The sequence below is a fragment of the Cupriavidus sp. 8B genome, from assembly GCF_054589115.1.
The window spans coordinates 53100-103579 of the sequence record NZ_BAAILO010000172.1 but is presented as its reverse complement, the minus strand read 5'-3'; the positions used below and the strand labels follow the sequence as shown (position 1 = coordinate 103579).

The 50480-nt window shown below is 65.6% G+C and carries 40 protein-coding genes, 1 tRNA gene, 1 other RNA gene and 2 pseudogenes; 26 read left to right on the top strand and 18 right to left on the bottom strand.

Going from position 1 to position 50480, the window contains the following annotated elements; genetic code table 11:
* Positions 1-299: 299 nt before the first annotated feature.
* The 3 genes from ACYP5B_RS17345 to ACYP5B_RS17335 form a co-directional block, all read right to left on the bottom strand.
* Positions 300-1604 carry an MFS transporter gene (locus ACYP5B_RS17345; RefSeq protein WP_267605802.1) on the bottom strand — a complete coding sequence of 435 codons (1305 nt, stop codon included), beginning with the start codon at positions 1602-1604 and terminating at the stop codon, positions 300-302.
* Positions 1605-1720: 116 nt separating this feature from the next.
* On the bottom strand, positions 1721-1963 hold the full coding sequence (locus tag ACYP5B_RS17340) for a hypothetical protein (RefSeq protein WP_267605804.1): 243 nt from the start codon (positions 1961-1963) through the stop codon (positions 1721-1723).
* Entirely contained in the window at positions 1956-3392 is a 1437-nt protein-coding gene (locus tag ACYP5B_RS17335) for an aldehyde dehydrogenase family protein (RefSeq protein ID WP_459570494.1), read from the bottom strand. Before ACYP5B_RS17335 ends, ACYP5B_RS17340 begins: the two co-directional genes overlap by 8 nt.
* Before the next feature lie 189 nt (positions 3393-3581).
* Here ACYP5B_RS17335 and ppa point away from each other — a divergent pair, with 189 nt between their 5' ends.
* Both ppa and ACYP5B_RS17325 read left to right on the top strand, forming a co-directional pair.
* The gene (ppa, locus tag ACYP5B_RS17330) at positions 3582-4109 is read left to right on the top strand and encodes an inorganic diphosphatase (protein WP_006162794.1); all 528 of its coding nucleotides are present in this window, start codon (positions 3582-3584) and stop codon (positions 4107-4109) included.
* Positions 4110-4288: 179 nt separating this feature from the next.
* Positions 4289-4843 (top strand): cytochrome b, encoded by a 555-nt coding sequence (locus ACYP5B_RS17325; protein ID WP_400092467.1) that lies wholly within the window; start codon positions 4289-4291, stop codon positions 4841-4843.
* Positions 4844-4858: 15 nt separating this feature from the next.
* Here the strand turns inward: ACYP5B_RS17325 and ACYP5B_RS17320 are convergent, their stop codons facing one another.
* On the bottom strand, positions 4859-6025 hold the full coding sequence (locus tag ACYP5B_RS17320; RefSeq protein WP_400092469.1) for a GNAT family N-acetyltransferase: 1167 nt from the start codon (positions 6023-6025) through the stop codon (positions 4859-4861).
* A gap of 317 nt (positions 6026-6342) precedes the next feature.
* Here ACYP5B_RS17320 and glnK point away from each other — a divergent pair, with 317 nt between their 5' ends.
* Positions 6343-6681 carry a P-II family nitrogen regulator gene (gene glnK / locus ACYP5B_RS17315; protein WP_006162803.1) on the top strand — a complete coding sequence of 113 codons (339 nt, stop codon included), beginning with the start codon at positions 6343-6345 and terminating at the stop codon, positions 6679-6681.
* Positions 6682-6786: 105 nt separating this feature from the next.
* Here glnK and ACYP5B_RS17310 read toward each other — a convergent pair whose 3' ends face one another.
* The 3 genes from ACYP5B_RS17310 to trxB all read right to left on the bottom strand — a co-directional run bounded on the left by ACYP5B_RS17310 (position 6787) and on the right by trxB (position 9276).
* Positions 6787-7428 carry a trimeric intracellular cation channel family protein gene (locus ACYP5B_RS17310; protein WP_318237542.1) on the bottom strand — a complete coding sequence of 214 codons (642 nt, stop codon included), beginning with the start codon at positions 7426-7428 and terminating at the stop codon, positions 6787-6789.
* 13 nt (positions 7429-7441) lie between these two features.
* Positions 7442-8125, bottom strand: coding sequence for a Smr/MutS family protein (locus ACYP5B_RS17305; RefSeq protein WP_459570493.1), 684 nt, complete (start codon positions 8123-8125; stop codon positions 7442-7444).
* A 203-nt stretch (positions 8126-8328) separates the two neighbouring features.
* Positions 8329-9276 carry a thioredoxin-disulfide reductase gene (trxB, locus tag ACYP5B_RS17300; protein WP_267605823.1) on the bottom strand — a complete coding sequence of 316 codons (948 nt, stop codon included), beginning with the start codon at positions 9274-9276 and terminating at the stop codon, positions 8329-8331.
* 171 nt (positions 9277-9447) lie between these two features.
* On the opposite strand from trxB, the gene ACYP5B_RS17295 reads away from it, so the two are divergent.
* The 4 genes from ACYP5B_RS17295 to ACYP5B_RS17280 all read left to right on the top strand — a co-directional run bounded on the left by ACYP5B_RS17295 (position 9448) and on the right by ACYP5B_RS17280 (position 14242).
* Positions 9448-11772, top strand: coding sequence for a DNA translocase FtsK (locus ACYP5B_RS17295; protein WP_400092474.1), 2325 nt, complete (start codon positions 9448-9450; stop codon positions 11770-11772).
* Between the two features lie 133 nt (positions 11773-11905).
* The gene (gene lolA / locus ACYP5B_RS17290; RefSeq protein ID WP_267605825.1) at positions 11906-12544 is read left to right on the top strand and encodes an outer membrane lipoprotein chaperone LolA; all 639 of its coding nucleotides are present in this window, start codon (positions 11906-11908) and stop codon (positions 12542-12544) included.
* A gap of 8 nt (positions 12545-12552) precedes the next feature.
* Positions 12553-12972 carry a hypothetical protein gene (locus tag ACYP5B_RS17285; protein ID WP_267605826.1) on the top strand — a complete coding sequence of 140 codons (420 nt, stop codon included), beginning with the start codon at positions 12553-12555 and terminating at the stop codon, positions 12970-12972.
* A gap of 235 nt (positions 12973-13207) precedes the next feature.
* Positions 13208-14242, top strand: coding sequence for a Fe(3+) ABC transporter substrate-binding protein (locus ACYP5B_RS17280; protein ID WP_400092476.1), 1035 nt, complete (start codon positions 13208-13210; stop codon positions 14240-14242).
* Positions 14243-14311: 69 nt separating this feature from the next.
* Here the strand turns inward: ACYP5B_RS17280 and ACYP5B_RS17275 are convergent, their stop codons facing one another.
* Both ACYP5B_RS17275 and ACYP5B_RS17270 read right to left on the bottom strand, forming a co-directional pair.
* Entirely contained in the window at positions 14312-14992 is a 681-nt protein-coding gene (locus ACYP5B_RS17275; RefSeq protein ID WP_459570492.1) for a hypothetical protein, read from the bottom strand.
* Positions 14993-15214: 222 nt separating this feature from the next.
* Positions 15215-16867 carry an ABC transporter permease gene (locus ACYP5B_RS17270; RefSeq protein WP_459570491.1) on the bottom strand — a complete coding sequence of 551 codons (1653 nt, stop codon included), beginning with the start codon at positions 16865-16867 and terminating at the stop codon, positions 15215-15217.
* A 200-nt stretch (positions 16868-17067) separates the two neighbouring features.
* Here ACYP5B_RS17270 and ACYP5B_RS17265 point away from each other — a divergent pair, with 200 nt between their 5' ends.
* From ACYP5B_RS17265 to ACYP5B_RS17230, 8 genes and pseudogenes are all read left to right on the top strand, one after another.
* Positions 17068-18129, top strand: a complete 1062-nt coding sequence (locus ACYP5B_RS17265; protein WP_400092479.1) for an ABC transporter ATP-binding protein — start codon at positions 17068-17070, stop codon at positions 18127-18129.
* 271 nt (positions 18130-18400) lie between these two features.
* Positions 18401-18649 carry a hypothetical protein gene (locus tag ACYP5B_RS17260; protein ID WP_459570490.1) on the top strand — a complete coding sequence of 83 codons (249 nt, stop codon included), beginning with the start codon at positions 18401-18403 and terminating at the stop codon, positions 18647-18649.
* A 117-nt stretch (positions 18650-18766) separates the two neighbouring features.
* Entirely contained in the window at positions 18767-20134 is a 1368-nt protein-coding gene (locus tag ACYP5B_RS17255; protein WP_400092483.1) for a replication-associated recombination protein A, read from the top strand.
* A gap of 157 nt (positions 20135-20291) precedes the next feature.
* Positions 20292-21596 (top strand): serine--tRNA ligase, encoded by a 1305-nt coding sequence (gene serS, locus ACYP5B_RS17250; RefSeq protein WP_400092553.1) that lies wholly within the window; start codon positions 20292-20294, stop codon positions 21594-21596.
* A 78-nt stretch (positions 21597-21674) separates the two neighbouring features.
* A tRNA-Ser gene (locus ACYP5B_RS17245) sits at positions 21675-21764 on the top strand.
* A gap of 496 nt (positions 21765-22260) precedes the next feature.
* Positions 22261-22548: a hypothetical protein gene (locus ACYP5B_RS17240; protein WP_400092485.1), complete on the top strand. Its 288-nt coding sequence runs from the start codon at positions 22261-22263 to the stop codon at positions 22546-22548.
* A 381-nt stretch (positions 22549-22929) separates the two neighbouring features.
* Positions 22930-23799, top strand: coding sequence for a DUF1653 domain-containing protein (locus ACYP5B_RS17235; RefSeq protein WP_459570489.1), 870 nt, complete (start codon positions 22930-22932; stop codon positions 23797-23799).
* A gap of 4 nt (positions 23800-23803) precedes the next feature.
* Positions 23804-24643: pseudogene (locus ACYP5B_RS17230) on the top strand (phosphatase PAP2 family protein); the annotation flags it as partial.
* 157 nt (positions 24644-24800) lie between these two features.
* Here the strand turns inward: ACYP5B_RS17230 and paeA are convergent.
* Together paeA and ACYP5B_RS17220 are read right to left on the bottom strand one after the other, a co-directional pair.
* Positions 24801-26114, bottom strand: a complete 1314-nt coding sequence (gene paeA / locus ACYP5B_RS17225) for a polyamine export protein PaeA (protein WP_400092488.1) — start codon at positions 26112-26114, stop codon at positions 24801-24803.
* 96 nt (positions 26115-26210) lie between these two features.
* Complete coding sequence (locus ACYP5B_RS17220) at positions 26211-27164, bottom strand: LysR family transcriptional regulator (RefSeq protein ID WP_459570488.1); 954 nt, start codon at positions 27162-27164, stop codon at positions 26211-26213.
* Positions 27165-27291: 127 nt separating this feature from the next.
* Between ACYP5B_RS17220 and ACYP5B_RS17215 the strand changes: the two genes are divergently transcribed.
* The 4 genes from ACYP5B_RS17215 to ACYP5B_RS17200 all read left to right on the top strand — a co-directional run bounded on the left by ACYP5B_RS17215 (position 27292) and on the right by ACYP5B_RS17200 (position 31256).
* Positions 27292-28554: a D-amino acid dehydrogenase gene (locus ACYP5B_RS17215; RefSeq protein WP_400092492.1), complete on the top strand. Its 1263-nt coding sequence runs from the start codon at positions 27292-27294 to the stop codon at positions 28552-28554.
* A 104-nt stretch (positions 28555-28658) separates the two neighbouring features.
* Entirely contained in the window at positions 28659-29579 is a 921-nt protein-coding gene (locus ACYP5B_RS17210; protein WP_400092493.1) for a glutamate/aspartate ABC transporter substrate-binding protein, read from the top strand.
* A gap of 190 nt (positions 29580-29769) precedes the next feature.
* Positions 29770-30567 carry a transporter substrate-binding domain-containing protein gene (locus ACYP5B_RS17205; RefSeq protein ID WP_267605837.1) on the top strand — a complete coding sequence of 266 codons (798 nt, stop codon included), beginning with the start codon at positions 29770-29772 and terminating at the stop codon, positions 30565-30567.
* 29 nt (positions 30568-30596) lie between these two features.
* Positions 30597-31256, top strand: coding sequence for an amino acid ABC transporter permease (locus ACYP5B_RS17200; protein WP_318233414.1), 660 nt, complete (start codon positions 30597-30599; stop codon positions 31254-31256).
* Between the two features lie 209 nt (positions 31257-31465).
* On the opposite strand, the gene cphA (ACYP5B_RS17195) is transcribed toward ACYP5B_RS17200, so the two are convergent.
* Both cphA (ACYP5B_RS17195) and cphA (ACYP5B_RS17190) read right to left on the bottom strand, forming a co-directional pair.
* Positions 31466-34036, bottom strand: a complete 2571-nt coding sequence (gene cphA / locus ACYP5B_RS17195) for a cyanophycin synthetase (RefSeq protein ID WP_459570487.1) — start codon at positions 34034-34036, stop codon at positions 31466-31468.
* Positions 34037-34056: 20 nt separating this feature from the next.
* Complete coding sequence (cphA, locus tag ACYP5B_RS17190) at positions 34057-36693, bottom strand: cyanophycin synthetase (RefSeq protein ID WP_400092497.1); 2637 nt, start codon at positions 36691-36693, stop codon at positions 34057-34059.
* A gap of 240 nt (positions 36694-36933) precedes the next feature.
* Here cphA (ACYP5B_RS17190) and ACYP5B_RS17185 point away from each other — a divergent pair, with 240 nt between their 5' ends.
* Together ACYP5B_RS17185 and ACYP5B_RS17180 are read left to right on the top strand one after the other, a co-directional pair.
* Positions 36934-39222, top strand: coding sequence for a cyanophycin metabolism-associated ABC transporter (locus ACYP5B_RS17185; RefSeq protein ID WP_318233411.1), 2289 nt, complete (start codon positions 36934-36936; stop codon positions 39220-39222).
* Between the two features lie 14 nt (positions 39223-39236).
* The gene (locus ACYP5B_RS17180; protein WP_318233410.1) at positions 39237-39707 is read left to right on the top strand and encodes a cyanophycin metabolism-associated DUF1854 family protein; all 471 of its coding nucleotides are present in this window, start codon (positions 39237-39239) and stop codon (positions 39705-39707) included.
* A gap of 8 nt (positions 39708-39715) precedes the next feature.
* On the opposite strand, the gene ACYP5B_RS17175 is transcribed toward ACYP5B_RS17180, so the two are convergent.
* The 5 genes from ACYP5B_RS17175 to ompA all read right to left on the bottom strand — a co-directional run bounded on the left by ACYP5B_RS17175 (position 39716) and on the right by ompA (position 43672).
* Positions 39716-40588: a hypothetical protein gene (locus tag ACYP5B_RS17175; RefSeq protein WP_459570486.1), complete on the bottom strand. Its 873-nt coding sequence runs from the start codon at positions 40586-40588 to the stop codon at positions 39716-39718.
* Between the two features lie 443 nt (positions 40589-41031).
* Positions 41032-41390, bottom strand: a transfer-messenger RNA (tmRNA) gene (gene ssrA, locus ACYP5B_RS17170).
* 87 nt (positions 41391-41477) lie between these two features.
* A complete protein-coding gene (gene gph, locus ACYP5B_RS17165; RefSeq protein ID WP_267605857.1) occupies positions 41478-42149 on the bottom strand; it encodes a phosphoglycolate phosphatase in 672 nt (223 codons plus the stop codon).
* A 2-nt stretch (positions 42150-42151) separates the two neighbouring features.
* Complete coding sequence (gene ubiG / locus ACYP5B_RS17160) at positions 42152-42901, bottom strand: bifunctional 2-polyprenyl-6-hydroxyphenol methylase/3-demethylubiquinol 3-O-methyltransferase UbiG (RefSeq protein ID WP_400092502.1); 750 nt, start codon at positions 42899-42901, stop codon at positions 42152-42154.
* A 111-nt stretch (positions 42902-43012) separates the two neighbouring features.
* Entirely contained in the window at positions 43013-43672 is a 660-nt protein-coding gene (ompA, locus tag ACYP5B_RS17155) for an outer membrane protein OmpA (RefSeq protein ID WP_400092503.1), read from the bottom strand.
* A gap of 458 nt (positions 43673-44130) precedes the next feature.
* On the opposite strand from ompA, the gene gyrA reads away from it, so the two are divergent.
* From gyrA to ACYP5B_RS17130, 5 genes and pseudogenes are all read left to right on the top strand, one after another.
* Positions 44131-46836, top strand: a complete 2706-nt coding sequence (gyrA, locus tag ACYP5B_RS17150; RefSeq protein ID WP_459570485.1) for a DNA gyrase subunit A — start codon at positions 44131-44133, stop codon at positions 46834-46836.
* A gap of 81 nt (positions 46837-46917) precedes the next feature.
* Entirely contained in the window at positions 46918-47481 is a 564-nt protein-coding gene (locus tag ACYP5B_RS17145) for a DUF2059 domain-containing protein (RefSeq protein WP_400092506.1), read from the top strand.
* Positions 47482-47591: 110 nt separating this feature from the next.
* On the top strand, positions 47592-48752 hold the full coding sequence (serC, locus tag ACYP5B_RS17140; protein ID WP_459570484.1) for a 3-phosphoserine/phosphohydroxythreonine transaminase: 1161 nt from the start codon (positions 47592-47594) through the stop codon (positions 48750-48752).
* A gap of 112 nt (positions 48753-48864) precedes the next feature.
* Positions 48865-50004: a prephenate dehydratase gene (gene pheA, locus ACYP5B_RS17135; protein ID WP_043344480.1), complete on the top strand. Its 1140-nt coding sequence runs from the start codon at positions 48865-48867 to the stop codon at positions 50002-50004.
* A gap of 93 nt (positions 50005-50097) precedes the next feature.
* A pseudogene (locus ACYP5B_RS17130) lies at positions 50098-50480 on the top strand (histidinol-phosphate transaminase); the annotation flags it as partial.

Sequence of the window (50480 nt, the reverse complement as noted above, 5' to 3'; positions counted from 1 at the left end):
CCCCCTCGGGATTCGACGAAAAGAGCGGCCGGGACCCAAACTCGCATCGCCTTAAGGCGATACTCAGACACGGGTCCCTCTTTTCCGCTCTTTTCGCCGAATCCCGAGGCGCCCCATACGGCCTAGGTAAACCTTGACGGCTCGCTTCGCATCGCGCGTGGGTGATTCCCGCCCCTTGGGCGGGAATCACGGCTACACCAGTTGGTTGATCTTGCCGCTGGTTGGCTCCCCTCTCCCGCCTGCGGAAGAGGGGCTGGGGGAGAGGGCGGGCGCTCGATGTGGCGCTCGCCCTCGTTCTCTTACTTGTTCACCATCCGCGCCGGCACCGAAAGTGTCAGTGCCGCACCCACCACCAGACAGGCTGCGAGCAGGTACATCCCGGAGTCCGTGCTCTGCGTCAGGTCCTTCAGCCAGCCTACGGCGTAGGGGCTGATAAACCCGGCCAGGTTCCCCAGCGAGTTGATCAGCGCAATCCCCGCGGCCGCGCCCGTGCCTGCCAGGAATGCCGTCGGCAGGCTCCAGAACAGGGGCAGGGTGGTCAGGATGCCGATGGTGGCCAGCGTCAGGCCGAGCAGTGCCAGCACGGTATTGTTGTGCCATTGCACCGACAGCACCAGGCCAACGGCACCCAGCAGCGCGGGAACGGCGATATGCCAGCGGCGTTCGCGGGTGCGGTCGGCGCTGTAGGCCACCAGCACCATGCCGACCACCGCGCAGCCGTAGGGAATGGCGGTAAGCAAGCCGATGTCCAGCGGGCTCTTCACGCCGGTCTGCTTGATGATGGTGGGCAGCCAGAAGCTCACGCCGTACAGGCCCATCACGAAGCTGAAGTAGATCGCGCTCATCAGCCACACGCGCGGGCTGGACAGCACCTTGCCGATGGGCGCGTCTTCCTTGTGCATGTCCTCGGCGGCGATATTGCGCTGGAGCAGCGCTTTCTCTTCGTTGTTCAGCCACTTGGCGTGGACGATGCGGTCGTCCAGGTAGGCCAGCACCACCAGCCCTACCAGCACCGACGGGATGCCTTCGAGCAGGAACATCCATTGCCAGCCGGACCAGCCGTTGCGGCCGTCGAACGATTGCATCATCCAGCCCGACAGCGGGCCGCCGATCACGCCGGAGAGCGCGATCGCGGTCATGAAGAAGGTGGTGGTGCGCCCGCGCCGGTGAGACGGGTACCAGTAGGTCAGGTAGAGGATGATGCCGGGGAAGAAGCCGGCCTCGGCAATCCCTAGCAGGAAGCGCAGCACGTAGAACATGGTCGGCGTGGTGACGAACATCATCGCCGCCGAGATCACGCCCCAGGTGATCATGATCCGCGCGATCCAGATGCGCGCGCCGACCTTGTGCAGGATCACGTTGCTGGGCACTTCGAACAGGAAGTAGCCGATGAAGAAGATGCCCGCGCCGAGGCCGTAGATGGTCTCGCTGAACTTCAGGTCGCCGAGCATCTGCAGCTTGGCGAAGCCTACGTTGACGCGGTCCAGGTACGCCACCACGTAGCAAAGCAAAAGGAATGGCACCAGGCGCAAGGTCACCTTGCGGTAGGTGGCGTCCTCGAACGCGGGATCGGCCACGCCGGAGTGTACTGCGGTCGTTGTCATGCGGTCTCCTCTTGGGTCTGTAGATCTACATGGATCTGTTTTTTTGGGTTGCACGATACCGCTGGGTGGGCGCCGCTTGCCGCATGCGGCGCCCAGGAAAATGTCCTGGCATGTTCCTAGTGGGAGAACGGGCCGCGTCCGCGCAGCGCGTTGGCGACCATCATCAGCGCCAGCAGGAAGGGCAGCGCCACGTAGAGGCACCAGTGCACGCGGTCGCCCACGCTGTCGCCCCATTTGCGCTTGAAGACTTGCAGGCGGGGCATGGCCGAGGGGTTGGTGGCACGTTTGTTTCTGACGTGCCACGCCATCCAGAAGAAGAAAATGGCGAAGGCGACGGACAGGAAGTTGATATTACCCATGTTGAATTGCGATGGTTTTCAGTGTGGTGAATCCGTACAGGGCTTCGAAGCCCTTCTCGCGGCCGTAGCCGGACTGCCCGCTGCCGCCAAAAGGTAGCTCTACCCCGCCGCCGGCACCGTAGTTGTTGATAAAGACCTGGCCGGCGCGCAGCTTGTGCGCCAGGCGCAGCTGGCGCGCGCCATCGCGGGTCCAGATGCCGGCGACCAGGCCGTAGGGCGTGCCGTTGGCGAGCGCGATGGCTTCGGCCTCGGTGTCGAACGGCGTGGCCGCCAGCAGCGGGCCAAACACTTCTTCCTGCGCAAGCCGGTGCGTGGGCGGCACGTCGCGGAACAGCATCGGCACCTGGTAATAGCCGGACTCCGGCGCTTCCGCGACGATCTGGCCTTGCGCCATGGCGGTAATGCCGGCGTGCTGCGCGTCGGAGACGAAGTCCCAGACCCGCTGCTGCTGCTTGCGGTTGATCAGCGGGCCGCATTCCAGGTCCAGCTCGGACGGCCCTACGCGCAAGGATTCGAACACCGTGGCAAGGCGGTCGAGCACGGCGTTGTAGAGAGGGCGTTCCACCAGCACGCGGCTGCCGGCCGAGCAGGTCTGGCCCGCGTTCTGCACGATGCCGTTGACGATGACCGGCACCAGCGCGTCGAGGTCGGCGTCGGCAAATACGATCTGGGGCGACTTGCCGCCAAGCTCCAGCGTGACCGGCACGTGGTTCTCGGCCGCCATCTGCGCGATCAGCTTGCCGGTCTGCGGCGAGCCGGTGAAGGAGATGTGGTTGATGCCGGCGTGGCGCGCCAGCGCGGCGCCAGCCTCATGGCCATAGCCGGTGACGATGTTCAGCGTGCCTTCGGGCAGGCCGGCGTCGGCCGCCAGTTCCGCCACGCGCAGCAGCGACAGGCAGGCGTCTTCGGCGGGCTTGACCACGCAGGCATTGCCCGTGGCCAGCGCCGCGCCCACGCTGCGCCCGAAGATCTGCAGCGGGTAGTTCCACGGGATGATGTGGCCGGTCACGCCATGCGGCTCGCGCACTGTCAGTACGGTAAAGCCGGGCTGGTAAGGGATGGTCTGGCCGTGCAGCTTGTCGACCGCGCCGGCATAGAACTCGAAGTAGCGCGCCACGGCGCGCGCGTCGGCGGTGGCCTGGCGCAAGGGCTTGCCGGTGTCGCGCGCTTCCAGCGCGGCGAGTTCGGCTTCGTGCTCGATGAGGGTGAGCGCCACGCGGTTGAGCAGGCGGGAGCGCTCGGCGGGCGCCATTGCGCCCCAGGCGCCTTCGGCGGCCTGGCGGGCTGCGTGGACGGCCACGTTGATGTCGACCGCGTTGCCGCGGGCGATTTCGGCGAAAGGCTCGCCGCTGGAGGGGTCGAATACCTTGATGCGCAAGCCGGAGTCCGGCGCGATCAGGCGGTTGGCAACGAAGTGCTGGGCGTGCATTGGAATGGCTCCGGCTGGATGCGACTGCCTGGTTGTGGCGGGCAATGCGCCTGTCGATGCGTCTGTCGGACAATTCGTCATTATCACTCACCGCGCGCGGCGTGCAAGGCACGCGAACGTCAGGCCTGGGTCAGCTTCGAACCGCTATAATGCCCGCCATCCTCAAACACAGGCATCTGGAGAGCAAGCATGAGCTTCAACCTCGTTTCCCCCGGCAAGGACATCCCGAACGATTTCAACGTCATCATCGAAATCTCCGCCCAGAGCGATCCGGTGAAGTACGAAGCCGACAAGGAAACCGGCCTGCTCTTCGTCGACCGTTTCATCGGCACCGGCATGCGCTACCCGGCCAACTACGGCTTCATTCCCCAGACCCTGTCGGGCGATGGCGACCCCGTCGACGTGCTGGTGCTCTCGCCGTTCCCGATCCTGGCTGGTGCAGTGGTGCGTTGCCGCGCGCTGGGCATGCTCAAGATGACCGACGAGTCGGGCGTGGATGCCAAGCTGATCGCCGTGCCGCTGGACAAGCTGTCGCCGGCCACCGCCTTCATGAAGGGCCTGTCGGATGTGCCGCAGAACCTGCTGGACCAGATCAAGCACTTCTTTGAGAACTACAAGGCACTCGAGGCAGGCAAGTGGGTCAAGGTCGAAGGCTGGGCCGGCATTGAAGAAGCCCACAAGGAAATCACCGACGGCGTGGCGAACTACACCAAGTAAGCATCCGCTTTCGCGCTCAGTCATGCCGGATTCCGGCGCGTGGCTGAACCGATGCTGAATAACCCCGCTGCGGCGGGGTTTTTTGTTGCGCCAGGCTTGATGGAAACCAAAGATGCCATAAAGCCGGTGCGTTAAGCTTCAATCACAGAACAACCAGGCAGGCAGACTGCCAATTCCCCATGTCCGCTACCTTTTCGACGCCGTCCACCATGGCGCGTTATTCCGGCCCGGCGGTGTTCTTCCACTGGGCGGTGGTCCTGCTGATTGCCACTGCGTACAGCGCGATCGAGTTGGAGGGCTTTCTGCCCGAGCGCAGCGCCTCCCAAGCCTTGTCGATGTCAGTGCACACTTGGGCTGGGGCCCTGGTGTTCGTCCTGGCCGTGCCGCGCCTGCTGTGGCGCCTGGTGCGCGGCGCACCGGCCCCCGAGCCTGGTCCGCGCTGGATACAGCTGCTGGGCAGTGCCATGCACCTTGTGCTCTATCTGTTCATCTTCGCGCAGCCCGTGCTGGGCCTGCTGGCCCTCAACGCCGGCGGCCACCTGCTGACGGTGCCGGGGCTTGGCGTCGAACTGCCCGCGCTGGTGGCGCAAAGCCGGGACCTGAAAGACATCCTCGAGGAAATCCACGGCACGCTGGGCACCGCCTTCTACACGGTGATCGGGCTGCATGCCATCGCCGCGCTGTTCCACCACTACATGCTGGGCGATAACACGCTGCGTCGCATGTGGCGGTGATGCGCCAAGCTGGCCTTAGCTGCGTGCAAACGGCGTGCGGTCGTTGAGTTCGTCCAGGTAGGCGTCGATGCCCTGGCGCTCGCGCACCAGGAAGCGTTCCACGGCATCGGCAAAGGACGGATGCGCCAGCCAGTGGGCGGAGCGGGTCGCCACCGGCAGGAAGCCCCGCGCCATCTTGTGCTCGCCCTGGGCGCCGCCTTCGAAGGTGCGGATGCCCTGGGCTATGCAGAACTCCAGCGGCTGGTAGTAAGCCGTCTCGAAATGCAGGCAGGGGTGGTGCTCGAGCGCGCCCCAGTAGCGCCCGAACAGGGTGCTGCGCGCCGGGTTGTCGTCGTAGACCACCAGCGATGCGGCGATCGGCTGGCCGGCACGCTCGGCCACCACCAGCAGCAGGTTCTCCGGCATGGCGGCGCCGATGCGCTGGAAGAAATCCAGGTTCAGGTAGGGCGTCGAATGGTGTTCGCGGTACGTCTGCCGGTAGCAGCGGTTGAAAAAGCGCCATTGCGCCTCGCCGATTTCGGGGCCACGCAGTTGCCGGAAGGTGATGCCGGCGTCGGCCACGCGGCGCCGTTCGGCGCGAATGTTCTTGCGTTTCTTTTGCGAGAGCGTGGCTAGGAACGCTTCGAAGCTCTCATAGCCCGGGTTGGTCCAGTGGAACTGCACGCCGTGGCGCATCAGCATGCCGGCGTCTTGCATCAGCTCGGCCTCATGCTCGTCGGGAAACAGCACGTGCAGGGAAGACAACTGGCTTTGTTCCGCCAGCGCCAGCGCACATTGCAGCAGGTAGCCGCGCGCGTCTTCGTCCTCGGCCAGCAGCCGCGCGCCCTGTACGGGCGTGAAGGGAAGCGCGGACAGCAGCTTGGGGTAGTAGGGCAGGCGATGCTGCGCGTAGGCGTCGGCCCAGGCCCAGTCGAACACGTACTCCCCATAAGAGTGCGACTTCGCGTACAGCGGCATGGCCGCCGCAAGGCGCTCGCCACCCTCGGCGCGCGGCGCCCACAGCGTCAGGTAGCGCGGGCTCCAGCCGGTCTCGTCGCAGGCGCTGCCGCTGGCATGCATGGCATGCAGGAAGGCGTGGCGCAAGAACGGCGTGGCCCCGGGCTGGGCCGCCACCAAGGCGTCCCATTCGGCTTCGGGCAGCTCGGACAGATCGAAAACGATCTGCGTGCGATAATTCTCCATCCGCTCGTGTTCCTGTCCGCCTTGTGCCGCAGCCGCCCCTGGGGTGGCCGCATCAGGCTGGTCGGAGCCGGGCTTGAAAGATTCAGACTGCATTGCGCTAGATTCGCTCATCATTGGCGCTGCCCTTGGGCAGGCCCTTGTTCCGGCGTGGCCGATACGGCCGATACGGGCGATACGGCTGATCGCGCCGCGCCCGCGGGAGGCGGGTGGGGCGACGGTTGAGTCTACCGGAAATGGCGCGGTGCGGCAGGCCACATCCGGCCGCTGGCAGGCAGGCTAAAATCTCTCACTAACCAACGACTATATAAGGGGCCAATATGAAGCAGATTACCGCCATCATCAAACCGTTCAAGCTGGACGAAGTGCGCGAGGCGCTGGCTGACGTCGGCGTGACCGGCCTGACGGTAACCGAGGTGAAGGGTTTTGGCCGCCAGAAGGGGCATACCGAGCTGTATCGCGGCGCGGAATATGTGGTCGACTTCCTGCCCAAGATCAAGATCGAGGTCGTGGTTGCCGAGAACCAGCTCGACACCGTGCTGGATGCCATCGTCAAGGCAGCGCACACGGGCAAGATCGGCGACGGCAAGATCTTCGTGACCGAGATCGAGCGCGTGATCCGTATCCGTACGGGCGAGCAGGACGAAGCCGCCGTTTAAGCGTTCAGGCTTTTTTAGCGTTCAAGCGCCGGCGGGCAATTCTGGCGGTCCCACGGGAGGGGGCGCCGGGATTGCCGCGGGCGTTGTTGCCCGGCTCGGCACTGCCTAGCTCGGCAGCTTCCAGCCGAAGCGCACGCTCAGCAGGCGCGCCGCCGTGATGGTGATGGCGCCCGCCAGCAGGGCCAGTTCCTGCTCGGCCCGCATCCAGGTCAGGCCAACATAGACCCAGCAGCCGACAAAAGCGCAGGTGGCATAAGGCGAGCGGTCACGCAGGATCATCGGCACCTCGTTGCACAGCACGTCGCGCACCACGCCGCCGAACACCGAAGAGATGATGCCCATCATGACCGCCACGGTCGGGGTCATCTGCGCCACCAGCGCGAGCGATGTGCCGGTGACGGAAAACAGCCCCAGGCCGATTGCATCGGCCGTGATCATGGTGCGCTCGGACGCTACCCGGCTGACCACGCGCAGCACGAACGACGCGCCGAGCGACATCACGAAGATCAGGATCACATAGCCTTCGTGGTCGACCCAGTAGAAGGGGCGGCGGTCCAGCAGCACGTCGCGCACCGTGCCGCCGCCGAAGGCGGTGGCGAACGCCACCACGAAAGTGCCCACGGCATCGAAGCGCTGCTTGCGCGCATCGACCACGCCGGAGACGGCAAAGGCGAGCACGCCCACCACTTCCATGACATGCAGGATCAGGGGCAGCCGCCCCATCAGGAGATCGAGCGGCAGATGCATCGTGCGCGCCGTCTCAGGCGTGCGGCTGGCGCAGCAGCACCATCAACGCGCCGGCGCCACCCTCGGCGCCACGTGCCTGCACGAAGGCCAGCACTTCTTCCTTCTGTACCAGCCAGCTGCGCACCTTGCCCTTGAGCACGGGCGTCTTGTCCGGCGAGCCGTTGCCCTTGCCGTGGATCACGCGCACGCAGCGCACGCCACGCTTGACCGAGCGCCGCACGAACTCGGCCAGCGCCTCGCGCGCTTCGTCGCTGCGCAGGCCGTGCAGGTCGATCTTGTCCTGGGGCACCCATTCGCCGCGGCGCAGTTTCCTGACTACGTCCATGCCGATGCCGGGGCGGCGGAACGACAGGGTTTCATCAGTATCCAGCAGGCTTTCGACGTCGAACTCGTCGGAAAGCGACGCGGCCAGCACGGCTTTGTCGTCCAGCTGGGTTTGTACCGGCACGGGCGCGGGGTGGCGCGGGGCGGGGTTGACGCGGTTGCGGTCGCGCAGGGTGTTGACGTTGCCTACGCTGCTGCGGAATACGTCGGCCTCTTCGCGGGCGCGCTGCGCCGCTTCGTCCGCCGCGCGGCGCTCGGCTTCACGCCGCTCGGTGTCGGCCTTGAGGGAGTCGCGCAGGCCGGACAGGTCGGTCAGGCCGAAACGCTTGGGCTGGCTGGCGGGTTTGGCGGATTTCTTGGCGCCGTGCGTCATGGAGTCTCTCCGGGGTGCTCGGCGTGATTATAGGGTGGGCAGGGCAGGCCTTTGTCTCAGCTTGCCGACAAAGCCGGCTCTGCGTTGTCGTGCTCCCCTCTCCCCCTGAGGGGAGAGGGAGACAGCCGTCGTCATGGCGCGCGGCTTTGGCCTGTTCGGCGGCTTCGGCTGATGCTACAGGTTTGTCAGCAGCCTTAGTCTCTTTACTGCAGGGCTTCCACGTAACGCTGCGCATCCAGCGCTGCCATGCAGCCCGTGCCGGCGCTGGTGATCGCCTGGCGATAGATGTGGTCCTGCACGTCGCCGGCAGCGAACACGCCCGGGATGCTGGTGGCCGTGGCATCGCCGGCCAAGCCGGTCTTGGTCACGATGTAGCCGTTTTTCATGTCGAGCTGGCCTTCGAACAGGTCGGTATTGGGCTTGTGGCCGATGGCGATGAACACGCCCGCCAGCTTGAGCTCTTCGGTCTTATCGCCCTGGGCATCGCGCAACTTGATGCCGGTCACGCCCGATTCGTCGCCCACCACCTCGTCCAGCACGGTGTTGTAGCGGATTGCGATACGGCCTTCCTTCTCGCGCTGGAGCAGGCGGTCGACCAGGATCGGCTCGGCGCGGAACTTGTCGCGGCGGTGGATCAGGGTGACCTTGCTGGCGATATGCGACAGGTAGAGCGCTTCCTCCACCGCGGTGTTGCCGCCGCCGACCACGGCCACTTCCTGGTTCTTGTAGAAGAACCCGTCGCAGGTGGCGCAGGCCGACACGCCGCGGCCCATGAACAGCTCTTCCGACTGCAGGCCAAGGTACTGGGCCGAGGCGCCGGTGGCGATGATCAGCGAATCGCAGGTGTATTCACCGGCATCGCCAACCAGGCGGATCGGGCGTTCGGTCAGCTTGGCCGTATGGATGTGATCGAAGATGATTTCGGTATTGAAGCGCTCGGCATGCTCCAGGAAGCGCTGCATCAGTTCCGGGCCTTGCACGCCGTTGGCGTCGGCGGGCCAGTTTTCCACGTCGGTGGTGGTCATCAGCTGGCCACCCTGGGCCAGACCGGTGATCAGCACCGGCTGCAGGTTGGCGCGGGCCGCGTAGACGGCGGCGGTATAGCCGGCGGGGCCGGAACCGAGAATCAGCACTTTTGCGTGTTTGGCCATGATGCTTTCCTAAGGCTGGTGCGCCTTGATGCGCACTAGCGTGAATCGAAACCAGCATTATAAGTGGACCGGCGTTTGCTCACTGTTGCAAATTCCAATGAGAGCGATAGCCCCGGCCAAGGTTAAAATGGCCGCCACCACCCTCTTCAAACGGCAACCCAGACCCAAGGCATGGCCCGAGCTACTACCACAACACGTACCGATCCTTCCGCGCTGCCCTCGCGCATCGGCAAGCTGCTGGGCGAAGTGCGCTGGTTCCTGTTGCTGGCGGTCACACTGGCCTTCGTCTGCATCCTGGCCAGCTACAGCAAGGCGGACCCCGGCTGGTCGCACGCCAACCAGGTAGCCGACATCCACAACCTCGGCGGCCGCGTGGGCGCCTGGATGGCCGACGTGCTGTTCTTCGTCTTCGGCTTCTCGGCCTACTGGTGGGCCGTGCTGCTGGTGCGCCGCTGCTGGCGCGGCTGGCGCGCGCTGACCGCCGAGCTGCCCGAGCGCACCGGCGAGGCCCGGCAGGGCCTGGTGGTGAGCTGGATCGGCTTTGGCCTGTCGCTGATCGCCAGCATGGGGCTGGAAGCCATCCGCATGTACCCGCTGCGCGCCGCGCTGCCGCGCGCCCCCGGTGGCGTGCTGGGCGACCTGCTGGGCGGCTGGATGCAGATGGCGCTGGGCTTTACCGGCGCCACGCTGCTGCTCTTGCTGACGCTGGCCATCGGCCTGTCGCTGTTCTTCCATTTCTCGTGGCTGTCGGTGGCCGAGCACGTGGGCGGCTTCGTCGAGACGCTCTTCCTCGGCTTCAAGGCGCGCCGGGAGAGCAAGCAGGACCGCATCATCGGCGAGGCGGCCAAGGTCGTGCGCACCGAAACCGTGGAGGTGCAGCGGGTCAAGATCGAGGAAGCCGCGCCGGTGCAGATCGTGCGGCCGCAGGCGGTGCCCAAGCACGAGCGCGTGGAGCGCGAGAAGCAGCAGCCGCTGTTCGCCGATATCCAGGACTCCGACCTGCCGCCGTTGGCGCTGCTGGACCCCATCCCGACCCACCAGGAAACGGTGAGCGCGGAAACGCTGGAATTCACCTCGCGCCTGATCGAGAAGAAGCTCAAGGACTTTGGCGTCGAGGTCAAGGTGGTGGCGGCCTACCCGGGCCCGGTTATCACCCGCTACGAGATCGAGCCGGCCACCGGCGTCAAGGGCAGCCAGGTGGTCAACCTGGCGCGCGACCTGGCGCGTTCGCTGTCGCTGGTCTCCATCCGGGTGGTGGAAACCATACCCGGCAAGGTCTACATGGGGCTGGAACTGCCCAACCCCAAGCGCCAGACGGTGCGGCTGTCCGAGATCCTCGGCTCGCAGGTCTACAACGAGAGCGCATCCAATCTCACCATGGCGCTGGGCAAGGACATCGCCGGCAAGCCCATGGTGGCGGATCTCGCCAAGATGCCGCACTGCATGGTGGCCGGCACCACCGGCTCCGGCAAGTCGGTGGGCATCAACGCCATGATCCTGTCGCTGCTCTACAAGGCCAAGGCCGAGCAGGTGCGGCTGATCCTGATCGATCCGAAAATGCTCGAAATGAGCGTCTACGAAGGCATCCCGCACCTGCTGTGCCCGGTGGTGACGGATATGCGCCAGGCCGGCAACGCCCTGAACTGGGCGGTCGGCGAGATGGAGCGGCGCTACAAGCTGATGAGCAAGCTGGGCGTGCGCAACCTGGCCGGCTACAACAAGAAGATCGACGAAGCCGCGGCGCGCGAGGAAAAGCTCCCCAATCCGTTCAGCCTGACCCCGGACGCGCCAGAGCCGCTCGAAAAGCTGCCGATGATCGTGATCGTCATCGACGAGCTGGCCGACCTGATGATGGTGGTGGGCAAGAAGGTGGAAGAGCTGATCGCGCGCATCGCGCAGAAGGCCCGCGCCGCAGGCATCCACCTGGTGCTGGCCACGCAGCGCCCGTCGGTCGACGTGATTACCGGGCTGATCAAGGCCAACGTGCCAACCCGCATCGCCTTCCAGGTCAGCAGCAAGATCGATTCGCGCACCATCCTCGACCAGCAGGGCGCGGAAGCGCTGCTCGGCATGGGCGACATGCTCTACCTCGCGCCGGGCACCGGCGTGCCGATCCGCGTCCACGGCGCCTTTGTCTCCGACGATGAAGTGCACCGCGTGGTCGAAAAGCTCAAGGAAGGCGGCGAGACCAACTACATCGAGGGCATCCTCGAAGGCGGCGTGGCCGAGGGCGACCTGGGCAGCGATGGCATGGGCGGCGGCGCTGGCATTGGCGGCGGCGGTGAGGCCGATCCGCTCTACGACCAGGCAGTCGACGTGGTGCTGAAGAACCGCCGAGCCTCGATCTCGCTGGTGCAGCGCCACCTGCGCATCGGCTACAACCGCGCCGCGCGGCTGCTCGAGGACATGGAGAAGGCCGGCCTGGTCTCCGCCATGTCGGGCAACGGCAATCGCGACATCCTGGCCCCGGCCGGCACGGCCCGCGAGGAAGAATAAGCTGCCGCGCGTAACATGCTGTTACGTGCGAAGCACATCGTTGCGGAATCCGGCGCCCGTGCGCCGCTCTAACCGGACAGGCAGCGCAGCCGCCCCGGCGGTGCGCATCCTCCAACCCAGCAAGGACAACACCATGCGAATCCGCATTCTCGTGTCGGCGTGCGCCGCGGCGGCCATGCTGTCGCTGACAGCGACGGCGGCCATGGCGGCCGGCACCGACCAGCTCCAGGCCTTCGTGGCGGGCGTGAAGAGCGCCAAGGGCGAATTCACCCAGCGCCAGGTCAAGGGGCAGGGCGACAGCCTCAAGGTGGCCAGCACATCCAGCGGCACGTTCGCTTTTTCGCGCCCCGGCAAGTTCACCTGGCGCTACGTCAAGCCTTACGACCAGTTGCTGCAGGCCGACGGCCAGACGCTCTACATCTACGACAAGGACCTCAACCAGGTCACCGAGCGCAAGCTCGATGGCGCCCTGGGTTCCAGCCCCGCCGCGATCCTGTTCGGCAGCAATGACCTGGAAAAGAACTTTGTCGTGAAGAACGGCCCCACGCGCGATGGCGTGGAGTGGCTTGAGCTTACGCCCAGGGCCAAGGACACGCAGTTCGAGCGCATCGGCATCGGCTTCAAGAGCGGCAACCTGGAAGCGATGGAGTTGCGCGATGCCTTCGGCAACACCACGCTGCTGACCTTCAGCGCGATGCAGAAGAACCCCGTGCTGCCGGCCGACACCTTCCGGTTCGCGGTGCCCAAGGGCGCCGATGTGCTCAAGCAATGAGGCGCCCCATGATCCCCGCATTCCTTGCGCTGCCGGCCTGGCGCCGTGGCGGTGCCATTGCCGGCATTGGCGCTGCCGCGCTGCTGGCCGCGTGCGCCAGCCCCGGCGCCAGCAAGCAGTTCGACGTGGATGCCTTCCTGCGTGCCTCCGATACGGCGCTGCCGGAAGTGCTGGCCAACCCGGATTTCCTCTCCGCCACGCAGGCCAGCGCCAACGATTGCGCCGTGCTGCTGCAGTCGGTCACCAGCGGCGTGCTGGAAGGGCTGCCGCCCGCCGGCAGCGGACGCGGGCCCGCCTGGCTGCTGCATCCGGCCGGCGCCCCGGCCAACGTGTGGCTGGTGGTCAGCAAGAACGGTGGCGAACGGACCTGCCATGGGCCGCTTCCGGCCGATGCCATGAAGGCATTGGTGGAGCGCGCCAGCACTTGAATGTGATGCGTGGATAGCGCCGGGACGTGATGGCAGCCCCGGCGGGCTCTGCCATTCCGGCGTGCGTCTCAATCATCACTTTTACACTCCCGGACTCGCTGCGAGAAAAATGACAACGTTGTAACTTGACCCCGGAAACAGGAATGATTATTGTTCTGTTTCTCACTTGTCTTGCCAAAGATGCATCCAAGGCATCTTCAGGACGGCATACAACAATCATCGAAGGGGGAGAGTCATGACCGTATTCCGCCGCTTGCTGCCGCGCGCCGCCGCGCTCGCCGTTCTGGCATTGCCGCTCGCCGTGTCCGCCCAGGAGAAGGTGCTGAACCTTTACACCGCGCGCCACTACCAGACCGACGAAGCGCTCTACGCCAACTTCACCAAGCAGACCGGCATCAAGATCAACCGCATCGAGGGCCAGGAAGACCCGCTGCTGGAGCGCATCAAGAGCGAGGGTGCCAATAGCCCGGCCGATGTGTTCATCACCGTCGACATTGGCCGGCTGTGGCGGGCCCAGCAGGCGGGCGTGTTCGCGCCGCTCAAGTCGAGCGTGCTGGAGTCGCGCATTCCCGCCAACTACCGCGACCCGAACGGCGACTGGTTCGGCTTCTCGGCGCGGGCCCGCGTGATCGCCTACAACAAGGCCACGGTCAAGCCCGGCGACATCAAGACCTACGAGGATCTCGCCGATCCCAAGTGGAAGGGCAAGCTTTGCATCCGCTCCAGCGGCCACGTGTACAACCTGTCGCTGATGTCCAGCCTGATCGCCCATGACGGCGAGGCCAAGACCGAGCAATGGACGCGCGGCGTGGTGGCCAACCTGGCCCGTGCGCCCAAGGGCGGGGACACCGACCAGCTCAAGGCGGTGGCAGCGGGCGAGTGCGAGATCGCGGTGGCCAACACCTACTACATCGCCCGTATCCTCAAGTCGACCAAGCCCGAGGACAAGGCCGTGGCGGAAAAGCTCGGCGTGCTGTGGCCCAACCAGGCCAGCCAGGGCGTGCACATGAACATCTCCGGCGGCGGCATGCTCAAGCATGCGCCCAACAAGGAGTCGGCGCGTGCGTTCCTGGAGTACCTGGCCAGCGACGAAGCGCAGCGCTATTTTGCCGATGGCAACAATGAGTGGCCGGTGGTGGAAAACGTGAAGATCAGCAATGCGGCGCTGGAAGCCCTGGGCAGCTTCAAGGCGGACAAGATCAACGTGGCCGAACTGGGCAAGCACCAGCCGCAAGCGCAGAAGCTGGCGGACAAGGCTGGGTACAAGTAAGAAGCAAGAAGGCGTCAGCGCGACCTGGCTGGCGGGGCGGAAATGGCGGCGCGAGCCGCCATTTCCCATTTACGGCTTGGGTACTGGCCTGGCTTTGGCCCCGGGCCGCTTGGCGGCCTTGCCCTCGCTGCCTTCGCCATTTTCAAGGCGCCGGAAGTTCAGCTTTGCGCCGCGTTCCCTGTGCTTCTCGAAGGTCATCTTCAACTGCTCGCGCCGCTTCTTGTGCGTGTGGCCCAACGTGCCAGCCGCATACGGGAGCTTGGCCACCACCGCACCCGCGGTCTGGCGCGCCAGCAGCACGTCCAGCGCCTGCCGCGCGCGCACCTGGGCGTGCAGCAGCGCATCCGAGGGATTGGCCTTGGCTCGGTTCATGTCGTAGGGCAGCATGACCGGCCCGGCAAGCTGGCGCAGCGCCGCGCGGATATGCGGGCTGTCCAGCCCGGCCTCGTGGAGGACCCAGGCGGCGTCATGGCGCAGCCACGGCTCCGGGTCGCCGAGCTTGCGCAGCAGGGCAAGCGAGATATCGGCCTGGCGGTAACCGTGCGCGCGCCTTACCGCGTTGAGCGCGATGCGCCTGACATGGGAGTTCTCGTGATCGAACAGGTCCGCCACCAGGCGCTCGACCATGCCAGGTTTTTCCAGCTGTTCAGCCAGTTGGCCCGCCAGGGCGATTTCCTCGACTGCGCTGATCCGGTCTTGCCGGGTCATCCGGTTCAGCTTGAACACGAGCATGCGGTAACGAAGCTGCATAACACTCCCTGAAAACGCGGCGAACAAATGCCGGGCAAGGATTGCGGCCGGCACAGTCATGATGCGGCGCGAAGCACGCCAGCGGCGGGGGCAGACCGCTTTGGCTCGCGCGAGAAAGGGCGCGGCGAGCCGGGGCGCAGCTTCGGACTAGGGGGATATCGGCAATACGTTGAAGATCTTTAGGAAAATTCGCAAGCTATTCCCGTCTGCTATGTCCGCCGGTTATTCCCGCGCATCCCGCCGTATCGAGCGCGACAGCAGGATCACCGGCAGCAGGCTCACCGCCACGATCACCAGCGAGGCGGTGGCGGCCTCGGCCAGGCGCTCGTCGGAGGCCAGGTTGTAGGCCTGCACGGCCAGCGTGTCGAAGTTGAACGGCCGCATCACGAAGGTGGCCGGCAGCTCCTTCATGACATCGACGAAGACGATCAACGCCGCGGTCAGCAGGCTGCCGCGCAGCATCGGCAGGTGCACGCGCCGCAGCGTGGCGCCGGGGCCGTGGCCAAGACTGCGCGCCGCTGCGTCCATGCCCGGCGTGATCTTGACCAGGCCAGCGTTGACGGTTTGCAGCGCCACGCCCAGAAAGCGCACCAGGTAGGCATAGACCAGCGCGGCAATGCCGCCGGTCAGCAGGAGCCCGGCCGACCATCCCAGATGCTGCTGCAGCCAGGCCGACATGGCATTGTCCAGCCGCGCCACCGGCACCAGCACGCCGACCGCCACCACCGAGCCGGGCAGGGCATAGCCCATGCCGCACACCCGCGTCAGCGCGCGCAGCAGCCAGCCCCGGCCGGCGGCCATGCCGCGCCCCGCATAACCGATCACCAGCGCTGCCAGCACCGCAATCAGCGCGGTGACGCTGGCCAGCGCGAAGCTGTTGCGCACCAGGCCGATAAAGCGCGGGCCGAACTGCGCGTCGCCTTCGGCCAGCGCCATCTTGCACAGCATCAGCGCCGGGATGGCAAAGCCCAGCAGCACGGGCACCACGCCTACCAGCAACGCCAGCGCGGCACGCCAGCCGTGCAGCCGGTAGGCCGGCGCGCGGCGCTGGCCGCCGTGCACGCGGGCGCGGCCGCGACTGGCGCGCTCGGCCAGCAGGATGCCGATCACGAACAGCAGCATGCAGGCCGACAACTGCGCTGCCGCGTTCTTGTCGCCCAGCGAGAACCAGGCGCGGTAGATGCCCGTGGAAAAGGTCGGGATGCCGAAATAGGCCACCGTGCCGAAATCGGCCAGTGTCTCCATCAGCGCGAGCGCGGTGCCGGCCACAATGCCGGGCCGCGCCAGCGGCAGCATCACGCGCCAGATGCTGCCCCAGGTGCCATAGCCAAGCAGCCTTGCCGCTTCCAGCGTGTTCAGCGTCTGCTGCAGGAAGGCCGCGCGCGCGGTCAGGTAGACATAGGGGTAGAGCACCAGCGTGAACAGCACGATGGCGCCGCCCAGCGAGCGGATATCGGGGAACCAGTATTCGCGCGCACGCCAGCCGGTCACTTCGCGCAGCCAGCTTTGCACCGGGCCGGCGAACTGCAGGGCATCGGTATAGGCGTAGGCAATGACATAAGCCGGCATCGCCAGCGGCAGCACCAGCGCCCATTCCAGCCAGGCCCGCCCGGTGAACCGGTAGGTGCTGACCAGCCACGCGGTGGGCACGCCTACCAGCAGCACGCCGGCGCAGACCCCGGCCAGCAGCCACAGTGTGTTGCCAACGTACTCGGCCAGGACCGTGTCGGCCAGATGCCGCCAGGTGTCGCCGCTGGGCACGAGCAGGCTGCCGGCCACCTGCGCGATCGGCAGGGCGATCAGCAGCGCGGCCAGGGCGGCAACCAGGGCTAGCGGGTGCAGGCGGCGGGTACGGCTCGGGCGAAGCAGGATCATGCGGCAGCGGATTGGGTGGTGGGTTTGGTGCGGGACAGGTCGAGGCCCGGCGGCAGGGCTCGGTCGGCAGGCCTTGCGAGGCCAGTCCCGCATTCTAGCAATGCGGGTACGCAGGGCGACACATCCGCATGTGACAGACATCAAGGGCCTGCGTCCATATAATGCTCGGCATGCCAGGCCACCCGCATTCCAATTCATCCATGCCAGCACGATCCGATATCGTGATCGAGGTCGATCGCATCCACCATGGCTTTGGCAGCCAGCGCGTTGTCAACGACCTGTCCTTCACCCTCGCGCGCGGCAGCATCGCCTGCCTGCTCGGCCCCAGCGGTTGCGGCAAGACCACCGTGCTGCGCGCCATCGCGGGTTTCGAGCCGCTGCGCGAAGGCCGCATCCTGCTGCAAGGGCAGGTGATGTCGTCGCCAGGGTTTGCCGTGGCGCCCGAGCACAGGCGCATCGGCATGGTGTTCCAGGACTACGCCTTGTTCCCGCACCTGAGCGTGGCGGACAACGTGGCCTTCGGGCTGCATGCCGTGCGCCGCGGCGAACGCGCGGCGCGGGTCGAAGAAATGCTCGCGCTGGTGGGCCTGGCCGGATCCGGCGGCAAGTTTGCGCATGAACTCTCGGGCGGCCAGCAGCAGCGCGTGGCGCTGGCTCGCGCACTGGCGCCAAAGCCGGAGTTGCTGCTGCTCGACGAGCCGTTCTCCAACCTTGACATCGAGCTGCGCGAGCGCTTGAGCCTGGAGGTGCGCGACATCCTCAAGGCCCAGGGCGCCACCGCCATCCTGGTCACGCACGACCAGTACGAGGCCTTTGCCATGGCCGACGAGATCGGCGTGATGCACGCCGGCGCCATCGAGCAGTGGGACAGCGCGCACAACCTGTATCACCGGCCGGCCACGCGCGTGGTCGCGGACTTCATCGGGCAGGGCGTGCTGATGCCGGGCCAGCTTGCCAGCCCGCACTCGGTCACGCTGGAACTCGGCACGCTGCACAGCAACGAGCCGCTGGGCGTTCCGCCTGCCACGGCAGAGGTCGATGTGCTGATCCGCCCCGACGATATCGTCCACGACGACGACAGCCCGCTGCGTGCCCAGATACTGCACAAGGCCTTTCGCGGCGCAGAGATCCTGTACACCCTGCGCCTGGCCGGCGGCGGGCAGGTACTGTCGCTGGTGCCTTCGCACCACGATCATGCGCTAGGCGAACACATCGGCATTCGCGTGGAGGTTGACGACGTGGTGGCGTTCCGGCGCGGCTGAGCGCACGCCCCAAGGGTCCTGGCAGCTTGCTTGCTTACTGATTTGTCTTTCCCGACACGACGGCTTCAAGGCTTCAAGGCTTCAAGGCTTCAAGGCTTCAAGGCTTCAAGGCTTCAAGGCTTCAAGGCTTCAAGGCTTCATGGCTTCATGGCCTCACTACCTCCCGATGCCAGGACTCTCATCATGTTTTCTTCCCTGAAGTGCGCATCCAGGCCGCTGCGCCGCCAATGCCTGCGCAGCGGCCTGCTGCTGGCCTTGCCGCCCGCTTTGCGTGCCTCGGTGGACGCCCGCGCAGGCGACCGAGCAAAAGCAGTGGGCCCGCCTGGGCACCCGCCTGGCAGAGAACGCCGCGCGCATGCGCGCCAACGGCGTGACCATCCAGGACAACCCCGCTCCGGCGGTGCAGCTGGCACTGCGCGATGCCGGCGCGGGCGCGGTGACGGCCTGGCGCACGCGCGTGGGCATCGAGCGTGCTGGCGTGCTGGATGCCTTCACGCGCAATGAGCGCGCCGCGCGCTGATTCGCCAGCCGTGGCGGGCTGCGCGGCCCGCCGCGCGCGATGGTCTACACTGTCAGGTTCCTAGGCGCAGCGGGCACGCACCGTGCGCGCCTGACCTGACATAAAGGCCTGAATACCGTGGCGGACACGCTGTTTTCCGAAGCTCCCGATCGTTCCCAACAACCCCTGGCCGAGCGCCTGCGCCCGCGTAATATCGACGAGGTGATCGGCCAGCAACACCTGCTTGGCGCCGGCAAGCCGCTGCGGGTGGCGTTCGCGTCCGGCGAGCCGCATTCCATGATCCTGTGGGGCCCGCCCGGCGTGGGCAAGACCACGCTGGCGCGGCTGATGGCCACGGCCTTCGATGCCGAGTTCATCGCGTTGTCGGCGGTGCTGTCCGGCGTCAAGGACATCCGCGAGGCAGTCGAGCGTGCCGAGCAATACCGGGCCCACGGACGGCGCACGCTGGTGTTCGTGGACGAGGTGCACCGCTTCAACAAGAGCCAGCAGGACGCCTTCCTGCCGCACGTGGAAAGCGGGCTGTTCACCTTTATCGGCGCCACCACCGAGAACCCGTCCTTCGAGGTCAACGGCGCATTGCTGTCGCGCGCCGCGGTGTATGTGCTCAAGAGCCTGGACGACGCGGAGCTGACGCAACTGGCGCGGCGCGCCAGCGAAGAGCTGGGCGGCCTGCAGTGGGAGGAAGAGGCGCTGCAGCTGATCGTGGCCTCGGCCGATGGCGATGGCCGCAAGCTGCTCAACAATATCGAGATCGTGGCGCGCGCCGCGCGCAGTGCCAACGCGCCGGTCATCGACAACGCGTTGCTCGGCAGCGCCTTGTCGGAGAACCTGCGCCGCTTCGACAAGGGCGGCGACGCGTTCTACGACCAGATCAGCGCGCTGCACAAGTCCGTGCGCGGCTCCGATCCCGATGCCACGCTGTACTGGTTCTGCCGCATGATCGACGGCGGCGCCGATCCGCGCTACCTGGCGCGGCGCATCGTGCGCATGGCGTGGGAGGACATCGGCCTGGCCGATCCGCGTGCCGCCCGCATCACGCTGGATGCCGCCGAAACCTACGAACGGCTGGGCTCGCCCGAAGGCGAGCTCGCGCTGGCGCAAGCCTTGATCTACCTGGCCGTGGCGCCCAAGTCCAATGCCGGCTACAACGCCTACAACACCGCGCGTGCCTTCGTGGCCAAGGACAAGTCGCGCGGCGTGCCGGTGCACCTGCGCAATGCGCCGACCAAGCTAATGAAAGAACTCGGCTACGGCCACGCCTACCGCTACGCGCACGACGAGCCCGAAGCCTATGCCGCCGGCGAGCACTACTTCCCCGACGACCTCAAGCGCCCGGGCTGGTACAAGCCCACGCCGCGCGGGCTGGAAGGCAAGATCGGCGACAAGCTGCGCCACCTGCGAGATCTTGACGCGCAATGGCACCGGCAGCAGGGCAAAGGCAGGGGCAGGGACGACGACGGTGGCGACGGCGGCGGGGCCCAATAGCGCGCATCGCCGTTGCCCGGCGGCGTGTCCTCGCGAACAGCGGGCGATCCGCCAGCCTGTTCTCCAGTCGGCGCAACGGTGTCAGCCCCGGCCAGTACAGTAAAATGCCGGATCCGCCAGCATGTCGCTGGCCAATGCACCTGCCCTCACACGCAACATGCTAGACATCCAGCTGTTCCGCAAAGACATCGACGCCGTGGCGCAACGCCTTGCCACGCGCGGATTCCAACTCGACGTAGCGGCCTTCCAGGCACTCGAAGCCGAGCGCAAGCAACTGCAGACCCGGACCGAGGAACTGCAGGCGCGCCGCAACAGCCTCTCCAAGCAGATCGGCATGCTCAAGGGCAAGGGCGAGGACGCCTCCGCGGTGATGGCCGAAGTCGGCGGCATCGGCGATGCCCTCAAGGCATCGGCCGCGCGCCTGGACGAAATCCAGGCCCAGCTCGCCGATATCCTGGAGGCCATCCCCAACCTGCCGCACGAAAGCGTGCCGGTGGGCCGGGATGAGACCGGCAACGTGGAAGTGCGCCGCGTCGGCACACCCCGCAGCTTCGACTTCGAGGTCAAGGACCATGTCGACGTGGGCGAGCGCCTCGGGCTGGATTTCGATACCGCGAGCAAGGTCACGGGCTCGCGCTTCGCCATGCTGCGCGGTGGCATCGCACGCATGCACCGCGCGCTGGTGCAGCTGATGCTGGACACCCACACGATCGAGCACGGCTACACCGAGATGTACGTGCCCTACATCGTCAATGCCGCATCGATGCGCGGCACCGGCCAGCTGCCCAAGTTCGAAGAGGACCTGTTCAAGGTGCCGCGCAAGGTCGGCAGTGAAGAGGGCGAGCGCATCGAGAACTTCTACCTGATCCCCACGGCGGAGGTACCGCTGACCAACATCGTGCGCGACGCCATCGTGGCCGGCGACAAGCTGCCGCTGCGTTTCGTTGCCCACACGCCTTGCTTCCGCTCGGAAGCCGGCTCCTACGGCCGCGACACGCGCGGCATGATCCGCCAGCATCAGTTCGACAAGGTCGAGCTCGTGCAGGTGGTGCAGCCCGAGCACTCGTTCGATGCGCTGGAGCAGCTCACCGGCCACGCCGAAGCTATCCTGAAGAAGCTCGACCTGCCGTTCCGCACCGTGGTGCTGTGCACCGGCGACATGGGCTTTGGCAGCACCAAGACCTATGACCTCGAAGTGTGGATCCCCGCGCAGGGCACCTACCGCGAGATCAGCTCCTGCTCGAACATGAGCGACTTCCAGGCCCGCCGCATGCAGGCCCGCTTCCGTGCGGGCCAGGGCAAGCCGGAACTGCTGCATACGCTCAACGGCTCCGGCCTGGCGGTTGGCCGCACGCTGGTGGCGATCCTGGAAAACTACCAGAACGCCGATGGTTCGCTGACGGTGCCGGCCGCATTGCAGCCGTATCTGGGCGGCCTGGCGCGCCTTGAGCCCGAGGCGTAATTTTTCACGCGAGGGGCTTGCGGGGCAAACAAGGTTTCCTCTATAATCTTGTTCTTCGCGACAAGCGACCCAGTTACCGGAGAGGTGGCAGAGTGGTCGAATGTACCTGACTCGAAATCAGGCGTAGGTGCGAGCCTACCGTGGGTTCGAATCCCACCCTCTCCGCCAGCAGTACGCAAAGCCCCACGATTCCTCACAGAGTCGTGGGGCTTTTGCTTTGGGGGTACGGTTCGCGCGTTTTCTGCACAATGCGCGGCACAACGCGCGGCACGATGGCGGCAGGCATCGTTGCACAGGTCACTGAGCCAGCTCGCGCGATATACTCTGCTCATCGCTGCAACCACAGCGATCGGGATTGGCGTCCCGAACGAAAAGGCGGACAGTCGCCGCCAGGCGATTTTTTACGTCCGTTTTGCCTCTGCGCGCTTTTCATTGGGCGGGCCTGGGCAGGGGAGCCTTCGGGCTCGCCGGATCCTTTTCGCCGGTACGCCAACCTTGCCTTGCGCCCGCCCACCCCGATTGGCGTCGGGGTGGGGGATCGAAACCGCATGAAAAGGAGGCAGCACCATGCCCCAGGTTTTCCTCGCCCATCAAAGGCAATCGAAACACCCAACATTCCCCTTAGGCTCACGTCGCACGCAGGCCAGGCTCCAGGAGGCGTGCCATGGGTAAGCACTGCCGCTACGGCATCACAGCCGAACACGCCGAGTCGGCAATGTTTGTCACTACACGCACCTCGCTCGAGGATCCTTTGAGTCTGGCCGCCGAGCGTGCCGCGCAGCTCTATGGATTGCTGTTCATGATTAGCGAATATGCGGCCTCTGGCGATACCTTCAGCGCACTAAAACAGGAAATCCAGAACGGTGTCTTTTCTTTGGCGGCCGGGTTGGCTCGCGAGACGCTGGTGTTGAGTGAACTGGCCGCCCAGCGTGGCGAGGGAGGCGTGGCGTAATCGATGGCAGTGCCTGGGCTTCGAAGCGCGCCGGACATGGCAACCTGGGTGCCGGACCTCTATATTGGTTAAGTGGCAACCGCCACGTCGACCAGAATGGAGGTAAGGCATGAGCCGGAACGCTCACTCCAATTCGAAGCGGCCGTCCCCGAATATCCGCATAGAGAAACGGCACAGCAAGGAGAGCGAGGTGCAGGAGGTTTCTCAGAAGGACCCGAAGATGGCTGAACCTGGCGCGATGCGTCAGCGCACGCATCGCAAGTAATTTAGCCAACCCGCAGTCAACCACGCAGTCAACCCTGCGCACCCGCGCGGGGCCCGCAACCGGCCCCGCGCAGTCAATGCACTATCATGACGCTGCTCCGATTTGAACAGCCGCTCATGACACAGTCTTCTTACCAGCCTTCCCCGCACGCCTTGCCCGGCGCCGATGCGTCCTCCGACTATCTGCATGGCATGCCCTTTCGCCACTACAAGGGCGGTGCCTATGCCATCGTCGGGCTCGGCGTGATCGAGTCGGACCTGTCGCGGGTGGTGGTGTACGAGTCGATGCGGGATCGCTCCCGGTTGTGGGTGCGGCCGCTGGACGTATTCAGCGAAAGCGTGGCCACGCCGCAGGGCACGCAGCCGCGTTTCGCGCCAGACTGGCCGGCCGCGCTGGCTTGCCTGGACTGGTTGCCGCGCGCGACCGTGCTGCAGGTGCTGGCCTGCTACGACGCGCCTTACCGGCATTACCACGATCGCCGCCATGTACTGGAGATGTTTGCGCTGGCGCAGGCGCGCGGCATTGCGCTTGCGCCAGCGCAGGCGCTTGCCGTGCTGTTCCACGACGCGGTCTACGTGCCGGGTTGCGAGCATAACGAAGCGGCATCGGCCGGGTTGATCGAAACCATCGTGAGCGGGGTCGATGCGGCGGTGACAGCGCTGGCCGCGCGCATCGTGATGGATACGTGCGGGCATCGTGCGTCGGTGCCGGAGTCCGAGGCGGTGCTGGATCTGGACCTGTCTCGGCTGGCTGCGCCTGAAGCGGAATTCGACGCCTGGACTCTCGCTGTGTTCGAGGAAAACAAGGCGCTGCTGGCCAATCGCACAGGCTTGTCCGGCGATGCCCTGTACGCGGCATTCATGCAGCGGCGGATCGCTTTCCTGCAGGCGATGGCGCAGCGGCCGCAGTTGTTCGCGACGCCCGCCTTTGCCGATTGCGAAGCGCCGGCACGCGCCAATATCGCGCGCATGGCGGCGGGGGGCTGAGCCGATGGTGGCTGCTCCCGTTCAAGCGCTCGCCGTGGTCCAGCCCGCTGGCGCGCCCTGGCTCACACCGGCAACCGCGCTGGGCGTGGTGGGCCTTCTCGCCTTGTTCGCGCTGTTGCTGCTCTGCGTGGTGCGCGGCCTGCTGCTGGTCATCCGCCCGCTGGTGCGCCGGCTCGATGCCGCGCGGCTGCGTGGCCGCGACGCGCTGCGCGTACGCGCCACGAAGCCGTGGCCGCGCGTTGCCAGCCTGCTGGAGCGCGATATCGTCGAGCTGCTCGTGCTGGCGGTGGGCGGAGTGCTGTTGCTGGCGTGCGCTGCCGCCTTGCTGTGGCTGGGTGAATCCATCGCCGAAGGCGCGCCACTGGTGCAGGTGGACCAGGCGGTGTTCGCGCAGCTTCGCGCATGGCAGCAAGGCTGGCTGGATACGGCCATGGTGGCGCTGACCGAGTTGGGCGGCGCGCGGGTGTCCGTGGCGGTGGGCGTGGCGGTCTTTGGCTGGCTGGCGTGGCGCCGGACTTGGGTGGCGGCGGCGTACTGGGTGGGGGCGCTGGTTGGCGCGCGCGCCTGCGTGATGGTGCTCAAGCTCGCCCTTGAGCGCAGCCGGCCGGCCAGCATCTACGGCGGCCTGGAGTCGTTCTCGTTTCCCAGCGGCCACGCCACCAGCAGCATGGTGACCTACGGCTTCCTGGCTTTCCTGTTGTGCCTGCGCCAGCCGTGGCAGGTACGGATGCCGGTGGTCGCGCTGACGGCGGTGGTGGTGACGCTGATCTGCCTGTCGCGGCTCTACCTTGGCATGCACTGGCTGTCCGACGTGCTGGCGGGCTGCGCGCTAGGCTTTGCCTGGATCGTGCTGCTGGGCACCGCGTACGTTACCCTGCATGCGCCGGAGCGCCTGGCGCCGCTGCGCCTGGGCGCGGTCGCCGCCGCGGCGGTGGTGGTGGTCGGGGCCTGGATCGTGGTGTTCCAGTTGCCCACCACGGTCGAGCGCTATCGCCGCGCGCTTACGGCTGGAACGGCTCCGCCGGCGGCAGTCGCGAGACCAGCAACTGATCGATCTTGTGATGGTCGATGTCCAGCACCTCAAAGCGGAATCCCGCGGCCTCGATCGCTTCGGATTTCTTCGGGATCCGTTTGAGCGTGTAGATGACGAGCCCGGCGGCGGTGTCGACGTAGTCTTCGCCGGGCAGCTCATCGAGCTCCAGCGCTTTCTTCAGGTCCACCAGCGGCGTCACGCCGTCGACCAGCCACGAACTCTCGTCGCGCCGCACGATCTGCTCGTCTTCGGTGGAGTAGATGATGTTGCCCATCAGCGCGCCAACGATATCGTCCAGCGTGACGATGCCCACCACCAGTCCATACTCGTTCATCACCACCGCAAAATTCTGGTGCATCTCGCGAAAGCGCGTGAGCGATTCGGTGAGCGTCAGCGTGTCCGGGATCACCAGCACATTCTTGTCGTGGTGCTTGCCGATATTGCCGATGTTGCCGATCACGCCGGTGGAATCGTCGGCGAGGAACATCTGCAGGATGTCCTTCGAATCGATATAGCCCAGCACGTCATCGAGGTTGTGCCCGCACACCGGATACTGTGCTTGCGGATAGTTGACCAGCTTGCGCCGCAGGCTGTCGGCGGACTCGTCCAGGCCGATGTAGACCACATCGTCGCGCGGGGTCATCACCGCGGTGACGTTCTTCGCGTCCAGCTCGAACACGTTCTCGATCAGGTGGATCTCGTGCTTGTGCAGCACGCCGGCCTCCGCCCCGGCATCGACCATGGCGGCGATGTCTTCCGTGGTGATCTGGTCGATGTGCTTGGTGGGCACGCCGAACACGTGCAGGGTGGCGTTGGCGGCGCCGTTGAACACATAGACCAGCGGCTTGAAGATCTTGATGAGCGTGAGCATCGGCCCGATCACCACCAGCGCGCAGGCCTCGGGAAACGTCATGGCGATGCGCTTGGGGATCAGGTCGGCGAACTGGATGAAGAGCAGGGTGACGATCAGGAAAGAGCCGACATTGGCGATGCGCTGGGTAGTGACCACGTCCAGGTAGGGCAGCAGTGCCGTCTGCAGCAGGTCGGAGACATGCTTCTCGCCGACGATACCGGCCAGGATGGCCACGCTGTTGACGCCGATCTGCACGATGGTGAAGAAGTTGCCCGGCTCCTCCTTGAGCAGCATGATCTTGGTGGCGCGGCGGTCGCCACGCTCCGACAGCACCTGCAGCTTGGTGCGGCGCGCTGCGGTCAGCGCGATCTCGGAAATCGAGAAGAAGGCGCTGATCAGGATAAGGAGAAGCAGGATAAGGGCGAACATAGGTTTTGGGGGGGGCACCGTTCAGGCGCTTTGATGATGGTGCACGGTGCACGGTACTGTCAAATTCTGCAAAGGGCCGGGGCAGGGCAGCCCGCTTCATTTAGGGGCATGCTCGAAGCTGACCGCCGGCGCCTCCAGCCGCTGCGGCAGCGCAGCAGCCAGCGCTATTGCGGCGGCGGCAAACTGCTCGCGCATATCGTCGGCCAGGCTGGAGCTGCCGCGGTGGCTGGCGCGCAGCAGCTGGATCTCGAAAGGCAACGCGGGCTTGACCTCATGCAGCGACACACGCTCCGGGTTTGCGCCCAGCGCGGTGTACTGGTCTAGCAAGGTGAGGCCCAGGCCGGCATCGACCAGGGCCAGCGCCAGCGAATAGGTCTGGACTTCCAGCGTCGAGCGCGGCTCGAGCGCATTGCGCGCCAGGGTCTGGCGCACCAGCAGCCCGAGCGAGCTGTTGTCGTCGTAGGCGATGAAGGGGCGCTCCACCAGCCGGTGCATTGGCACGTCGGCCCGCCGGCCGCGGGCCGCCAGCGGCTCGCCGCGCGGCACCGCCAGCAGCATCTGGCCGCCAGCTACCGGTTCGCTGATGATGGCTTCGTGGCGCGGTGGCGAGAAGGCGAAGCCCAGGTCGATCTGGTTGGCCAGCAAGCCTTGCACGATCTCGCCGGTGTGGTGGGTCAGTACCTGCACCTGGGTGTCGGGATGGCGCGCGCAAAAGCGGCGTACGGCTGGCACCAGCAGCGGATTGGCCAGGCTGGGCGTGGCCGCCACGCGCAGGCGGCCGGCGCCTTTGTGGCGCAGGCTTTCGGAAACGCGGCGCACCCGCTCGATCTCGCCATATAGCCGCTCGACATCGCCATACAGCGCGTTGGCCTCGGGCGTGGCCTGCAGCCTGCCTTTTACCCGGTCGAACAAACGGAAGCCGAGCGTGGCCTCGGCATGCTGCAGCACGCGGGTGACGACCGGCTGGGAGACGTGCAGCAGCCGCGCGGCCTCGCTGACGGTGCCGGTCAGCATCACTGCCCGGAAGATTTCGATCTGACGCAATCGCATGTGGCAAGGGAGGGCGCCCCGGAATAGCGGCATCCATAGCCTAAAGACATATTCTTGCACGTATTGGCATTGGGCAAGCCGGGCTCTCGTGGACTACCCTCTGTGGATCGGATCAAAGAGGCGGGTGATGAAGGTTGTGATCGTAGGGGCGGGCGTGATCGGGATGAGCGCGGCGTGGCGGCTGGCAGGCGACGGGCACGAGGTGACCGTGCTGGAGCGGCGCGATGGCCCGGGCGAGGAAACCAGCTTCGCCAACGGCGGGCAGCTCAGCTATAGCTATGTGGCGCCGCTCGCCGGGCCGGGCGTGCTGGCCAAGGTGCCCGGGTGGCTGCTGCGCGCCGATTCGCCGATGCGCTTCCGGCCATCGGCGGACCCGGCGCAGTGGCGCTGGCTGGTCGCGTTTGCACGGGCTTGCAATGCCTCCGCCAGCGAGGCCACCACGCGCAAGCTGCTGCGCCTGGCCTTCTACTCGCGCGACCTGATGCAGGCTTTCGTCGACAGCCAGCCGGTGGAGTTCGGCTTTGCCCGGCGCGGCAAGCTGATTGTGCACCGCGATGCGGCCAGCTTCGACGCCGCGTGCCGCCTGCTCGATTACCAGGCCAGCCTGGGCTGCGAGCAGCAGGCGCTGGACAGCGATGCCTGCGTGGCGCTGGAGCCGGCGCTGGCCGGCATCCGCGGCGAGATTGCCGGGGCCATTCACACGCCGAGCGAGGAAGTGGCCGATTGCCATCGCTTCTGCCTGGCGCTGGCACAGTTGCTGCAAGACCGTCCCGGCGTGGCGCTGCGTTTCGGCACCGGCGTGCTGGGTATCGAGCGCGCAGGCGAGCGCGTGACCGGCGTGCGCACCGATGCCGGCATCGAGCGGGCGGACGCGGTGGTGGTGGCAGGCGGCATCGGCAGCGTGGCGCTGCTCAAGCCGCTGGGGCTGCGGGCGCCGCTGTGGCCGCTCAAGGGCTACAGCATCACGGTGCCGATCCGCGATGGCGAGCGTGCGCCGCACATCAGCATCACGGACTTCGCGCGCAAGATCGTCTATGCCCGCATCGGCAACACCCTGCGTGTGGCGGGCATGGCCGACCTGGTGCGCGGGGACACCGTCATCGACCGTGCCCGCATCGCCACGCTGGCCTTTGAGACCCGCGCGCTGTTTGGCGACATGGCGCCGGGCATGGAGCCGGAGCAGTTGCAGCCCTGGGCGGGCCTGCGCCCGGCCACGCCGACCGGCCTGCCGATGGTGGGGCCCACGAGCCTGCGCGGCCTGTGGCTCAATATCGGCCACGGCGCGCTTGGCTTCACGCTGGCCATGGGCAGCGCGGGCTTGCTGGCCGATGGCCTGGCCGGGCGCAAGCCGGCCATCGATGAAAGGGATTTTGCCGCGGCGCTGGCTTGATGGGCAGCGTTCCGGGGCAGTTTTTACGTTTGCACTACCGCTGAGAAATGCCGCTTCACGACCAAGCAGGACTTCGAGCCATTCCCATCCAAGGAGAAAACGATATGAAATCGCACGTCCGTTCCAACCGAATCTCCCGTTGCCTGCTGGCGGTTGCCATGCTGGCTGGCGCCGCCGGCGTCGTTCACAACGCCAATGCTGCAGACGGCGATACGCTGCGCAAGATCAAGGACACCGGCGTGATCTCGCTGGGCTATCGCGAGTCCTCCATCCCGTTCTCCTATACCAACGGACGCGATGTGATGGGCTACTCGCACGAGATCCTGCTGCAGATCGTCGACAAGGTGAAGGCGCAACTGCAGTTGGCCAAGCTCGAGGTCAAGCTGGTGCCCATCACCTCGCAGAATCGCATTTCGCTGATGCAGAACGGCACCATCGACATCGAGTGCGGCACCACCACCAACAACCTGGAGCGGCAGAAGCAGGTAGCGTTTTCCAACAGCCTGTTTGTCTACGGGCTGCGCATGCTGACCAAGAAGGATTCGGGCGTGAAGGACTTCCCCGATCTCAAGGACCGCAACGTGGTGACCACCGCAGGCACCACGGACGAGCGCCTGCTGGTCAAGATGAATGGCGAAAAGGCCATGAACATGAACCTGATCAGCGCCAAGGACCACGGGCAGTCCTTCCTGATCCTGGAGACGGGCCGCGCGGTGGCCTTTGTCATGGACGAGCCGCTGCTCTACGGCGAGCTGACCAAGGCCAAGAGCGCCAATGACTGGACCGTGGTGGGCACGCCGCTGCAGACCGAGAACTACGCCTGCATGTTCCGCAAGGACGATCCGTCCTTCAAGGCGCTGGCCGACGGCGTGATCGCCGACCTGATGACCAGCGGCCGTGCCGAGCAGTTGTACAAGAAGTGGTTCCAGTCGCCGATCCCGCCGCGCAACATCAACCTGAACTATCCGCTGTCAGCCGACATGAAGGATCTTTACGCCCACCCGAACGACAAGGCGTTCCAGTAAGCAGGGCGGCGCAGGGCCCGGCAGGGCAGGGCGAATCGTTATTGCTGTTCGACAGGAAATTGCGCTAGGCTAAAAGCCGGCCTGCGCTCTTGCCGGGCCAACGCCGGGCCAACGCCGGGCCAACGCCGGGCCAACGCTTGCCGGACCGATGCGGACGCCGTCCGCGTCGGCTGTGCTGACTGGAGAACATATGCGATCGCTTCGTACTGGCTGTCTCAACGCCCTGTTCGCCGTTTCGCTGCTGGCGGCCGGCGCTGCCGCGCAGGCCGCGGACCTGCTCGATACCGTAAAGCAGGCCGGCGCGCTCAAGATCGGGCTGGAAGGTACCTATCCGCCGTTCAACTACCGCGGCAGCAACAACCAGCTGGAAGGCTTCGATGTGGATGTGGCGAAGGGCGTGGCGGCCAAGCTGGGCGTCAAGCCGGAGTTTGTCACCACCGAATGGAGCGGCATCATTGCCGGGCTGCAGGCTGGCAAGTTCGACGTGATCGTCAACCAGGTCGCGGTGACGCCGCAGCGCAAGCAGGTGCTGGATTTCTCCACGCCTTACGTGTATTCGGCGGCGCAACTGATCCAGCGCAAGGATGACAACCGGCAGTTCAAGTCCCTCGAGGACCTGAAAGGCAAGAAGCTGGGCGTGAGCCTGGGCAGCAACTACAACGAGCTGGCCAAGTCGGTGCCCGGCATCGACGTCAAGACCTATCCGGGCGCGCCCGAATACCTGCGCGACCTGGCAGCCCAGCGCGTGGATGCCGCGCTCAACGACCGCCTGATGATCAGTTACCTGATCAAGATGTCCAACCTGCCACTGCGGCCCGGCGCGATCGTCGAAGGCGGCAACTCGGAGGTGGCGATTCCCTTCCGCAAGGACAACCCGAAGTTCGCACAGGCCATCGACCGGGCCCTGGACGAGATGCGCAAGGACGGCAGCCTCGGCAAGCTGTCGGTGAAGTGGTTTGGCGGTGACGTGACCAAGCCCGCCAAGTAAGCGCGGGCGCGTTCCCGCCAGGGCTTCCCATGTCCGCTCTCCAGCTTGTCGTCGAGTCGCTGCCCGTGCTGCTGCAGGGCATGCTGCTCACCATCAAGTTCGCGCTGCTGTCGATGGTCTTCGGACTGGTGATCGGCACCGCGGTGGCGCTCATGGGCATCAGCCACCGGCGCGTGCTGGAGGCCATCGCGCGGGTCTATGTGAGCATCATGCGCGGCACGCCGCTGCTGGTGCAGATCTTCGTGGTGTATTACGGCTTGCCGGGCATCGGCATCGCCATGGAACCCACGCCGGCGGGCGTGTTGACGCTGAGCCTGAACGTGGGCGCCTATCTCTCCGAGAGCATGCGCGGCGCCATCCTCGGCATCCCGCGCGGGCAGTGGCTGGCCGCCTATAGCCTGGGACTGACGCAAGGCCAGACCCTGCGCTATGTGGTGGGCCCGCAGGCGCTGCGGCTGGCGGTGCCGAGCCTGTCGAACAGCCTGATCAGCCTGATCAAGGACACCTCGCTGGTATCGGTGATCACCGTGACCGAGTTGCTGCGCACGGCGCAGGAGGTGATTGCCGCGACCTACCAGCCGCTGCCGCTCTATGTCGCGGTGGCCGCGATCTACTGGATGCTCAGCACGGCGCTGGCGCAGGTGCAGCGGGAGCTGGAGCGGCGCTTGTCGTTGCCGGGGCGGCACTAGGCCGCACCAGGCCCTATCGCAGCGCCAAACGAAGCCGCCGAACAGGCCAAAGCCGCGCGCCATGACGACGGCTGTCTCTCCCTCTCCCCCGGCTTGCTCTCCCACAAATGACAGAGGGGTGCAAACCAACGCATATCGGCACCACGCAGAAAGAAGAAAGCCAGCCGGTGTGGCTGGCTTTCTTGCGTTGCTGCTTCACTGCGCCGCGCTCAACCCTGCGCGATCCGCTGCTCGATATGCGCGAGCGCATCCTCCACCTGATCCACCAGGATCAGGCAAAGGTCGCCCGGTTGCAGGTGCGACAGTGCGGTGTCGATGGCGAGGAATTCCCCGCGGATCTCCTCCACTGCGCTGGCGCGCGTCGCGCCCTCCAGGCCTGCGCGCAGCAGGGCCAGCACTTCGCCGTCCTCGCGTCCGCGCTGGCACTGGTCCTGGTACAGGATCACTTCGTCGAACACGCCACCGAGGATTTCGGTCTGACGGCGGATATCGACGTCGCGGCGGTCGCCCGCACCGCTGATCACCACCGAGCGGCGCTTGGCCGGCATGCCTTCGATGGCGTTGCACAGCGCCTGGATCGCATCCGGGTTGTGGCCGTAGTCGGCGATCAGCGTCGCGCCCTTGTGGTCGAACACGTTGAAGCGTCCGGGGGCGGTGGCCGCGTCGTTGACAAAGGTCGCCAGGCTGCGGCGGATCACTTCCCAGTCGATGCCGAGCGCCCATGCCGCCGCGGTGGCGGACATGGCGTTCTCGACCTGGAACCCGATCGAGCCGCCGCGCGTCAGCGGAATGCTCGACAGCGCGATGCGCACCTGGTTCTCGCCTTCGGCGGCCACGATATGGCCATCCTCGACGTACACCACGCGCTTGCCCTGCGCGCAGTGCGTGGCCATCACGGGGTTGTTGAGGTCGGCCGCGAAGAAGGTCACGGCGCCGGGGCAGGCGTCGGCCATGCGCACCACCATGGGGTCCGCGGCATTGAGCACGGCCATGCCGTGCGGTGCCACGTTCTGCACGATGACGCTCTTCAGCACGGCCAGGTCTTCCACGGTGCTGATGTAGGACAGCCCGAGGTGGTCGCCTTCGCCCACGTTGGTGACCACGGCCACGTCGCAGCGATCGAAGGCCAGGCCCTCGCGCAGCAGGCCGCCGCGCGCGGTCTCGAACACGGCTGCGTCCACGTCGGGATGCATCAGTACATTGCGGGCGCTGCGCGGGCCGCTGCAGTCGCCGGTATCGATGCGCTCGCCCTTGACGTAGACACCGTCGGTGCCGGTCATGCCGATGCGCAGGCCGCTGCCGGCGAGCAGGTGGGCAATCAGGCGGACCGTGGTGGTCTTGCCGTTGGTGCCGGAGACCGCCACCACGGGGATGCGGCCATCGTCGCCGTCGGCGAACATCGTGGAGATGATGGCCTCGCCCACCGCACGGCCCTTGCCGTAGGAGGGCTGCAGGTGCATGCGCAGGCCCGGCGCGGCATTGACTTCGACGATGCCGCCGGCCTGTTCCTCGAACGGCTTGAGCACGGTCTCGCAGACCGCGTCGACGCCGCAGATGTCCAGGCCGACCATGCGCGCGGCCGCCACGGCGCGGGCGGCCATGTCGGGGTGCACATCGTCGGTGACGTCTGTTGCGCTGCCGCCGGTGGACAGGTTGGCGTTATTGCGCAGCACCACGCGGGTGCCCTTGGGCGGCACCGCATCCGCGGTGAGATGCTGCTTGGCCAGCGTGGCCAGCGCGATATCGTCAAAGCGGATCTTGGTCAGCGAGGTGGCGTGTCCCTCGCCGCGGCGCGGGTCGCGGTTCACTTCCTCGACCAGTTGGCGCACGGTGTGCTTGCCATCGCCGGTGACCTGGGGCGGATCGCGGCGTGCCGCGGCGACCAGGTGGTTGCCCACCACCAGCAGACGGAAATCGTGGCCGGGAATATAGCGCTCGACGATCACGTCGGAGCTGATCTCGGCGGCCACTTCATAGGCGGCGATGACTTCCTCGCGAGTGCGGATGCGTACCGCCACGCCCTTGCCCTGGTTGCCATCGCGCGGCTTGACCACCACCGGCGCATCGATCTCCTGCGCGACGGCCCAGGCTTCGTCGGGGTCCGAGACGGAGCGGCCCATCGGCACCGGCACGCCGGCGGCGTGCAGCAGCTTCTTGGTGAGTTCCTTGTCTTGCGCGATCGATTCCGAGACCGCACTGGTCATGTCGGTCTCGGCGGCCTGGATGCGGCGTTGCTTGCTGCCCCAGCCGAACTGCACCATGCTGCCTTGCGTCAGGCGGCGATACGGAATGCCGCGTGCCACGCCCGCGTAGACGATGGAGCCGGTGCTCGGCCCCAGGCGCACGTCTTCATCGAGCTCGCGCAGGCGATGCAGCGCATCGGCCAGGTCGAACGGCATGTCGTCGCGCGCGGCGCGGCACAGCGTGGCGGCAAGCTCCAGCGCCAGCCGGCCGACTTCTTCCTCGCTGTACTGCACCACCACCTGGTAGGTGCCGGGTTCGACGGTGGGCGCGGTGCGGCTGAAGCTGACCGGGCAGCCGGCCTCCGCCTGCAGGCGCATGGCCGCGCATTCCAGCGCGTGCGCCAGCGACACCACGCCTTCGTTGTCATCGGGCCGCAGCGGGCCAACCTCGGGAAAGCGCGCGCGCAGGCGCTCTTCAAAACCGGGCAGCTGAGCCAGCGTATGCGCCTCGTCGGAGCACGAAACGATGGCTTCGATGGCGGTGTGGCGGCACCACAGGTTAGGGCCGCGCAGGGCCCGGATACGTGAGACTTCCATGAAATCAGTTTCCTTCCGGATCAGGCGCGGCGGCCCGGTTGGCCCATCCACTGGTGCACCAGGTCGACCGTCGGCAGGGTCGTCGCCTCATCGCATTGCAGGACCAGCAGGTCGCCGGCCACTACTTGCGCGAGTGCGGCCTCGATCGCCTGGCGGCGCGAGCCCTCATCGATGATCTTGGTCACGCGGCGGCCTTCGTACAGGCCCTGCTTGAGCAGCGCGCGTGCCTCGGTGTCCGGCAGCGTGCGCTTGACCGAGGTGTCCTCGCACAGGAAGACGCGGTCGAACGCAGCGCCCAGCACCTTGCCTTGCTTGACCATGTCTTCGTCGCGGCGCGGCGCGCCGGCGCCGTACACCACCACGCGGCGCTCGCTCGGGAAGCGTTCCAGCGATGCCACCAGCGCTTCCAGCGCAGGCGCATTGTGGGCGTCATCGATCACCACGATGGCGCCGTTGCGCTCGAACAGCGTGAAGCGTCCGGGCACATCCACCTGGCCCACATCGAAAGTCACCACGCCAGCGCGGATCAGGTCGTTGGAGATGCCCAGCGCCCAGCCGGTGGCCACCGCCGCCAGCACGTTCTCGACCTGGAAGGCCACGCGGCCCGCATAGGTGAGGGGGATCGCGGCCACGTCGGTCAGCGGCACCTCGCGGCTGCCGGTGGCGAGCACCACCTTGCCGTCGCGCACGTAGACCGCGCGGCGCCCCGCCGCGCGATGCGCGGCAATGGCGGGCAGGTCGGCCGTCAGGCCGAAGAAGATCACGTCGCCATCGCACAGCTCCGCCATCTCGACCACCAGCGGGTCGCGCGCGTTGAGCACCGCCACACCGCCGTCCAGCACCACGTCGACTTGCGTGCGCAGCACGTTGTACATCTTCTCGACTTCCTCGACGTAATACTGGCCGAGGTGGTCAGGCACATCGATATTGGTCACCACGCCGACCTGGCAACGGTCGTAGGCGAGGCCTTCGGACAGGATGGCGCCGCTGTCGTTCTCGAGCACGGCGGCATCCACCGCGCGGTTCATCAGGATGCGGCGGGCCGCGTCCCAGTTGGCGCGGTCGCCGCCCTGGACCTGGCGGCGGTCGAGGTAAAGGCCGTCGCTGCACGCCAGGCCGGTGTGCTTGCCGGAGAGTTGCAGCAGGCGCGCCACCAGCTTGGCCACCACGGTCTTGCCATTGGTGCCGGTGATGCCGACGACCGGGATGCGGCCGTTGTCGTCGCCTTCGCCAGCCGGGAACAGGTGATCCACCACGGCGCGGCCCACCGGGCGGGCTTCGCCGTTGGAGGGCTTCAGGTGCATCAGCAGGCCAGGGCCGGCATTGACCTCGACGATGGCGCCGCGCTGCTCGGCGAGCGGGCGCGAGATGTCCTGGGCCACCAGGTCGACCCCGGCAATGTCCAGGCCCACCACGCGCGCAGCCAGCGAGGCATGCGCGGCCACGCTCGGGTGCACGCGGTCGGTGACGTCGAAGGCCACGTTGCCATTGCGCTGGATCAGCACATGCTTGCCCTCGGGCGGCACGGAAAGCGCGTCAAAGCCTTGGCGCTTGAGTTCCAGGCGCGCGGCCGAATCCAGCCGCACCTTGTTGAGCGGGTGGTCTTCGGTACTGCCGCGGCGCGGGTCGGAATTGATCTGCGACTCGATCAGCTCGTCGATGGTCGACTTGCCGTCGCCGGTGACGCTGGCCGTCTCGCCCATGGCGGCGGCCACCAGGCGGCCGCCCACCACCAGCAGGCGGTGTTCGTTGCCCAGTACGAAGCGCTCGACGATGACGCCGCTGCCTTCGTCGATGGCCACGCCATAGGCGGTCTCGACTTCTTCGCGCGTGGTCAGGTTGGTGAATACGCCGCGGCCGTGGTTGCCGTCATAGGGCTTGACCACCACCGGCAGGCCGATGTCCTCGGCGGCGTCCCAGGCGTCGGCGGCACTTTCCACCAGCCGGCCTTCGGGCACGGGCACGCCGCAGGATTCCAGCAGGCTCTTGGTCAGGTCCTTGTCGCGCGAGATGCTCTCGGCGATGGCGGCGGTGCGGTCGGTCTCGGCGGTCCAGATGCGGCGCTGGCGGCTGCCATAGCCGAGTTGCACCAAGTTGCCCTCGGACAGGCGCAGAGCCGGGATGTCGCGGTCGTCGGCAGCGTCGACGATGCAGGCGGTGCTCGGGCCCAGGCAATGCTCGTCCACCATGCGGCGCAGGTGGTCCACCGTCTCCTGGACGTCGTAGGGACGGTCCTCGATGGCCGCCATCACCAGGTCGCGGGCGGCGAACAGAGCGGCGCGCGTGACGTCCTCGTGCCAGGCCCGCACGATCACCTTGTAGACACCCCGGATCGGGGTCTCGCGTGCCTTGCCGAAGCCGCCGGGCATGCCGGCGAGGTTCTGCAGCTCAAGCGTGACGTGTTCCAGGATGTGGCCAGGCCACGTGCCTTCCTTGAGCCGCTGCAGGAAGCCGCCGCGCTCGCCAATACTGCAGCGATGCTCGACCAGCGAGGGCAACCATGCCGACAGACGCTCGTAGAACCCCGGAATCGTGTTGGAGGGAAAATCCTCCAGTTCCCCGATATCGACCCACGCCTCCAGCACAGGCCGATATGTCCACATATTCGGGCCGCGCAGCGACATGACATCGAAAATCTCAATGTCCTTCTTTTTCATTGATTTAGCTTGAGGCAGTGGGCGAGTGCCCGAGAAATAGAAGCCTAACCTTTCAGTAACGTTACAACGGTCAGCCGGTTGACTTTCTTGATTAAAAAGCGATTGTGCAGTGCATCATGGGCGCCCGTGTGTTTGGCCTTATGTATACTGCGGGCAAATCGGCGGGCCGCCAGGGCGCGCCCGCACTAAATTGTTTCAAGTTATGTCCATAGCCCAAGGACGCAGCATGCCGTACCAACGATGACCCAACCTTCCTTGCCCGTGATTGACAGCGACGCCCAGAACGAGCCGTGGCGTAACGAACTCGGCACCCGCCTGCAACCTGGCGAAGCCGTCCTTGCCTGGCTCGAAGTCGACCTTGACGCAAAGCTGCATTTTACCCAAGGCTGGGTACTTGTGACGGATCGTCGCTTGCTGGCGCGCATGCCTGGGCAAAAAGACTGGCAGGAATGGGTGATCCAGCCCGGATTATCGCTGCATCACGCCGATCACGCGGGGGTCGGCACGCTGGAGTTGCAGGACAGTGGACGTTTGCTGGCCAGCTGGCGCTACACGCTCGGCCACAACCCGGCCGCGTTGCGCCTGATCGACCAGTTCCATGCGCAGCGCGACCTGTCGGCCTCGGGCCGGGCGGGGCTGCCGGATATCGATGCCGAGGCGGTCTGCCCGACCTGCAAGGCGCCGCTGCCCCCGGACGACGATCAATGTCCGCAATGCAGCCGTGACCTGGAAACCCCGCCCTCGACCTGGGCGCTGTTGCGCCTGTGGCGCTTCGCCAGGCCGTACCGCTTCCAGTTGCTGGCCGGCTTCCTGCTGACGCTGCTGTCCACAGCCGCTACGCTGGTGCCGCCGTACCTGACCATGCCGTTGATGGACAACGTGCTGATTCCTTACCAGAACGGCCTGCCCATCGACTACAGCCGGGTCAAGCTGTACCTGGCCGGCCTGCTGGGCGCGGCGCTGGTGGCGTGGAGCCTTGGCTGGGCGCGTACCTATCTGCTGGCGCGGGTGTCCGAGCGGATCGGCGCGGACCTGCGCACCACCACCTATGAGCACCTGCTGCGGCTGTCGCTGGAGTACTTCGGCGGCAAGCGCACGGGCGACCTGATGGCCCGCATCGGCTCGGAAAGCGATCGCATCTGCGTGTTTCTGTCGCTACATCTGCTGGATTTCGCCACCGACGTGCTGATGATCGTGATGACGGCGGCCATCCTGATTTCCATCAATCCGTGGCTGGCGCTGGTCACCCTGGTGCCGCTGCCGTTCATCGCGTGGATGATCCACCTGGTGCGCGACCGGCTGCGCCACGGCTTCGAGAAGATCGACCGGATCTGGTCGGAGATCACCAACGTGCTTGCCGACACCATCCCGGGCATCCGCGTGGTCAAGGCGTTCGCGCAGGAAAAGCGCGAGGTGGAGCGCTTTCGCGAGGCCAACCGGCACAACCTGGCGATCAACGACCGGGTCAATGCGGTGTGGTCGCTGTTCACCCCGACCGTCACGCTGCTGACCGAGATCGGCTTGCTGGTGGTGTGGATCTTCGGCATCTGGCAGGTCTCGCACAACGCGATCACGGTCGGCGTGCTGGTGGCCTTCCTCACCTATATCAGCCGCTTCTACACGCGCCTGGACTCGATGAGCCGGATCGTCTCGGTCACGCAGAAGGCCGCCGCCGGCGCCAAGCGCATCTTCGATATCCTCGATCACGTGTCCAGCGTGCCGGAGCCCACGCGGCCGGTGCACCTGGAGCGCGTCGAGGGCGCCATCGAGCTGCGCGACCTGGGCTTTCGCTATGGCAACCGTGCCGTGATCCGCGGGCTTAACCTATCGATCGCGCCGGGCGAGATGATTGGCCTGGTGGGACACAGCGGGTCGGGCAAGAGCACGCTGGTCAACCTGATCTGCCGCTTCTACGATGTCTCCGAAGGCGCGATCCGGCTGGATGGCGTCGATATCCGCTCGCTGCCGGTATCGGAGTTCCGCAGCCATATCGGGCTGGTGCTGCAGGAGCCGTTCCTGTTCTTTGGCACGATTGCCGAGAACATCGCCTACGGCAAGCCGGGCGCCACGCGCGAAGAAATCATCTCTGCGGCGCGGGCTGCCCATGCGCATGAATTCATCCTGCGCCTGCCGCACGGCTACGACTCGCTGGTGGGCGAGCGCGGGCAAGCGCTGTCCGGCGGCGAGCGCCAGCGCATCTCCATCGCCCGCGCGCTGCTGATCAACCCGCGCATCCTGATCATGGACGAGGCCACCTCGTCAGTGGATACGACCACGGAGAAGGAAATCCAGAAGGCGCTGGATAACCTGGTGCAGGGCCGCACCACCATCGCCATCGCCCACCGCTTGTCCACGCTGCGCAAGGCGGACCGCCTGGTGGTGATGGACCGTGGGCAGATCGTGGAAGTCGGCAACCACGATGAGTTGCTGGCGCGCGAAGGCGCCTATTACAAGCTTTACCAGGCGCAGGCCCGCAATGTCGACGCCGACGCGGATCTCGCCTCCGCCGATGCGCTCAACGTGCAATAAGGATGGGAGCTCACATGCAGCAAGTCGATTTCAAGCTCTCCCGCAATGCCCTTGGCCGCCTGGTGATGACCACGGCGGATGGCGTTGCGCATGATGGCGTCGTTCCCGTTCGCGCGTTTCCCATCGCCGCGCCCGACGATGGCGTCGGCCTGGTCAGCACCGATGGCCGCGAACTGGCCTGGCTGCCCCGCCTGGATACCTTGCCCGCCCCCGTGCGCGAGATGATCGAGGCCGAGCTGGCCAGCCGTGAGTTCATGCCGGAGATCCACCGCATCCGTTCGGTGTCCACCTACGCCACCCCCAGCACCTGGGAGGTGGAGACGGATCGTGGCCTCACCTCGCTGGTGCTGCGTGGCGAGGAGGACATCCGCCGCCTCGCGGGCTCCACGCTGCTGATCTCCGACAGCCACGGCATCCACTACCTGGTGCGCAACCTGACCAGCCTGGACAAGGGCAGCCGCAAGATCCTCGACCGCTTTCTCTGAGTTGCACCTCAGAGCTTGCCAGTAAAGATCACCCCGACCTGGCGGTCGGGGCGCATCGCGAACAGATAGAGCTGGCCGGGCGTAGGCAAGCTATGCGTGGTGGTGGGGTCGTAGTAGGCGACGCCGGTCATCGGCGTGTTCGCGTAGCGGCAGGTCGGGCCGCTCAACTGCAGGGTGACGTTGTAGACCTTGCCTTGGCGCCGCGGCGTGGCGGTCCCGGTAAAGCTGCAGCCTGAGCCGCTGCCATCGAGCGTGAAGCTGCCGTTGGCGTCGATGACCAGCCGTACGCCGCCCGCGGTGATCCCGCTGGTGTCGATGACATTCGACGTGCCGTAATAAGTCCCCTTCAAGCCGTCGGTGGTCGCGATGAAGTTGTAATCGGTGCTGTAGGTGGCGTTGACGACCGAGTTCCTCCCGTTGCGGTAGGTGACCTGCGCCTGGATCGACTTGCCTGGCACATAGGCCGCCATCAGGTTCGCCGCGGTCAGGCTGTAGCCCGCCGCCTCCTGGTTGAAATCCAGCCCGTTGTTGTTCGTGGTCAGCGCGCCACTCCCAGAGCTGTAATTGCCGGTCAGCACCCCGGTCGATACGTCCGGCATGCCCGCCATGGCGTAGAACGCGTAATAGACGTTCTCGTCCAGCACCAGGATGTTGAACCGTTCGTTGGCGGCGGAGGTGCCGATGTAGAAGCCGGAGCCGAGCGCGATGGTGTCAGGCGCCGCCGGGATCACCGGCGTCGTTGGATCAGCGGGCGTGACAGGTGTCGTGGACGTGCTGGCGGGAGGGGTGCGCACGATTGCCAGTCCACCACCGTTGTCGCCCGATCCGCCACAGCCTGCGAGGGCCAGCGCAATGCTTGCAGCCCCAATGCGTCTTTTCATTTGTACTTTGCCCGTTCCTGTGCGCATGGGCGCCTCTAGCGCCGCTTTTCGGTTGCCAAAAAAATGTCGACTGTAACAGATGATTACAAATTGCTGATGACCTTGCGCCTCACGGCCAGGCGACACATGCCCGAGTGCGCAAAAAAAGACGCCCGCACAAGAGTGAGCGGGCGCTGGAGGGCAACGGACGCGGGCCTCAAAGGTCCGCGTCGGGAAGACCGCCTCTGCAGCGGCAGCCAGTGGGGATGATGCAGGCGTGAGGGCGCTATGTGAATCAGACAACTCTTAATTTGGCCGATATTGCCCCGTTTTCCTGCAATTTTTCTGGGGGTAGTGAGGGAGGCATGCGCCGCCCTCATTATTTAAGCCGGAAAAAAAGAAAACCCCGAGGATGGGAATCCTCGGGGTTTTTGGTAGTCCCGGAAATAACCGGAACTGAATATTGGTGGAGCCGGCGGGAATCGAACCCGCGTCCGCAAGCCCTCCACAGAGAGTTCTACATACTTAGTCCTGTCATTTGATTTAACCGGTGCATCGCGGACGGACACGCTCTACAACGGCGAGTCACTAAATTTTCGTCCCTAGGTCCGTGACATACTCAGGGCTTATCTGGCGTTAATGACCTCGCGTAGTCTTGCGACTCTAGCCCGCCAGCGAGCCAGTGCGAGGACGGCCGCAATTAAGCGGCCAGTGCGTAACGTTCGTCGTTAGCAGTTATTGCATTCCCATTGATTAACGAGGTGACGGGTCCTCGGTATGCCCTCCACTGCTTTGTAACCCACGTCGAAACCAGGTCGGCCCCTGCGTGAACTGTGTGAACAGTGTCAAGAAGGTAGATTGTACTCCGTTGGCGGCTCCAGGTGTCAATGACTGCAGGCCGCCTCCATCGTCAGGGATGCCCGACAGGTGCCAGCAGCGCGATCAACTCGCTGGGATGGCGCACCAGATAGTCGGCGCCCCATGCCTCGGGCGGCTCGCCATCGCCACAGTAGCCGTAGGCAGCGGTGATCGTGATCATGCCGGCGGCCTTGCCGGCCTGGATGTCGCGTACGTCATCGCCAACATACACGCAGCGCCCGGGCGCCACGCCGCTGACTTCGGCGGCATGCAGCAGCGGCGCGGGGTGGGGCTTGGCGTGCGCCGTGGTGTCGCCGCTGACCACGGCCGAGGCGCGCGGCGCCAGCCCGATGGCGGCGACCAGCGGCGCGGTGAAGCGCGTGATCTTGTTGGTGACGATGCCCCAGCGGATGCCGGCGGTTTCCAGCGCGTCCAGCACCTCGGCCATGCCGTCGAACAGGCGCGTATGCACAGCGATGTCGGCCTCGTAGTAATCGAGGAAGGTATCGCGCAGCGCGGGGAACTCAGGATCGGCCGGACTCTTGCCGAAGGCGGCGCCGATCAGGCCGCGCGCGCCGTGCGAGGCGACCGGGCGGAGTTTCTCGTAGTCGACGGGCGGCCGGCCGTGCTCGGTGACGAGCCGGTTGGCCGCCGCGGCCAGGTCAGGGGCGGTGTCGGCGAGGGTGCCGTCGAGATCGAAGAAGACTGCGTCGTAGGTGTGCATGTTCAGGCCGGCCGGCGAAATGCCATCATATAGTTCACATCGGTGTCCCGGCCCAGCGAGTAGACCTGGGTCAGCGGGTTGTAGGTCATGCCGCGCATCTCGACCAGCTCGAGCCCCGTGTTGCGGGCGTAGCGAGCGAGTTCGGATGGCGTGATGAACTTGTCGTAGTCATGCGTGCCGCGCGGCAGCATCTTGAGCACGTATTCGGCGCCGACCACGGCCAGCAGGTAGGCCTTGAGGTTGCGGTTGATGGTGGAGCAGAACACGTATCCGCCAGGGCGCACCAGCGTAGCGCAGGCACGCACGATCGATTGCGGGTCCGGTACGTGCTCGAGCATCTCCATGCAGGTCACCACATCGACGCTGGCGGGCATGCGAGCCGCCAGGGCTTCGGCGGCGATTTCCTCGTAGGTGACGGACACGCCTGATTCCAGGCTATGCAGGTCGGCCACCTTCAGTGCCTTGGTGGACAGGTCGATGCCACGCACCGTGGCGCCGGTGCGCGCCATGCTCTCGGCCAGGATGCCGCCACCGCAGCCGATGTCGACCACGTCCTTGCCCTTGAGGCTGGCGATGCCGTCGATCCAGCCGAGCCGCAGGGGATTGAGCTCGTGCAGCGGCTTGAACTCGCTTTCCGGGTCCCACCAGCGATGGGCCAGCTCGCTGAACTTGTCGATTTCGCGCGCGTCGGCGTTCTTGCCGATCAAGGTGGTTTCAACGGTCGGATGGAGCGGGGAGGATATCTGCGTCATGGAGTTTGGCGCGCCACCAGGGCGGCGGCGTGAAGGCGGAGGATATGCAGCGACTGTATCAAAAAAAAAGCCCAGCTTGCGCTGGGCTTTTTTTCGGCGGAAAGGTTCCGATTAACGTGCGCTGCGGGTGCCGACCACTTCGACTTCCACGCGACGATTCGGCTGCTGGCAGGAGATTTGCGCCTTGCGATTGCCCTTGCACGACTTCGGGTCAACCTTCAGCTGACGCTTGCCCTTGCCTTCCGTGTAGACACGGTTGGCTTCCACGCCCTTGCTGACCAGATAGGCCTTGACGGCTTCAGCACGACGGATCGACAGGCGATCGTTGTACTTGTCCGAACCGAAGGAGTCGGTGTGGCCAACTGCGATAATCACTTCCAGGGTGATGCCCGACAGCTTGGAGGTCAGGTCGTCCAGCTTGGCCTTGCCTTCCGGCTTCAGCACAGCCTTGTCGAAATCGAACAGGGTGTCAGCAGCGAAAGTGACCTTTTCGCTGGAAACAACCGGAGGAGCAACCGGTGCCACCGGGGGGGCAACCGGAGCGACCGCCGGAGCCAGGGCGCCGTCGCACAGGGCGTTGGCCGTGGCCGGGGTCCACGAGCTGTCGCGCCAGCAGAGCTCGTTCGTGCCGTTCTTCCACACGTACTCGCTCGTACCGTTGCCCCAGTTATCGTTCACAGCCTTCTTTTCGTAGGGGACGGACTGGGCTTGAGCGGATGCAGCCATTACTGCGGTAGCTGCAACGAGCGCGAGCTTGGCAAATTTTTTCATATTTCTCCTCTCAGGATGAGATCACCGCAGGGTTACTGCGAGCAAATGGACGGAAACAAGTCATACATTCTTCGGAGTATAACATTCTCGATGCGGTGTATGCTCCACTTCGAACAATGTCTGGCTCTTCGCTGGGGAATTGTGCCACAAGGGTCGTTTCCTAAGAAGTAAATATATTCGATTCCACCAATGGGTTTTAGGCCTGTGGTGTTTGTGCAACATGGCTCTTGCGATGCCCGCAAACCCTTGTCGGGCCGTGCTTGCAGGATTTTCGACACGGCCTTGCGCGCCCTTTCCCGGCCCTGCCGGAGCCCCTGCCAAGGGGGCCGCCGCGGCTGCGGGAGAGGGCAGCCGCGCATGTTAGAATGTCACGTTGCCCACCTGTCAGACGCCGCTTTGGCGAATGGCGATTCACCTGGGTGCCTTCTGTTTAAATTCGCCGGATAACCCACGCCGCAATGGATCAATTCGCCAAAGAAACCCTTCCGGTCTCCCTCGAAGAGGAAATGCGCCGTTCCTATCTCGATTACGCCATGAGCGTGATCGTCGGGCGCGCGCTTCCCGATGTACGGGATGGCTTGAAGCCGGTACACCGGCGTGTGCTCTATGCGATGCATGAGCTTAACAACGACTGGAACCGGCCGTACAAGAAATCGGCCCGTATCGTAGGGGACGTGATTGGTAAGTATCACCCCCACGGCGACACTGCTGTATACGATACGATCGTGCGGATGGCGCAGAATTTCTCGCTGCGCTACATGCTGGTCGATGGCCAGGGTAACTTCGGGTCGGTGGACGGGGATAACGCGGCAGCCATGCGTTATACCGAAATCCGCCTGTCCAAGATTGCCCACGAGATGCTGCTCGATATCGATAAGGAAACTGTCGATTTTGGGCCGAATTATGACGGCTCCGAACATGAGCCGCTGATTCTGCCGGCACGCATCCCGAATCTGCTGATTAATGGTTCGTCGGGTATCGCGGTGGGTATGGCCACCAATATCCCGCCGCATAACCTTAACGAAGTGGTCGATGCCTGCCTGCATCTGCTGCGTAATCCGCAAGCGACGATTGACGAGCTGATCGAGCTGATTCCGGCGCCGGACTTCCCGACCGCCGGCATTATCTATGGCATCCAGGGCGTGCGCGAAGGCTATCGCACCGGCCGCGGCCGCGTCGTCATGCGCGCCAAGACGCACTTCGAGGATATCGACCGTGGCCAACGCCAGGCGATCATCGTCGACGAGCTGCCCTACCAGGTCAACAAGCGCACCCTGCTCGAACGGATCGCCGAGCTGGTGACGGACAAGAAGGTCGAGGGCATCTCCGATATCCGCGACGAGTCCGACAAATCCGGCATGCGCGTGGTGATCGAGCTCAAGCGCAACGAAGTGCCGGAGGTGGTGCTTAACAACCTCTATAAGCACACCCAGCTGCAGGACACCTTCGGCATGAACATGGTGGCGCTGGTCGACGGCCAGCCGCGCCTGCTGAACCTGCGCCAGATGCTGGATTGCTTCCTGTCGCACCGGCGCGAAGTCGTCACCCGCCGTACCGTGTTCGAGCTGCGCAAGGCGCGCGAGCGCGGCCACGTGCTGGAAGGCCTGGCGGTTGCTCTCGCCAACATCGATGAGTTCATCGCCATCATCAAGGCGGCGCCCACGCCCCCCATCGCCAAGCAAGGGCTGATGGCCAAGGCCTGGGATTCCAGCCTGGTGCGCGAGATGCTGGCACGCGCCGAAGGCGACACCGCCGGCGGCCGCGCCTCCTACCGCCCGGACGGCCTGCCGGCCATCTTCGGCATGCAAGCCGACGGGCTGTACCGCCTGTCCGACTCGCAAGCCCAGGAAATCCTGCAGATGCGCCTGCAGCGCCTCACGGGCCTGGAGCAGGACAAGATCGTCCAGGAATACCGCGATGTCATGGCGGTCATCTCCGACCTGCTCGACATTCTGTCGCGCCCGGAACGCATCAGCACCATCATCACCGACGAGCTGACTGCCATCCGCGCCGAGTTCGGCGACCTGCGCCGCTCCCACATCGAGCTCAACGCGACCGAGCTCGATACCGAGGACCTGATCACGCCGCAGGACATGGTGGTGACCCTGTCGCACAGTGGCTATATGAAGAGCCAGCCGATTTCCGAGTACCGCGCGCAAAAGCGTGGCGGCCGCGGCAAGCTGGCGACCACCACCAAGGAAGACGACTGGATCGACACGCTCTTCGTCGCCAACACGCACGACTACATCCTGTGCTTCTCGAACCGCGGCCGGCTGTACTGGCTGAAGGTGTACGAGGTGCCGCAGGGGTCGCGCAACTCGCGCGGCAGGCCAATCGTCAACATGTTCCCGCTGTCCGATGGCGAGAAGATCAACGTCATCCTGCCGGTGCGCCAGTTCGACGCCGAGCATTTCATCTTCATGGGCACCGCGCGCGGCACCGTCAAGAAGACGGCGCTGACCGAGTTCTCGAACCCGCGCAAGGCCGGCATCATCGCGGTCGATCTCGACGAGGGCGACTACCTGATCGGGGCTGCGGTTACCGACGGCCAGCACGACGTGATGCTGTTCTCGGATTCCGGCAAAGCCGTGCGCTTCGACGAAAACGACGTGCGTCCGATGGGCCGCCAGGCCCGCGGCGTGCGCGGCATGAACCTGGAAGAAAGCCAGACCGTGATCGCCATGCTGGTGGCCCCGGCCGAGACCAGCGAGCAAGCCGTTGCGGTGGGCAGCGTGCTGACCGCCACCGAAAATGGTTACGGCAAGCGCACTCCGATCGCCGAGTACACTCGACACGGCCGTGGCACCAAGGGCATGATTGCGATCCAGACGAGCGAGCGCAACGGCCGGGTAGTGGCTGCCGCGCTGGTGTCGCCGGAAGACGAGATCATGCTGATCACGACCGGCGGCGTGCTGATCCGTACACGTGTGTCTGAAATCCGCGAGATGGGGCGCGCCACGCAAGGCGTGACCCTGATCAATGTGGACGAGGGCACCAAGCTGTCCGGCCTGCAGCGAATCGTCGAAAGCGATGCCGACAACGGTGTGGCGGGCGACGAACTCGAAGAAGGGGCGGACGCGGCGGCTCCGGCTGCCGACGGTGAGCAGGCAGGTGCGCAGGACGGCACTGGCGCCGGCACGCCTGATACAGGATCAAATTCGTAAGTTGTTGCAACACTGACCCGATAGACGGAACTCGATTGCCGGCTGCGGGACTAAAACGGACATATTTACAAGGGAGTCACAATGCTCAAAACCTATCGACGTATCGCTGTTCTGGCTGCCTTCGTACCGGCCATGATGCTGGCCAACGCGGCGCATGCCCAGGACGCCGACAAGACCGCTGCCATCAAGGAACTCCTGACCGTGATGCAAGCCGACCAGGCCGTCAAGGGCCAGGCCGAGAACTGGCAGCAAGGCGCCAAGCAGGAAGCGCCCATGGTCCTGGAGCAGGTACTGGTCGAGAACAAGACGCTCAACGACAAGCAAAAGCAGGCTGCTGTCGAGAAGCTCAAGAAGAACGGCGCGGTGCAGCGCATGGTCGATGGCGCCGGCACGGCATTCACCACCGACGGCTTCAAGAGCGATGCCATGAAGGCCCACTTCGACGCCTTCGGCAAGTACTACAGCGCCCAGGAAATCAAGGACCTGACCACGTTCCTGAAGTCGCCGACCGGCCAGAAGTTCATGGCTAACCAGGGCAAGGCGACCCAGGAAATCTGGGGTTCGATGATGCAAAAGTACGGCCCGCAAGTCGGCAAGTCGATGCGCGACGCCGCCGAAAAGGAAATCGCCGCCGCGGCGAAGTAATCCGCTGGGCGGGCGGGGCGCTGTCCTCGCCTCCCCAATCTGGCGCGGGTTTGATGGATAATGGCTGCTTGGGTAATACCGGCAGCCATTTTTCATTTCCATCCCGATCCATGAACGAACCCCAGAATCCAGCACTTGCCGCCATGATGCAGCGCGCCGTGGCCGAGCGTGTCTATAACTTCTCGCCCGGTCCGGCAGCCCTGCCGACCGAAGTGCTGCTGCAGGCAGCCGACGAGATGCTGTCGTGGCACGGATCCGGCGTCTCGGTGATGGAAATGAGCCACCGCAGCCGCGAGTTCGAGAGCATCCAGGCCGAGGCGCTGGCTAACCTGCGCGAGCTGCTGCAGGTGCCGAAGAATTTCCGCATCCTGTTCCTGCAGGGTGGCGCCATCGGCGAGAACGGCATCGTGCCGCTGAACCTGATGCGGCGCGTGAACGCCGATCGCCCCAAGGCGGATTTCGTCGTCACCGGCACCTGGTCGGTCAAGTCCGAGCAGGAAGCGCGCCGCTACGGCGAGGTGAATATCGCTGCCACCAGCAGCGCGCAAAAGTTCGTCCGCATCCCGGATGTGGCTGACTGGAAGCTGTCGGACGATGCCGACTACGTGCACCTGTGCACCAACGAGACCATCGTTGGCGTGGAGTTCCAGGACGTGCCCGACATTGGCCAGCACCGCGATGGCGGGCCGGTCGTGGTGGCCGACGTCTCCAGCCACATCCTGTCGCGCCCGGTCGACTGGTCGCGTGTGCAGGTGGCCTACGGCGGCGCGCAAAAGAACATCGGGCCGGCCGGCCTGACCATCGTGATCGTGCGCGACGACCTGCTGGGCCATGCGCATCCGCTCTGCCCGTCAGCGTTCAACTGGCGCCTGGTGGCCGAGCACGACTCGATGTACAACACGCCGCCGACCTATTCCATCTATATCGCCGGGCTGGTCTTCAAGTGGCTCAAGGCGCAGGGCGGCGTGGGCGCGATCGAGCAACGCAATATCGCCAAGTCGCATGCACTGTACGAGTTCCTCGACCAGAGCGCGTTCTACCGCAACGAGATCGATCCGGGCAGCCGCTCGCGCATGAACGTGCCGTTCTTCCTGGCCGACGAATCCCGCAACGACGCCTTCCTGGCAGGCGCGCGCGCGAATGGCCTGGTGCAGTTGAAGGGCCATAAGTCGGTCGGCGGCATGCGCGCCAGCCTCTACAACGCTATGCCGATCGAGGGCGTTGCCGCCCTGATCGAGTACATGCGCGAATTCGAGCGGACCGCGGCCTGATCCTTCGTTTGCAGCGGCATCGCGTGGCGCTGCCGCTGCAGTGCCGATTCGGTTTTTTCCAGGGCCATTTCCATTGCCACTGCGCAATGACGTGGCGTAGCGGATTCATACAATGACAAATCAAGACAAGCAAGGCGCGCAGGGGGAGGCGCAGCAGGACAATGGCGCGGCCGAGAAAGCGCTGGGCGTCGAGCTGACGCCGCTGCGCGAGCAGATCGACACGCTCGACCGCGAGCTGCTGGCGATGCTGAACCGCCGCGCGCAACTCGCCCTCGACGTGGGCGAGGTCAAGAAAAAGTACGGCGCGCCGGTGTTCCGTCCCGAGCGCGAGCTGCAGGTGATTCGCAAGGTCCAGGGCGCCAACCCCGGTCCGCTGCTCGACGACAGCGTGGCGGCGATCTGGCGTGAAGTGATGTCGGCCTGCCGCGGTCTGGAAAAGCCGCTCGAGGTGGCCTTCCTTGGCCCGGCCGGCACGTTCTCCGAGCAGGCGCTGTATGCGCACTTCGGCCACGAGGTCAGCGGCGTGCCGTGCCCGAGCATCGACGAGGTGTTCCGTGCGGTGGAAGCCGGTACTGTCGAATACGGCGTGGTGCCGGTGGAAAACTCCACCGAGGGCGCGGTCTCGCGCACGCTGGACCTGTTCCTGCAGACCTCGCTGAAGATCAGCGGCGAGATCGCGCTGAAGGTGCACCACAACCTGATGGCATCGTCCCCCGACATGAAGGGCGTGACCGTGGTGCGCGCCCACGCGCAGGCGCTGGCGCAGTGCCAGCACTGGCTCACGGCCAACTACCCGCACCTGGAGCGCCAGGCGGTGTCGAGCAATGCGGAAGCGGCGCGCATGGCCAGCGAGGATCCCACCGTGGCGGCCATCGCCGGCGAGTCGGCGGCCAATCGCTACCACCTGCATCTGGTGCGCACGCATATCCAGGACGATCCGCATAACCGCACGCGCTTCGCGGTGATCGGCCGCTACGAGACCGAACCCTCCGGCAGCGACCAGACCTCGATGATCCTCTCGGTGCCCAACAAGGCCGGCGCGGTCTACCAGTTGCTTGCGCCGCTGGCCGACAACGGCGTGTCGATGTGCCGGTTCGAGTCGCGCCCGGCGCGCAGCGGTGCGTGGGAGTACTACTTCTACGTCGACGTGGAAGGCCACCAGCATGATGCTTCGGTGGCGCGCGCGCTGGAAGAGCTGCGCCGCAACGCGGCTTACTTCAAGGTGCTAGGCTCCTATCCGTCCAGCCGGTAACGAGGCGGCAACCAGGCGGCGGAGCCGCTGACAAAGGTGCGGCTGCCAGGCGGCGGCCGGATCCGCGAACAACGTTTCAGAGAAGGAATGAACATGGCAGAGCAGGGCAAGCAGTTCGGTCCCGAGTATGTGCGGGCGATTTCCCCGTACGTGGCGGGCAAGCCGATTTCCGAAGTCGCGCGCGAGTTTGGCCTGGACGAGTCCACCATCGTCAAGCTGGCCTCGAACGAGAATCCGCTCGGCATGCCCGAATCGGCCCGGACCGCCATCGCTGCCGCCATGGCCGACCTGGGCCGTTACCCGGACGCCAACGGCTTCGCCTTGAAGGGCGCGCTGTCGGCCCGCTTCGACGTGCCGGCCGACTGGCTCACGCTGGGCAACGGCAGCAACGACATCCTGGAGATCGCGGCGCATGCGCTGGTCAAGCCGGGCGAGTCGATCGTCTATGCCGAGCATTCCTTCGCGGTGTATGCGCT

Excerpts from the sequence above, each read along its gene's own strand:
- ACYP5B_RS17345 (WP_267605802.1), bottom strand. The coding sequence starts at position 1,604 with ATGACAACGACCGCAGTACACTCCGGCGTGGCCGATCCCGCGTTCGAG.
- ACYP5B_RS17340 (WP_267605804.1), bottom strand. The coding sequence starts at position 1,963 with ATGGGTAATATCAACTTCCTGTCCGTCGCCTTCGCCATTTTCTTCTTC.
- ACYP5B_RS17335 (WP_459570494.1), bottom strand. The coding sequence starts at position 3,392 with ATGCACGCCCAGCACTTCGTTGCCAACCGCCTGATCGCGCCGGACTCC.
- ppa (WP_006162794.1), top strand. The coding sequence starts at position 3,582 with ATGAGCTTCAACCTCGTTTCCCCCGGCAAGGACATCCCGAACGATTTC.
- ACYP5B_RS17325 (WP_400092467.1), top strand. The coding sequence starts at position 4,289 with ATGTCCGCTACCTTTTCGACGCCGTCCACCATGGCGCGTTATTCCGGC.
- ACYP5B_RS17320 (WP_400092469.1), bottom strand. The coding sequence starts at position 6,025 with ATGGAGAATTATCGCACGCAGATCGTTTTCGATCTGTCCGAGCTGCCC.
- glnK (WP_006162803.1), top strand. The coding sequence starts at position 6,343 with ATGAAGCAGATTACCGCCATCATCAAACCGTTCAAGCTGGACGAAGTG.
- ACYP5B_RS17310 (WP_318237542.1), bottom strand. The coding sequence starts at position 7,428 with ATGCATCTGCCGCTCGATCTCCTGATGGGGCGGCTGCCCCTGATCCTG.
- ACYP5B_RS17305 (WP_459570493.1), bottom strand. The coding sequence starts at position 8,125 with ATGACGCACGGCGCCAAGAAATCCGCCAAACCCGCCAGCCAGCCCAAG.
- trxB (WP_267605823.1), bottom strand. The coding sequence starts at position 9,276 with ATGGCCAAACACGCAAAAGTGCTGATTCTCGGTTCCGGCCCCGCCGGC.
- ACYP5B_RS17295 (WP_400092474.1), top strand. The coding sequence starts at position 9,448 with ATGGCCCGAGCTACTACCACAACACGTACCGATCCTTCCGCGCTGCCC.
- lolA (WP_267605825.1), top strand. The coding sequence starts at position 11,906 with ATGCGAATCCGCATTCTCGTGTCGGCGTGCGCCGCGGCGGCCATGCTG.
- ACYP5B_RS17285 (WP_267605826.1), top strand. The coding sequence starts at position 12,553 with ATGATCCCCGCATTCCTTGCGCTGCCGGCCTGGCGCCGTGGCGGTGCC.
- ACYP5B_RS17280 (WP_400092476.1), top strand. The coding sequence starts at position 13,208 with ATGACCGTATTCCGCCGCTTGCTGCCGCGCGCCGCCGCGCTCGCCGTT.
- ACYP5B_RS17275 (WP_459570492.1), bottom strand. The coding sequence starts at position 14,992 with ATGCAGCTTCGTTACCGCATGCTCGTGTTCAAGCTGAACCGGATGACC.
- ACYP5B_RS17270 (WP_459570491.1), bottom strand. The coding sequence starts at position 16,867 with ATGATCCTGCTTCGCCCGAGCCGTACCCGCCGCCTGCACCCGCTAGCC.
- ACYP5B_RS17265 (WP_400092479.1), top strand. The coding sequence starts at position 17,068 with ATGCCAGCACGATCCGATATCGTGATCGAGGTCGATCGCATCCACCAT.
- serS (WP_400092553.1), top strand. The coding sequence starts at position 20,292 with ATGCTAGACATCCAGCTGTTCCGCAAAGACATCGACGCCGTGGCGCAA.
- ACYP5B_RS17240 (WP_400092485.1), top strand. The coding sequence starts at position 22,261 with ATGGGTAAGCACTGCCGCTACGGCATCACAGCCGAACACGCCGAGTCG.
- ACYP5B_RS17235 (WP_459570489.1), top strand. The coding sequence starts at position 22,930 with ATGACACAGTCTTCTTACCAGCCTTCCCCGCACGCCTTGCCCGGCGCC.
- paeA (WP_400092488.1), bottom strand. The coding sequence starts at position 26,114 with ATGTTCGCCCTTATCCTGCTTCTCCTTATCCTGATCAGCGCCTTCTTC.
- ACYP5B_RS17220 (WP_459570488.1), bottom strand. The coding sequence starts at position 27,164 with ATGCGATTGCGTCAGATCGAAATCTTCCGGGCAGTGATGCTGACCGGC.
- ACYP5B_RS17215 (WP_400092492.1), top strand. The coding sequence starts at position 27,292 with ATGAAGGTTGTGATCGTAGGGGCGGGCGTGATCGGGATGAGCGCGGCG.
- ACYP5B_RS17210 (WP_400092493.1), top strand. The coding sequence starts at position 28,659 with ATGAAATCGCACGTCCGTTCCAACCGAATCTCCCGTTGCCTGCTGGCG.
- ACYP5B_RS17205 (WP_267605837.1), top strand. The coding sequence starts at position 29,770 with ATGCGATCGCTTCGTACTGGCTGTCTCAACGCCCTGTTCGCCGTTTCG.
- ACYP5B_RS17200 (WP_318233414.1), top strand. The coding sequence starts at position 30,597 with ATGTCCGCTCTCCAGCTTGTCGTCGAGTCGCTGCCCGTGCTGCTGCAG.
- cphA (WP_459570487.1), bottom strand. The coding sequence starts at position 34,036 with ATGGAAGTCTCACGTATCCGGGCCCTGCGCGGCCCTAACCTGTGGTGC.
- cphA (WP_400092497.1), bottom strand. The coding sequence starts at position 36,693 with ATGAAAAAGAAGGACATTGAGATTTTCGATGTCATGTCGCTGCGCGGC.
- ACYP5B_RS17185 (WP_318233411.1), top strand. The coding sequence starts at position 36,934 with ATGACCCAACCTTCCTTGCCCGTGATTGACAGCGACGCCCAGAACGAG.
- ACYP5B_RS17180 (WP_318233410.1), top strand. The coding sequence starts at position 39,237 with ATGCAGCAAGTCGATTTCAAGCTCTCCCGCAATGCCCTTGGCCGCCTG.
- ACYP5B_RS17175 (WP_459570486.1), bottom strand. The coding sequence starts at position 40,588 with ATGAAAAGACGCATTGGGGCTGCAAGCATTGCGCTGGCCCTCGCAGGC.
- gph (WP_267605857.1), bottom strand. The coding sequence starts at position 42,149 with ATGCACACCTACGACGCAGTCTTCTTCGATCTCGACGGCACCCTCGCC.
- ubiG (WP_400092502.1), bottom strand. The coding sequence starts at position 42,901 with ATGACGCAGATATCCTCCCCGCTCCATCCGACCGTTGAAACCACCTTG.
- ompA (WP_400092503.1), bottom strand. The coding sequence starts at position 43,672 with ATGAAAAAATTTGCCAAGCTCGCGCTCGTTGCAGCTACCGCAGTAATG.
- gyrA (WP_459570485.1), top strand. The coding sequence starts at position 44,131 with ATGGATCAATTCGCCAAAGAAACCCTTCCGGTCTCCCTCGAAGAGGAA.
- ACYP5B_RS17145 (WP_400092506.1), top strand. The coding sequence starts at position 46,918 with ATGCTCAAAACCTATCGACGTATCGCTGTTCTGGCTGCCTTCGTACCG.
- serC (WP_459570484.1), top strand. The coding sequence starts at position 47,592 with ATGAACGAACCCCAGAATCCAGCACTTGCCGCCATGATGCAGCGCGCC.
- pheA (WP_043344480.1), top strand. The coding sequence starts at position 48,865 with ATGACAAATCAAGACAAGCAAGGCGCGCAGGGGGAGGCGCAGCAGGAC.